Source organism: Neisseria sp. HMSC058F07 (assembly GCF_001810035.1).
GTDB classification, from domain to species: Bacteria; Pseudomonadota; Gammaproteobacteria; order Burkholderiales; family Neisseriaceae; genus Neisseria; species Neisseria perflava.
The window spans coordinates 213,935-270,370 of sequence record NZ_KV799663.1 but is presented as its reverse complement, the minus strand read 5'-3'; the positions used below and the strand labels follow the sequence as shown (position 1 = coordinate 270,370).

Here is a 56,436-nt window from a genome sequence, read left to right as displayed (position 1 = left end):
GCAGGATGCTGCCGGACAAACACATAATCAGCTCTTTGGTTGCCACCACAATCGCCGCGGCCACTGCAAACATCGACAAGGCCAAAGTTTGAATCTGCGCCGCCCAAATCATCGCCAGCCCGAGCAGGATCAGCAACATGGTCACGTTGCGGCTGAACACCAGCGAGCGGCGTTTGTTTTCAATGCTCAAATCCGGATGGCTGCGAAAATGCGCCGAGAGCAAAATGCTGCGCCCGGCAATGACGGCCACAATCATCAATACCGACATCAATGCCGATTTAATGATTTCTTCACTGACAGGCAAAGCGTTCAGCCATTCATGCATGGTGTTCCACATAATCCTGTTTCCTTTCCCTTCTTAGGCCGTCTGAAAACCCACGCGTTCAAAAATTTCTGCCGCACACGCTTCCGATACCGCAAACAAAGTTGCCACGCTGCCCAAAGCCCGTTGCGTAGCCGCACTCAAATCATCACGGCACACTTCGCCCAGCCACTCAACCGGCCGCACCAGCGACATTTTTTCATCGTCCCATTGCGGACAATGTACCGCGCCGCCCGTAATCCTGCCGACCCGATAACGGCGCAAAGCAGGCGAGTAGGTCAGTACGGCATCTCCATCAGCCAATTCGTTGACAAACCGCCACACCTGAGCCGCGCCCGATTGCGCCGTTCTCAACTTCACATCCGGTACGGCCGAACGGTAAATATCGGTCAGCTCCTCACGGCCAAAACCCTTGGCCGCCGCTTCGGCCAGCATAGGCCAGGCCAATGCCGCAACACCGCGTTCAAAAAATACATCATAAAGCGCACCTTGCGTGCTGCGAACCATATAAAGTTTGGCTTGTTTTCCCATTACAGTACCTGTTTGTTTGAAGGATTCATCCCTTTGTTTCCATGTTACCTGTTACGGCTGAAAAATTCGATATTTTACATTGCCGGAAGGGTTTGAAGTTCTCGCTGAAAATAAATGAATTATAGATGAAAGGCCGTCTGAAAAATAAAATAGGCTTATATATCAACAGATGATATAGCGTAACAATATATTAATAACTGTAAAATTATTTACGTTTGCATCAAAAAAAGATAAGATGGAATAATCAATCGAGAAAGATTGCTATTCACTGAACATTAGGAGAGAAAAATGACCTGTAAAACCCACGAACATCATGACCACGTTCACAGCGCAAACTGCGGCCACACTGCCATCAAACACGAAGGCCACGTCGATTATCTGCACGACGGCCACCTGCACCATGAGCACAACGGCCACTACGACGAGCATGCTCTGAGCGTCAATGAAACCAACCCTGACGGCTGCCATCCGGTTGACACCTGCCACGGCCACGTTCACGGCGAAGGTTGCGGCCACGAAGCCGTACCGCACGGCGATCACGTTGACTACATCGTCAACGGCCGTCTGCATCACCAACATGGCGACCACTGCGACGACCACGGCCCGGTTGAAATCGTTAAATAAAACTGTTTTTCAGACGGCCTTTAATATGGAGCATCTGTAGGGAAAGGGGGGGTATTTTCACCCCCTTTTCATATATATTGTCGTACCCTACACTAAAACAGCCATTATTATGTTTGACATCATATTTGTATTGGTATTCGGCAGGCTCCAAGCCTCCGGAACACTGAATTTTCCCGATAGGCTTTATCCCATCTGGAAATGGGCGCTAGGCGCAGGCATGCTTTATGCCACGATAGGGACAATGCTGGGATACGCTTTCTCCGGTTCCTTCTCCCTAGTCAGCTTTTTGCTGATTATTGCCTTGTCATCAACCTGGTTCTCTCTGTATTTCAAACTGTTGCGGCTTACCGCCTCAAAAACTGTACTGAACCAATGTATTTACTGGGTGCTGGGTATTGTTTCGGCATTGTCGTTCCCCTTTATTGTGGGCTACTTTTCCCTATTGGCCAAAGGCTTTGTACAATAAACTTTTCAGATAATCTCCCTATACAATAAGGTCGTCTGAAAGCCTGAATCTTTATCTGATTTATGTTTTTAAAGCGCTTTTTAAATTAAAGGCCGTCTGAACGTATAGTTTCAGATGGCCTTTAGTTTTACCAATTCACGCGGACGGCCCTGCTGCCGAGCAATGTTTCCAGTTCGTCAAACAAGGCGGTGCTTGGCGTTACCATCCATTTTGGCGCAATTTTCAATTTGCCTGATGCTTTGCCGTTGCTGTACGACAGTTGCAGCGGAATGTGCGACGTGTCGGGCAGGCGGTGGGCGGTGAGGATGGCGGCGAGGCGTGCGATATCGTGGCCGGGGGCGAGGACGAGGCTGAGGCTGCGGGCGTAGCGTTCGCGCGCCATTTGCAGGGTCATGACTTGGTTTGCCATAATGCGCAGACCGTCGCCGCCGCCGTAGTCGTCGCGGCTGACTTTGGATTCGATAATCAGCACTTGGTCGGATTTGAGGTAGTCGGCGCAGTTTTCCAGCGTGTGGCCGCTGACCATGATTTCCACCAGACCGCTCAAATCTTCAAGGCTGACGAAGGCGATTTTGCCGCGTTTGCCCATCATGGTGCGCACAGCGGTAACGAATCCGGCGAGGCGTACGCTGTCTTGCGGTTTCAGACGGCCCAATTTGGTCGGGGCGATTTGGCGGACTTCTTGGGCATACGGGCCGAACGGGTGGCCGGACAGGTAAAAGCCGATGACGGTTTTTTCTTCGGCGAGTTTTTCCGATTCGCTCCACATGGGCGCGTCGATGAGCTGCACCGGTTCAATGGCGTCTTCCATCATGTCGAAAAGTCCGCCCTGATTGACGTTGGCGGCTTTTTGGTCGGCGTTGCTCATGGCAAGGTCGATGTTCGCCAAGAGCATGGCGCGGTTGGGCTCGATGCTGTCGAACGCGCCGCCGCGTATTAGGGCTTCGAGGGTGCGGCGGTTCATGTGTTCTTTGCCGACGCGCTCGCAGAAGTCCAAGAGGCCGGTAAACTTGCCGCCACTTTGCCGCGCGGCGATGATGGATTCGACGGCGGCTTCGCCCGTGCCTTTAATCGCGCCGAGTGCGTAGCGGATTTTCATGTTCGGATACGGCGTGAAGCGGTAGTCGGATTCGTTGATGTCGGGCGGCAGGAACTCGATGCCGTTGGCGCGGCAGTCGTCGTAGAAATGCTTGAGCTGGTCGGTGTTGTCCAATTCAGACGACATGGTTGCCGCCATAAATTCGGCAGGATAATGGGCTTTGAGCCATGCGGTCTGATAGGAAATCAGGGCGTAGGCTGCGGCGTGGGATTTGTTGAAACCGTAGCCGGCGAATTTTTCCATGTAGTTGAAGATTTCGTCGGATTTTTCGCGCGAAATGCCTTGTTTTGCCGCGCCTTCGGCGAAAATTTCGCGGTGTTTCACCATTTCTTCGGGCTTTTTCTTACCCATGGCGCGGCGCAACAAGTCTGCGCCGCCGAGCGAGTAGCCGCCGATAATCTGCGCCGCCTGCATTACTTGTTCCTGATACACCATAATGCCGTAGGTCGGCGCGAGGATGCCTTCGAGCAGCGGGTGGATGTATTGGAATTCCTGTCCCTTCATGCGCGCGACGAAGTCGGGGATGTTGTCCATCGGGCCTGGGCGGTAGAGCGACACGAAGGCGATGAGTTCTTCAAACTTGGTCGTGTGCGCCGTTTTCAGCATTTTTTTCATGCCGGTCGACTCGAACTGGAAGACGGCGGTGGTGTTCGCATCGCGGAAGATTTGGTAGGCAGCTTGGTCGTCAAGCGGAATCTTGCCGACATCGACAATATCGCCGGTGGTGTTTTTGATGTTGTTCTGCGCCATTTCGATAATGGTCAGGTTGCGCAGACCCAAAAAGTCGAACTTCACCAAACCCACGTCTTCCACGTCGCCCTTGTCGTACATGGATACGGGCGAGGCGGATTCGTCCGCCTGATACACGGGGCTGTAATCGGAAATCTTGCCCGGCGCAATCAACACGCCGCCCGCGTGCATACCCAAACCGCGCGTCAGGTCTTCCAGCTTTTTCGCCAGCGTAATCAGTTCGTCCGCTTCTTCTGCTTCGATTAATTCCTGAATTTGCGGCTCGGCCTCCATGGCTTTTTCCAAACTCAGGGGTTTGTTGGCTTCCAACGGAATCAGCTTGGACAGTTTGTCGCACAGCATAAACGGCAGTTCCAGCACGCGTCCGACGTCGCGGATGACCGCTTTGGACGACATCGTGCCGAAGGTAACAATCTGGCTGACCGCATCCGCGCCGTATTTCTCGCGCACATATTCAATTACGCGGCCGCGGTTTGCCTGACAGAAGTCGACGTCAAAGTCAGGCATGGAAACGCGTTCAGGGTTTAAGAAACGCTCGAACAGCAGCGCGTATTTGAGCGGGTCGAGGTCGGTAATCTTCAATGAATACGCCACCAGCGAACCTGCACCCGAACCACGTCCCGGCCCGACCGGACAGCCATGCGTTTTCGCCCAGTTGATAAAGTCTTGTACGATAAGGAAATAGCCGGGGAATTTCATCTGGATGATGATGTTCAGTTCAAAATCCAAACGTTCCTGATATTCCGGCATTTTTGCCGCACGCTCCGCCTCGTCGGGATAAAGCTGAACCATGCGTTCCTGCAAACCCTCGTTGGACAGTTTCACCAAATAATCGTCCAGCGACAGGCCGTCTGGAGTGGGGAAGAGCGGCAGGAAGTTTTTGCCCAATGTGATGTGCAGATTACAGCGTTTGGCAATTTCCACCGTGTTTTCCAAGGCTTCAGGCAAATCGGCGAAACGTTCGGCCATCGTTTCCGGCGGAATGAAAAACTGGCTCGGCGTGAAATCGCGCGGACGTTTTTTGTCCGTCAATACCCAGCCGCCCGCGATACACACCCGCGCCTCGTGTGCGTTGAAATCGTCGCGGCTCATAAACTGTGTCGGATGCGTCGCCACCACCGGCAAACCCAGTTCCTCCGCCAGCTTCACGCTGCCGGAAACGCAAGCCTCCCATTCAGGGCGTTCGGGCAGGCGTTGCAGCTCTAGATAAAACGCATCGGGAAACCACGCCGCATATTTCAACGCCGCCGTACGCGCCGCGTCTTCATTGCTGTTCAATAGATTCACGCCCACTTCGCCGTAATGCGCGCCGCTCAAACAAATCAAGCCGCTGTTGTCGCCGCTTTCCAGCCATTCGGGGTTGAGTTCCGCATGATGGATATTGCGGTCTTTGCCGACATAGGCCTCCGTCAAAAGCTCGCTCAAACGCAGATAACCCGCATCGTTGCGGATAATCAGCATGGCGCGAAACGGCTTGTCAGGTGCATTCGGATTGCCTATCCACACATCCGCCGCGCCGATGGGCTTAATCCCTGCGCCGCGGCAGGCTTTATAGAATTTCACCAAGCCGAATTCATTCATCAAATCGCTGATGCCCAAAGCAGGCAAACCGTATTCCTGCGCTTTGGCAATCAGTTTTTTAATCCGCACCATACCGTCGGTAATCGAAAATTCGGTATGCAGGCGCAGGGGGATGTAGGTCGGCTCGGTCATGGCAAAATCGGCGTGAACAATAAAAGGTGTATTGTAGCAGGGTTGGCAGCGAAAGGCCGTCTGAAAACCAAATGTAATGAGGTTGGATAAAGCAAATAAAACAGAAGGGGGCTTTCTTTCAGACGGCCATGTTAAAATATCGCCATTATTGAAAAGGATTAAATGATGGAAGCAACCGTCTATCTTGAAGACAACGAATACATCGCTTTATGCGACCTGTTAAAACTGGCCGGTCTTGCCGAAAGCGGCGGACAGGCAAAAGCGTTTATCGCCGAAGGGCTGGTGTTGCGCAACGGCGAAACCGAAACCCGTAAGACCGCCAAAATCCGCGGCGGCGAAGTGATTGAATTTGACGGTGCGCGCTTGGAAATCGCCGATGGATACGACCCTGAAGAATAAGGCCGAAGCCATCTTGGGCGAGCCGCTTTTAGACGAACCCGTCCGCCCCGAGTCGTGGGAATGTTGCGGCAGCGAGTGCGGCGATGCCTGTATCCAGACAATGTATTGGGTGGAAAAAGCCCGATATGATGCGCAACAGAGGAAATTGAAAGAAGCAGGTTGGATAGACGGCGAAGATGGTGCAAAGGCCGTCTGAAAATGATTGGGCTTGATAGGAGCTGTGTTTCAAACAATGCTGCATTAAAGCCAATGCCGTCTGAAAGTTTCAGACGGCATTGGCTTTTTTAAAGTTTAAATTAAGATTGTGTTACCTCGGAAGCGGTTGCATTTTCAGGTGTGCCAGGTGCAGCATCGGCAGGAGCCTGATAATCTGTATTTTGCGATGAAGAGGGCTCGGCATTGTCATGTTTATGATGCTTATCATGTTTACCAAAGTGTCGTTTGTCCTGATCGTCATCTTGTGCTACTGCCAATACTTTGCCGTTTTGAGCATCAACCAAAGCTTCGTATTCGACGCCGTCTTTCAAGATTTCTACTTTGTAACGGCCGCCCAAATGTTGTTTGTATTTGTAATCGACATCTTTAACGACGCCGCCCACTTCTGCTACCGCTGCTGCGGCTGCTTGCTGGCCGGAAACCTTTGCGAACATACCTTCTTTGAAAGCCATGGTACCTGCCGCACCGGCAACGCCCAAACTTGAAGCAATAATACCGGCAATGATGAGTTTTTTTGAAATAAAAGCGTTAATGCGTTTCATGATTTTCTTTCCTACTGTGTTGTTGAACGATGAATGCATTCTATGCCTCAACAATTAGCTGAATATGAGCAAAATGCTAAGATGTGTAATTAGTTGCAATACTAAAATTAACACTTTAATAATAATGGAGATCGAAGCCGCGTCTTTCAGGCGGCCTTGCTGATATGTTGTGATGGCATATTTGGCGCAGATTGTGGTTTGCGTGTGAAAACAAAAAAAGCGTGATGAAAAAAAGGGCATGTGTGAGACATACCCCGGATTAAATGGTAAATGCGATGGTGAGAAACCAAATGACGGAATAAGATTTGCGGTTGGTCAACTTATCTCATTCCGCCTTGTTTTACAATCACTCAGGCGATGTTTCGCCTGCAAGATTTTCGATTTCTTCGCGATGCGCGTCAAACCATGAGCCGACCACTTGATTGACTTCGTCCATGCCTTGTTTTTTCAGGCTGGAGAACAGTTGAACGTTGATTTTTTGACGATCGGTGTAGGGTTTGAGTGATTTTTTTACCGTCGCTAAAGTTTTAATCTGGTCGTTTTTAGACAGCTTGTCTGCTTTTGACAGCAGGATATGCACAGGACGGCCGGTGATGTGGAAAAAGTCCAGCATTTGAATGTCTAAAGCCTTGAGCGGATGGCGCGAGTCCATAATCAAAATCAGGCCGATCAGTTGGCGGCGTTGTTGCAGGTAGTCGCCCAAGAGTTTAACCCAGTGCGCACGAATGGCCTCCGGTACTTGCGCGTAGCCGTAGCCGGGCAAGTCGACCATAAAATTGCCGTTTTCCAGCTCAAAGAAATTGATGTGTTGGGTGCGGCCCGGTGTTTTGGAAACGTAGGCAAGGCGCACATGATTGGTTAAAGTATTGATGGCACTGGATTTGCCGGCATTGCTTCGGCCGACAAAGGCAATCTCGGCCGGTGTGTCGGGCAGGTCTTTCAGATGGTTGACCGTTGTAAAGAATTTGGCGTTTTGAAAAAGGTTCATCAGTATTTCCTTGCGTGGAAACAAAACTGCAACATCATAATTTGTATCGGGCATTTATGTTGCAGCAGTTTGGTAATTTGAGTAGTAATTTAATGTAAACTTGGTATAGAATAGCACGTTTATAGAATTATCGGTTTTAATCGGGAAAATTCCCCGGTATTTGAGTATAAAAAAGGCATTGACGCGGTACGCAATGCTGTAATCAGGAGCACTCCATGAAACGATTGACTTTATTGGCCTTGGTATTGGCTGCCGGTGCGGTTTCCGCTGCCCCTAAAGCAGATGCTGAAAAAGGCAAACAGGTAGCGACTACTATCTGTGCGGCGTGTCACGCAGCCGATGGTAACAGCGGTATCGCAACTTATCCTAAACTGGCAGGTCAGGCTGCGGCCTACGTCTACGGCCAAACCATGGCCATCAAAGACGGTACCCGTGCCCACGGTGCTGCCGGCGTGATGAAACCGATGGTGATGAACTTGTCCGAACAAGACATCCGCGACGCTGCCGCCTACTACGCCAAACAACAAGGCAAACCGGGCGAAGCCAATCCTAAAGAAAACCCAGAGCTGGGTGCGAAAATCTATCGCGGCGGCCTGAGCGCTAAAAAACTACCGGCATGTATGTCTTGCCACGGTCCTAGCGGCGCAGGTATCCCTGGCGGCGGTACTGAAATCCAAGCCTATCCTCGTCTGGGCGGCCAACACAAAGCTTACGTTGTCGAGCAAATGAAAGCTTACCAGTCCGGCCAACGTAAAAACGCCATCATGGCCGATATTGCCAACCGCCTGAGCGAAGAAGAGTTGAACGCAGTAGCCAACTTTATTCAAGGTTTGCACTAAATTTCGTTCTGAAACGAGTTTATTGATACAGGCCGTCTGAAAACCCTTCAGACGGCCTTAGCCAATATAGGCCGATAAGCCTGATTGGTTTTTTCAAATAGCGACGGCAAGATTTTTACTGCAATATGCAGTATTCTTCCTTTCGCATCACACGTCATTGCAGTCCGTTCCATCAATCGGGTTGCCCCAAGCCGACATTTGAGACATGAGTAAATCTTCTTCATCCGTCCCACTCATCCGCAGACCGTGGTTTGCCTTTTTCAGCTCCATGCGTTTTGCCGTCGCCCTGCTCAGCCTATTGGGCGTGGCTTCGATTATCGGTACGGTCTTGCAGCAAAATCAGCCGCAAGTCGATTATTTGGTGAAATTCGGCCCGTTTTGGTCGCAGATTTTCGGCTTTTTGGGCCTGTACGACGTGTACGCATCGGCGTGGTTCGTTGTCATCATGATGTTTTTGGTGATTTCCACCGGATTGTGCCTGATTCGCAATGTTCCGCCGTTTTTGCGCGAGATTCGTTCCTTCCGTGAAAACGCCAAGGAAAAATCACTGGTGGCAATGCGCCATTCCATCGTTTTAGACGGACAGGTAACGCCCGAAGTTGCGCAACGTTATTTGGAAGTGCAGGGCTATGGCTGCAAAACCGTTACGCGTGAAGACGGTTCGGTTTTGGTGGCGGCAAAAAAAGGTGCGATGAACAAATGGGGCTATATCTTTGCCCATGCCGCGCTGATTGTGATTTGTTTGGGCGGTTTGATAGACAGCAATATCCTGCTGAAAATCGGTATGCTTACCGGCCGGGTCGTGCCGGACAATACGGCGGTTTACGCCAAAGACTTTAAGCCCGAAAGCGTGTTGGGTACGTCCAATTTGTCGTTTAGGGGCAATGTCAATATTTCGGAAGGTCAGAGCGCGGACGTGGTATTTCTGAATGCGGATAACGGCATGCTCGTGCAAGACTTGCCGTTTTCGGTCAAATTGAAGAAATTCCATATTGATTTTTACGATACCGGTATGCCGCGCGATTTCGCCAGCGACTTGGAAGTCACGGACAAGGCGACCGGCAAAGTCAGCGAACACACCATCCGCGTCAACCATCCTTTGACGCTGCACGGTATTACGGTTTATCAGGCAAGTTTCGCCGACGGAGGCTCAGACTTGACGTTTAAAGCTTGGAATCTGGCTGATGCCGACCGCACTCCGGTCAAACTCAAAGCAACTTCCATGCGCGAGTTTCCGCTGGATTTGGGCAAGGCTTCTTATAAATTGGAATTCGACCAGTTTACTTCGATGAACGTCGAAGACATGAGCGAGCCGTCTGAAAAAGAGCAAAACCTGAAATCCGCCATCAATGATGTTCGTTCTGTCCGTCAGGAAGGCAAAAAATACACCAATATTGGCCCATCTATCGTTTACCGCATCCGCGACAAAGCAGGGCAGGCGGTCGAATATAAAAACTATATGTTGCCGGTAAAACAAGATGAAGACTATTTCTTCATTACCGGCACGCGCAGCGGCTTGGCGCAGCAATATCGTTGGTTGCGCATTCCGATGGATAAAAACGGTAAAATCGATACCTTTATGGCTTTGCGCCAATATTTGAAAGACGACGCGGCACGCCGTAAAACCGTTGCCAACGCCGTCAAAGGCGCGCCTGCCGAAATCCGCGAGCAATTCATGGCGGCGGCGGAAAATACTTTGTCGATTTTTGCCAAAGGCGGCTATTTGGCTTTGGACGAATTTGTTACCACCAACATTCCCAAAGATCAGCAGGAAAAAATGCAGGGCTATTTCTACGAGATGCTCTATGGCGTGATGAATGCCGCTTTGGAAGATACGATCAGCACATACAATCTGCCGGCTTGGCCGCAAGACGAAAAGCGCAACCGCTTCCTGCTGCATGCAATGGACGCGTACACCGGTTTGACCGAGTATCCTGCGCCGATGTTGCTGCAATTGGACGGCTATTCCGAAGTGCGCTCTTCCGGATTGCAGATGACCCGTTCGCCGGGCGCATTCTTGGTGTATTTGGGTTCGGTATTGCTGGTGTTGGGCACGGTGTTTATGTTCTATATCCGTGAAAAACGTGCTTGGCTGCTGTTTTCAGACGGCCGTATCCGTTTTGCCATGTCTTCCAGCCGCAACGAACGCGACTTGCAGAAAGAATTTCCGCAACACACACGGCAATTGCAGCAGCTTGCCAAGGATTTGAACCATGAATAACAAACATCAGGCCTTGCCCGAGCATGAGCTTCTGACACACAAATCATTTATCCGAAACCTCAACCTCTTCGACTGGGCATTCGCACTGCTGATTGCCATCAGTGCGTTTATTGCCCAAACCCAAGCCGGTCTGCACATGGACATCTACGAAATGGTGATTTTGTGGGCGAGTGCCGGTATTGCCGTTTTTCTGGGTTGGTTTTTCAAACCGATGCGCTGGTTTATCCCTTTGGGCGTGTGCTTGGCGTATTTGGCCGTTGATTTGTATGGCGGTGACATCAAACACGCAGACGGTTTCCTGCTCAAATATCTGTTAAGCAGCCAGTCGGCGATTATGTGGCAATGCGCGTTTGTGTTCTTTGCCTTGTTTGCCTATATCGTCGGCGCGATAGCGGCGGTGCGCAAAAATGTGTCGTCCAATACGCTTTTGGGCATGGGTACCGTGTTTGCGTGGGTTTCCGCGATGGCGGGCTTTGTCGGTTTGCTGGTACGCTGGCATGAAAGCTATCTGCTGCGTCCCGATGCCGGCCATATTCCGGTTTCCAACCTTTACGAAGTATTCATCTTGTTCTTGGTCATTACGGCACTGATGTATCTCTACTACGAAGGCCGTTTTGCCGTACAAAAACTAGGCGGATTTGTCTTCAGCTTTATGGCGGTCGTAGTCGGATTTGTCTTGTGGTACAGCGTTTCGCGCGAGGCGCATACCATTCAGCCGCTGATTCCTGCTTTGCAGTCTTGGTGGATGAAAATCCACGTTCCGGCCAACTTTATCGGCTACGGCGCATTCTGTATCGCCGCCATGCTGGGTATTGCCGAACTGCTGGCGCTCAGAAAAGAAGATGCGGGCAAAAAATCATGGCTGCCGCAATCCCAAGTCATTGAAGAAGTCATGTACAAAGCGATTGCCGTCGGTTTCCTGTTCTTCACGATTGCCACCATACTCGGCGCATTGTGGGCGGCCGACGCGTGGGGCCGCTATTGGAGCTGGGACCCGAAAGAGACTTGGGCATTCATCGTTTGGCTGAATTACGCGGTCTGGTTGCATTTGCGGCTGGTGGCAGGCTGGCGCGGCAAAGTGTTGGCTTGGTGGGCGGTCATCGGCCTGGTCATTACCGCCTTTGCCTTTATCGGCGTGAATATGTTCTTGAGCGGCCTGCACTCTTACGGCACTTTGTAAACCGCTTATTCCGCACTTTATTTCAGACGGCCTTTTTCCGTTTTCGGAGAAAACGCCGTCTGAATCGTTTTTAATCATTTTTTCAGACGGCCTCAAACCATGTTGGTATTAGGAATTGAATCATCTTGCGACGAAACCGGCGTTGCGCTCTACGACACCGAGCGCGGCCTGTTGGCGCATCATTTGCACACACAAATGGCGATGCACGCCGAATACGGCGGCGTTGTCCCCGAATTGGCCAGCCGCGACCATATCCGCCGTGTCGTGCCGTTGACGCAAGGTTGCTTGAAGGAAGCAGGCGTAGGCTATGCCGATATTGACGCGGTTGCCTTTACGCAAGGCCCGGGCTTGGGCGGCGCATTGCTGGCCGGTTCGGGCTTTGCCAATGCGTTGGCATTTGCCATCGGCAAGCCCGTTATCCCCGTCCACCATCTTGAAGGCCATTTGCTCTCGCCTTTGTTGGCAGACGATAAGCCTGAATTTCCATTTGTCGCTTTGCTGGTGTCGGGCGGACATACGCAATTTATGGCTGTACGCGGTATCGGCGATTACACCTTGCTGGGTGAGAGCGTGGATGATGCGGCAGGCGAAGCGTTCGACAAAACGGCCAAGCTGTTGGGGCTGCCTTATCCCGGCGGTGCCAAATTATCCGAGCTGGCCAAACTCGGCACGCCTGATGCCTTCACGTTCCCACGCCCCATGCTGCATTCGCACGATTTGCAGATGAGCTTTTCCGGTTTGAAAACCGCCGTTTTGACCGCTGTCGAAAAAGTCCGCGCCGAAACGGGTTGCGATGAAATTCCGGAACAAACACGCAACGACATTTGCCGCGCCTTCCAAGATGCGGTAGTCGATGTATTGGCGGCCAAAGCCAAAAAAGCATTGTTGGATACCGGCTTCAGAACTTTGGTGGTTGCCGGCGGTGTGGGTGCAAACTGGAAACTGCGCGATGAATTTTCGCGCTTGACCGTCAAGATGCCGTCTGAAAAAGGCAAACCCAAGCCGCAGGAAGAAAAAATCAACGTCTATTTCCCACCGATGGCATATTGCACCGACAACGGCGCAATGATTGCCTTTGCCGGCGCGATGCGTCTTGCCGAGCGTCAGGCTGTCGGTGCATTCAATGTCAAGCCGCGCTGGCCGCTGTCGGATATTGTGAAGCAGGGTTGATGCATTAGACTGCTCGATGTAATGAAAGGCCGTCTGAAAACCTGAAAACAGGGTTTTCAGACGGCCTTTAATGAAATAGATGTTTGCGGTAAAACTTCATTCAAAAAGATGAGTAATTTTTTCATCCGTTTTCTCTACAATATTAACTTTGATTGATTGCAAAAGGCCGTCTGAAATGACGAATTTATCCAAAGGGTTGCTGGCTGCGGTAGCGTCCAATTTGTTGTTTTCCATGCTGTTTCTGTACGGCATGTGGATGAGGCCGATGACGGGGACGGAGGTGTTTGCCTGGCGCATGGTTGCCATGCTGTCGGCTTTGTGCGTGCTGATGACGATGGTCAACGGTTGGCAGGCGGCAATGCGTTTTGCTTATGGCGTCGGCCGGGATTGGAAACGGTGGCTGCTGATTGTATTGCCGACGCCGATATTTGCCAGCCAGTTGTGGCTGTTTGTCTGGGGGCCGGTCAATGGAGAAGGGGTAAACATTGCCATGGGGTATTTCCTGTTTCCTTTGGCGATGATGCTGGGCGGACGGATTTGGTTTAAAGAGCGTTTGAACCGGTTGCAGAGGGTGGCGGTAATCTTGGCGTGTGCAGGCGTGGCATGTGAATTGGTGCGGTCGGGCGCGTTTTCGTGGACGACTGTATGGGTGTTCGGTACTTATCCGTTTTATTATCTGCTGCGCCGCAAGCTGGGCGTGCCTTCCTTAATCGGATTGACGTTTGATTTGTTGATGATTACGCCGTTTGCGTTGGCGTATATTGTGCTGGCAACGGATACGCCGACGATGATTGCGGCCAAACCGGTTTTAATCTTTTTTATTGTGTTGCTGGGTTTTAATAGTGCAATATCCATGCATTTGAATTTGAAGGCGAATCAGTTGCTGCCGGTGGCGGTGTTCGGTATGCTGAGCTATTTGGAGCCTGTATTGCTTTTTATTGTGTCGATTGTGTGGCTGGGCGAGCCGGTGCAGGGCGGCGCATTGATCGGCTACGGACTGATTTGGTCGGGATTGTGCGTGATGATTGCCAATGGCCTGTTGGGAATGAAGAAAGAAAAGAAATGGGCAAAGCTTGATTGATGGATTGAGGCCGTCTGAAAATGGTTTGATCAATGTTTTCAGACGGCCTTGAATATTAAAAGGGACGTATCGGATACGTCCCTTTTGTTTTACCAGCTTTGGGCGATACGGTCGGCTTCTTGCAGGCGTTCGACTGTACCGACGTCCAACCAAAGGCCGTTATGGTGTTCGCCGCTGATTTGGTTTTGGCTCATGGCTTGACGCAAAAGAGGGGCAAGCTTGGCAGCCTGGTGTGCCGGTGTGTCTTTGAAAAGCGCAGGATGATAAACGCCCACGCCGCTGAAAGTAAGGGCTTGGCCGTCTGCGGATGAGGCGGATACCAGGCCGTCTGAAAGCAGGCCGAAGTCGCCTTCGGGATGGTGGGGCGGATTGTCCACCAGCCATAAATGGGCGAGAAGGTTGTGTTCCTGTATGCGCTGGGCAGCCAGTCGTGCAGCTTGGAAATCAATGTCGGTCAACACATCGCCATTGACGACCAAAAACGGCTCGTCGCCCAAAAGAGGCAGGGCGGTGGCAATGCCTCCGGCAGTTTCCAGGCCTCCGGCGCGTTCGGGAGAATAGGCAATGTGTACGCCGTAGGCTGAACCGTCTTTCAATGTATCTTCGATTTGCTGGCCAAGCCAGGCATGGTTGATGACGATTTCAGTAAATCCGGCCTGCTGCAGGCGGCGCAAGTGCCAGCCGATAAGCGGCGTGCCTGCTACTTCGAGTAAAGGTTTGGGCGTGTGGTCGGTCAGCGGGCGCATACGCTCGCCGCGACCGGCGGCCAATATCATTGCTTTCATGGGTGTGCCTATAATGTGTGAAACAGAAAAAGTCTCAGGCTGTCTGAAAAAATGAAACCGATGTTTCAGACGGCCTGAGACCTTTATTTATGCCAAAGATTTGAATTGCCTACGGAAATACAGCAATGCCGGCGCTTGCGCGTCGGTATTGCGGATTTCGTTGATCTGGACGAAAAAGACGTAATGTGTGCCGATTTCGCGTTGATCGACAATACTGCCGTGCAGGTGCGCCAGCGCGCCTTCGACTTCGAGCTGTCCGGTTTGCCCTCTATGCCAAATATGGTATTCGAAGCGTTCTTCGGGCGAGAGGTCGGTCAGTCCGGCAAAGTGTTCGGCGACATCCTGCTGGCTGTCGTTGAGTGTGTTGATACACAAATCGCGGTTGCCCTGCAGGATGGGGATGATGGCGGATTGGCGGTTGATGCACAGCATGACCGTCGGCGGCTCGTCGGTAACGGCAGTGACGGCAGTCATGGTAATGCCATAGCGCCCTGCTTCACCGTCTGTCGTGATAACGTGTACACCGGCGGCACAGGAGGCCATGGCATCTCGGAAGGATCTCTTGAGTGTGTGTGTTGAATCTGTCATCCGGCTCGCTTTATTTTAATGCCTGTTCGATTTTTGCCAGCTCTGCCAAGAGTTCTTTGAGTTGTGCCATTTTTTCTTTGGTGAGGACTTTTTCAATTGCGTCATAGCGCTCGTCAACCAATGCGCCGGTGGATTCATAGAGTTTCTCGCCTTCGGGCGTCAGTTTCAGATAAACGCGGCGTTGGTCGTTGGAAGGCTTCAAGCGCACGGCCAAACCTGCTTTTTCCAAGCGGGTCAGAATGCCGGTCAGGCTGGGACGGAGGATGCAGGCCTGATTGGCCAAATCTTGAAAGTCGAGTGTGCCGTTTTCCGCTAAGAGCCGGATGATACGCCATTGCTGGTCAGTAATATTGGCTTGGTTCAGAATAGGGCGGAATTGGGTCATCAATGCTTCCCGTGCCTGAATCAGACCGATATTGATAGATGCATGTTTAGATTGGTTGGGCATTACTAAGTCTCCGGTGTTATCAAAAATCAAACCGTTGAAGCGTGAGGTAGATTGATAAAGGCGAATATTGCTGTTTTAAGGCTGCCGTCGGCAGCCGGGTCATGGGAACAAAAGCATCACTGCCACAATATTAGATGAAGATCTCTAACAGTTTGTTTTGATAATAATGTTTCCAATTGTTCTTATGGTTATATCTTAGTCTATTTTCTTTATAATCTCAACAAAATCATATGTTATCGGGAAAGAGATAGTTTATTTATTTATGAAGTGGAATAGGATAAAAATATTCGGCGAAGATGATTCTTTGGATTTTCTATTTTTGGTGGATTTTCAATGAATTTAGCCGAAGATGTCTGCTAAGTAAATTCTGATTTTTAAGCCGATGTAGCTAGAAAGCCCGGATGTGTGATGAATCATTTTGCCATCTTTTAATATGATAATGGTCGGTGTGACGGCTATATTCCATTTTTGAGCCATCAGGCCGTCTGAATCATTGAAATTTGGAAAGGATAGGTTGTTTTCTTGCATATGGTGGGCAATGTCCGTGTCGCTTCCGGAGCGCAAGGCTACGCCCAATGTTGGGATATTGTCTTGGTGCAGTTTTTCTATGGTTGATGATGTGTATGAACAAATACGACACCAGCTACCCCAAAAATAAACGACGGCAACCCGATTTTGGCTGAAGGATTGAAGGGAAGTGGTTTGCCCATCGGTTAAAGTAATGGTTTGTGCCGCTGATTGTAAGGGCTGGTTAGGCTTGCGTACCCAGTCGACAATCAAGGAGAGCAAAATGAAAATAATCACGGCCTGAAGCAATGATTTGGCGTAGTGGAGCAGGGTTTTCATCATATATTGCGGAGGATATTGGATTATTGTTTTATAAATGAAAAAAGCCTTGCAGAGCAAGGCTTTTTGATTCGATTCTGAAAACGTATTAACGTTTGGAGAATTGTTTTGCGCGACGTGCTTTGCGCAAACCAGGTTTTTTACGTTCAACTTCACGAGCATCGCGAGTAACGAAGCCTGCTTGAGACAGGGCTGGTTTCAGGGCTGCGTCGAAGTCGATCAGGGCGCGGGTAATGCCGTGACGGATGGCGCCGGATTGACCGGTTTCGCCGCCACCGGTTACGTTAACTTTGATGTCGAAAGATTCGGCATTTTCAGTCAGAACCAGAGGTTGACGTACAACCATGCGGCTGGTTTCACGTGCGAAGAATTCGTCAACGGGACGGCCGTTTACGATGATTTGGCCGGTACCTTTAGTCAAGAATACACGAGCCACTGAACTTTTGCGGCGGCCTGTGCCGTAGTAGTATTTACCGTTCATGTCGTGTCCTTATTATTTCAGTTCCAAAACTTTAGGTTGTTGTGCAGCGTGGCCGTGTTCGGCGCCAGCGTACACTTTCAGTTTTTTGATCATGGCGTAGCCCAGAGGACCTTTAGGCAACATGCCTTTTACGGCTTGTTCCAAAGCGCGGCCTGGGAATTGCTCTTGCATTTCGCGGAAAGTACGCTCGTAGATGCCACCTGGGAAACCAGAGTGACGGAAGTATTTTTTGTCTTCGAATTTAGCACCGGTCACGCGCAGTTTGTCTGCGTTGATGACGATGATGTAGTCGCCAGTATCAACGTGAGGGGTGTATTCGGGTTTGTGTTTGCCGCGCAGACGGTGTGCGACTTCGGCTGCGACACGACCCAGAACTTTGTCTTCTGCGTCAATGACGAACCATTCGCGCTTCACCTCGTGGGGTTTTGCAGAGAAGGTTTTCATGGTTGGAATCCAGATATATATAGAAAGTTATGGATTTTAAAGAGGAGATTGGTTTTTGTCAATCTTAATTGAGTGTGTTTGATGCATGAATATGCGGTTTTTTCAGACGGCCGGAAATCTTTACGAAAGTCTTTACTTGGAAAGGGAAAAGCCACACCTGTCGGTATGGCTTTTTTTAGGGAATCCCCACGAGTGCCGTTTAGGCTGAATCCGCTTGAACCTTGCTGACAAGGCGGTCACCTCGGGTAGTTTCGGGTGCGTCCAATAAACGGACGCTCGCGCCCACTACAGCTCCCGGCAACCTAAAGCGAACGTATTGGTTCAAAGGAATATATGCCTTCGCGAACACCGCAGGGAAAAGGGGGAAATCAGTTTTGCTCCAAGCGCGCCAGTGCTTTTGGCACGCGTTGTTCATGTCGGTTATTTTACGCTCAAATTCACCGATTGCCAAATCGTCGTTGAGGGTGGTTTTCAAGAGGTCGTGCACGACGTTGAGGGCTGCCATGACGACGATTTTGTCTGTGCCGACGATGCGGCCGCTTTCTTTAATCGCATCGCTTTTCTTGTTGAGCATTTCAACGGCTTGCAGAAGGGCGGCTTTTTCTTCACTCGGTGTGTTGATGGTGAAGTTGACATTCATGATGTCGAGATTGACTTGTTCGATACTCACGGGGCATCCTTTTATTGTTGTGTTTCTTGGGGCAATCGGGTAATGAGGCTGCGGATTTGGTCTGCGCTTTGGGCCAGCGCGTTGCGGTAGTTTTCTTTTTCGGCAGTCAGGTTGTCAATTTTGCTTTGCAGGTCCTCTTTGAGTTTGCCGACTTGAACCAGCAAGGCTTCGCTGAGTTCGTCAATGGCCGCGTCGTGTTGGCGTTTTTGTTGCTCTTGCTCGAGTTTGAGTCTGTCGATTTCTTCGTTGAGACGGCGGTTTTCTGAAACCAGCGTTTCAAATTTTTGGACAAGTTGGTAAACGTTGATTTCCAGATTGTTCAGTGATTGGTTCATGTGTTTCCCTTCAGACGGCCTGATGGCCGCCATATTGTGCGTCAGGCCGTCTGAATGGCAGACGGCGCGACCGTTTATTCGAAGCGCGCGCTTCGTTCCATCAGTCGTTCAACGACTTGCTGCGGGGTCATTTCTTTGCGGATGAGTTGCAGCAGGGTTTGAGTGATGGGCATATCGATTTGGTATTTGGCGGCGGTGTTGAAGACTTCTTCAATGGTGCTGACGCCTTCGGAAACGTGGCCGATTTCGACAAGCACTTGATGCAACTCTTTACCCTCTGCGAGGCCTAGGCCGACGCGGCGGTTGCGCGAGAGTGCGCCGGTACAGGTCAGGATAAGGTCGCCGATGCCTGCTAAGCCCATCATGGTTTTGGGTTGTGCGCCCATGGCGATGGCAAGGCGGGTGATTTCGGCAAGGCCGCGTGTTACTAAGGCTGCGCGTGCATTGAGGCCGTATTCGAGGCCGTCTGAAAGGCCGGTGGCAATTGCCATGACGTTTTTAACGGCACCGCCCACTGCGACACCGATGACGTCGGTGCTGCCGTACAGGCGCATTACGTTGGTGTTCAGTTGGGCAGTAGTTTCTTCCACCCAGTCTTTGTTTTCGGAAGCAAACACGACGGCGCAAGGCAGTTGGGCTGCAAGTTCTTGGGCAAAGCTCGGACCTGAGAGAACGCCGATTTTTTTATTGTTAGGCAGGACTTCTTTCAGTACTTGGAAAGTCAAAAGGCCGGTATCTTGTTCAAAACCTTTGCAGGCGGCGAGAACGGGAATATCGGCGGCGTTATGCTGTTTGAGCAGCTCGGCGCTGCTTCTGAGGCCGGCTACGGAGGTAACGATCAGGGCAAGTTGGCTGTCTTTCAGCGCTTCGCCCAAATCGGCGTGAACGGTCAGGGACTCAGGGAAAGGGAAGCCGGGCAGGCCGCGTTTGTTTTCGCGATCTGCTTGCAGGGTGCGGATTTGGTCGGGATTGCGTGTCCAAAGGGCAACTTCATTGTTGTGGTGCGCAAAGTGCAACGCGAGAGCTGTACCCCACGAACCTGCGCCGATGACGGTAATTTTCATGTTTCTCTTCCATATGGGAACGGGGCTTACTTTAAAACAAACGGCTTTGGGGTGCAAGGGCGGCGTTTGTGAAAAATATTTTGTGCTGTTTAAAAAGCCTTAGGCCGTCTGAAAGTTCAGACGGCCTGCTTCGGTTTATGATTTATTGTTACCGGAATGGTAGGCATCGTAGGCGTAGTAGTCGTAGCTGTTGTTGGCTTCGCGCTTCATGCCGTTGAGGACAACACCTTTGATGTTGATACGGTTTTGTTTGAGGCGTTCGACGCTGGCTTCAAGCTCTCGTGCACGCGTGTGCGCATAACGGCTAATCATAAGGACGGTGCCGGCATGTTGGCCGATGATGATGGCGTCGGTAACGGCCAATACGGGCGGCGTGTCCAAGATGACATAATCGTAGCGTTGGCGCGCGTGGGCGAGCAATTCGTTGAAACGGTTGTCCATCAAAAGCTCGGACGGATTGCTAGGATAGCTGCCGCTGCTGATAAGGTGGAGGTTTTCAATGCCGGTCTCTTGTACGGCTTTTGCCGGAGCTGCTTTGCCGTTGAGGATGTCAGACAAGCCGAACTCGGGGGTAAGGCCGAAGAGTCGGTCGAGGTAGCCTTTGCGCATATCGGTATCGATAAGCAGAACGCGTTTGCCTGACTGCGCCATTACGGTGGCGAGGTTGGCAGAGATAAAGGATTTGCCTGCTTCAGGCGCGGCACCGGTAATCATGAGGACGTTGTTAGGCGCGTCCAGCATGGAGAAGTAGATATTGGTGCGCAGGGCGCGGATGGCTTCGACTGCCGTGTCGGCGCGGTCTTCGCTGGCCAGCAGATAGTTGGAACGGCCGCCGGTTTTTTTGAATTTGTTTTTGAAGAAGTCGCGTTTTTGCTGGGTTTTGGAGTGCGGAACAAGAGCGACGACTTCCAAATTGAGGTTTTCGATTTCTTCGGATGAAGTAATGCCGTTTTTCATGCGGTTGCGAATCATCAGCCACAAAGCGGTCAATGAGCCTGCGGCAAGTGCGCTCAGGAGCGTGATGACGGCTTTGCGCGGGGCAACGGGGTTTTCAGGGACATAGGCATAATCGACGATGCGAACATTACCTTGTGCACTGGCTTTCATGATGTTGAGTTCTTGTTGTTTGCTCAACAGTTGGACGTAGGTTGCTTGGTTGGTTTCTACGTCGCGGGTCAGGCGGATGACTTCTTGTTGGGTATTGGGCAATTCGGCGATTTGTTGGTTGATTTTGTTTTTGGCGCGTTCGAGGACGGAGAGTTTGTCCAATACGGCTTTATAGGAAGGGTGTTCCGGCGTGTACAGCTCGGCCAAACCTGCTTCTTCGGTTTTGAGCAGGGTAATTTGGGTCTCGATGCCGGTCAGGCTTTCCAATGCGCCTTTAGACTCGAGCGGAATGTCGAGGGAGCCTGATTGTTGGCGGTAGGCATTGAGTTTGTTTTCAGCGTCTTGCAAGGTTTCTTTCAAGCGTGGCAATTCTTCGCTGATGAAAGCCAAGCCGCTGGATGCGACTTGGACGTCGCGTTCGCGGTTTTGCGCAACGTAGTTGTCGGCAATGCTGTTGAGGATGACGCTGGTGCGTTTAGGGTCGGTGCCGGTAAAGGTAAGGTTGATGATGGGGCTGGTTTTACCTTTGCTGATGACCGCCAGTTTGTTTTGGATGTTTTCGATGGCGCTGATGCGGGAGAACTTGGTCAACGCAAATTCTTGACCCGGATTAGCCAGGATTTGATCGATTTTGAGGGTGGTTTGATTGTTGATTTTCAGAGGTACGCCGACCTTGCCTTCGACGACGCGTTTGTCAGGCAGGGTAAGAGTATAGGCTTTGTTGCTCTTGGCAGTCAGCGTGAAGGTTTTGTTGAACCATTCTTCTTGTACGGTAAAGTTGCCGACGGTCAGTTTGGGATCGGGGTCGCCGCTGATGTTGTGCATCAGGCTGCCGATAACAGGCGTGTATTTGGCTTTGACTTCTTGGTCGAGTTGGAGGTCGTCAACGGTTTTACCCAGCACCAGGCGTGATTGAACCAGCTCGACTTCTGCTTCAGACGGCGTGGTTTGGTTGTTGAAGATGCTGTTGATTTCGGTCAGGATTTGGTTTTGCCGCGTTTCGATTTCCAACATGGCGTCGGCGCGGTATTGCGGGGTGGATGCCAGGCTGAAGGCTGCGCCGAGTATGCCGCCTGCAAGCAGGGCGGCGAGGATTTTGTATTTGTGCATCCAAATGACGCGGAGCTGTTGGCCGAAGTCGATTTCGTCGTTGTCTGCGCTATAAGGTGTGTAGGTCGTTTTTTTCATTGCTTGCTTTCTTGTTCATGCCGGTTTTATACCGGTTGAGTTTTTCCGTTTAGTTTGGTTTTCCAAGTGTCTGCGGCAGCATTGAGCTGTTCGAAAACGGCTTCAAACATTTCGCTGCTTTGTTTGTATGGGTCAGGTACGGTTTTCTTCGGCAACCATTGGGCAAACAGCATGGTTTTGCTGCGTGCCGGCGGATGGATGTCGGCCACCATGTCGATTTGACAGGGCTCCATGACGAGAATCAAATCGGCCTGTTCGCACATTTGGGCGGTCAGTTGGCGTGCCGTATGGCCTGCAACGATAACGCCGTGTTTGAGTGCGGTTTTGATGGCTTGGAAATCGGCATCCTTACCTGCCAGTGCTTTTATGCCGGCGCTGCTGATGCGGTGGCCGGGTAGTTTTTTCTGCATAATCCGCTCTGCGGTGGGGGAGCGGCAGATGTTGCCTAGGCAGACGATGAGTATGTTGTGGTACATGATATTGTTTCGGTTTATGGTCTGAAAAAAGCGTGAGTCAGACTATAAGGTACTGCTTTTCCGTTTGTGCGGTGTGTACGGCTTTTATATGCCGTTTATGTAATTTGGTTGGATTGTGCGTGATTTTGTATCCTGCTGTCAAACAGGGTCTGACAGCAGGAACCACTGCTTATTTAAACGTATTGTCGAGGGTATTGACGTTGCTGATGGAGTTGGTAATTTGTGACATTACGCGGTTCCAACGGGTAACTGGGGCGGCGGTAACGTAAACGGTGTCTTCGGAGCGCAATTTGAATTCGCTGCCCAGTGCGTAAGAAGTCGCATCTTTTAGGTTGAGCTGGTAGATGTGGATAGGTCTGGCCGCATCTTCAGGTGCGCGGCGGATCACGAATACGCCGGTTGCATCCGCATAGGCTTGGTTCATGCCGCCCACTTCGCCGAGCGCTTGGGTCAGGTTGAGGCCGTGATTGCCGATCGGCAGGGTGGCTTGTTTGCCGACTTCACCCATGATGTAGATTTTGTTGTTGCTGCTGTTAGGAACATAAACGATGTCACCATGGCTGAGGAGGTGGTTTTGCGACATATCACCGTATTGCAACATGTCTTGTAGGGAAATGGTGCGGTCGACGCCGTTGTGCGTCCATTTGATGTGTTGGGTGTCGGCACTTTGGGTGACGCCGCCTGCTTGGTTGATGGCATCCAAAATGGTCATCGGGATATTGGTAATCGGCAGCTGACCTGCTTGGCTGATGGCACCGGATACTGAAATGCGTTGCGAACGGAATTCGGTAACGTTGATGGCTACTTGAGGATTTTTGATGTAGCGTTTCAGAAGGTTGGTCAGGGTATTTTGCAATTCGTCCAAAGTTTTGCCTTTGGCTTGAATTTTGCCTGCTAACGGGTAAGTAATATAACCGCCCTCATCCACCCAGGCGCCGCGGCTGACTTGGTTGGTTTGCGGGTTGCTTTGCTGGATGGGGGAATTGAGGTCGGAGTGCGCCCAAACCATGATATTGAGGACGTCGCCGCTGCCGATGCGGTAGCGGTAAGCGCTTTTGCTTTGCTCCAAGCCTTGGTTGGCTTGGGAAAGTACGGGTGGCGTACGCATTTTTTCAATCAGGTTGGGCGTGATGGGGTAAACGGCAACGCGGCTGTCGAGGTTGGTATCGGCTGCGGTGTCGGTGTCGGTGTAAACAATGGTTTTGGTTCGGGTTTTGATGGTTGAACCAGGAATGACTGTTGTGCTGTTGCAGGCAGTCAGTGCGAATAGAGTAAGCAGGGAGAGTGTTTTTTTCATGTAGTAGTCCTTGCAGTATGGTGTCCGGGCCGTCTGAAAATGTTCAGACGGCCTTGTTGTTTTGTTGCCAAACCAAGTCGCAGATACCGTCTTTAGGTACGAAGCCTGTCGGTGCGCGCAACAGAAGCTGGCGCAGGCTGTTTTGGTCGCTTTGGAAACAAGCGGTTTCGAGTTCCGACAGTATGTCAGATAATTGCGTCCATGGAAGCATTACTTCACTGGCGGTCATAATACGGGGATGAGTGGTTTTTTGCACCTCGTCGCCGATGAGCAGTTCTTCATAAAGTTTCTCGCCCGGGCGCAGGCCGGTAATCTTGATTTCGATGTCGCCGTGGGGGTGTTGTTCGTCTTTCACTTTGAGGCCGCTGAGGACAATCATTTGACGGGCAAGGTCGATGATTTTGACGGATTCACCCATGTCGAGGACGAATACGTCGCCGCCTTTACCCATTGCGCCGGCTTGGATAACCAATTGCGCCGCTTCGGGAATGGTCATGAAGTAGCGGGTAATGTCTTGGTGAGTCAGGGTAATCGGGCCGCCTTCGGCAATTTGTTTTTCAAATACAGGAACAACGGAACCGGACGAACCCAATACATTGCCGAAACGCACCATGCAGAAGCGTGTTTTTTGTTCCGGCTCGGCGGCAAGGGCTTGCAGGCAGAGTTCGGCCATGCGTTTGCTGGCGCCCATGGTATTGGTCGGTCGGACGGCTTTGTCGGTGGAAATCAAAACAAAGGTGGAAACGCCTGCATCTACGGCAGCCTGTGCGCAGCAGAGTGTGCCGAACACGTTGTTTTGAATGCCTTCTATGGTGTTGAACTCAACCATAGGGACGTGTTTATAGGCTGCGGCATGGTAGACGGTGTCGACGTGATAGGCCTTCATGATGCTGCTAAGGCGTTCTTTGTTTTGAACCGAGCCTAAAAGCGGTACGACTTCGACTTGGCTGCCTTGCACTGCTTGGGTTTCGCGCAATTCTTTGTCTATGCTGTATAGGGCAAATTCAGACAATTCAAACAACAGCAGTTTGGTCGGCCGGCAATTGAGAATTTGACGGCAAAGTTCGGAGCCGATAGAGCCGCCTGCGCCGGTTACTATCACGACTTTGTCGCTGATGTCGGCGCTCATCAATTCAGGGCGAGGTGCCACAGGGGCGCGGCCGAGCAAATCGACCACAGAGATTTTTTTCAATGAGCTGACGTTGATTTTGCCGTCCACCAAATCCTTCATGCCCGGAATGGTCAGGACTTCGCATTTGTATGCTTCGAGGCGGCGGATGATGTCTTTGCGTTCTTCCGGCGTAGAACTTGGAATCGCCAGCAGAATTTTGCGGACGCCGTAGCGGCTGATCAGCATCGGGATTTCGTTGGGGTTGTAGACGGCAAGGTCATAGATGACGGTGCGTTGGATTTTTGGGTTGTCATCGACAAAGGCAATGGCCGAGTATTCGTTAACCTGTTTGATGGCTTCCAGCAATTGTCGGCCGGATTGGCCTGCACCGTAGATGATGACGGGTGTCATCTGTTTGCGGTGATGATCGGTCAGAATCGCGCGCAGGATCATGCGCGAGCTGGTCACGCCGACCACCAAGACCAAGAAATAGACGATGGGCAGGGCAAGGTGCAGTTTTTGCTCAAAAACCAGGGTGCTCAGGCAGAACAAGACCGCCGAAATAATGCTGCCGAATGCGGCGGCGGTCAGGACGCGGATGCTGACGAAGCGCGTAACGGCGCGGTAGAGGCCGATACGGATGAAAAGGATGATGGTCAGCAACGCGGTGCTGCCGAAAGCCAGCCAGTTGGCGATACTCAACCATTCGTCGGAATATTGCACTTTGAGGCTTTGGGCAAACCAAAACGCCACGAATATCATCAAGATATCGTGGATGACGAAGAAGGTTTTTTTAAGGTTGCGCGGCAGAGCCAGCAGGGTTTCCAAGTTCATTTTATATTTCTTGTGTCTGAGTGTTGTAATGTGGCTTGGTACGGATTGTTTGAAGCAGGCTGTTTTATTTTTTTCAGACGGCCTGAAGTTGCAGGCCGTCTGAAAATGATTATGCCGTGGCTTCAGTCAATACGGCTTCGATGTTTTCTTTGCAGAACGCAATTTCTTCATCGGTCAGGGTTGGGTGCACCAAGAACATCAGGCTGGTGTCGCTCAACTCGACAGCGTTTTTCAAACGCTCTTTCGGACGCCAAGGCGTGTTGTCGAAGGCTTTTTCCAAATACACTTCGGAGCAGCTGCCTTGATAGCATGGGACTTTGCGCGCGTTCAGTTCATTGACGATGCGGTCGCGCGTCCAGCCATCTTTCAGGTGTTCGGGTTTGACGAAAACGTAGAACTTGTATTGCGCGTGTTCGATGTAATCGGCCACTTCGACTAAACGGATGCTGGCAAATTTGCCCAAGCTTTCAGCCAGTTTGGCGGCGTTTTCTTGGCGGCGCGCCGTCCATTCGGGCATACGTTTGAGCTGGATGCGGCCGATGACCGCCTGCATTTCCAACATGCGCCAGTTGGTACCGAAGCTTTCGTGCAGCCAGCGGAAACCGGGTGCGTGTTCGCGGTTGTACACGGCATCGTAGCTTTTGCCGTGGTCTTTGTACGACCACATTTTGCTCCATAGCTCTTTGTCGTTGGTGGTTACCATGCCGCCTTCGCCGCCGGTGGTCATGATTTTGTCTTGGCAGAACGACCATGCGCCGACATGGCCGATAGAGCCGACGGATTTGCCTTTGTATTTCGCACCGTGCGCTTGGGCGCAGTCTTCGATAACCCACAAGTTATGTTCTTTTGCCAAAGCCATGATGTCGTCCATTTCGGCAGGCATGCCGGCAAGGTGAACCACGATGATGGCTTTTGTGTTTGGCGTCAAAGCGGCTTTGATGGTTTCGGCGCTGATGTTTTGGCTGTTCAAATCGACATCGGCAAACACCGGATTTGCGCCGGCGGTCACGATGCAGGATGCGGAAGCCAAGAAAGTACGCGAAGTGACAATCACATCATCGCCTTGGCCGATACCCATTGCTTTGAGGGCTACGTCCAAAGCCAATGTACCGTTGGAAAGGGCGACGGCGTATTGAGTGCCGACAAAAGCAGCAAATTCTTTTTCAAATTCGCGACATTCCGTACCTGTCCAGTAGTTGACTTTGTTGGACAGCAGGACTTTGGAAACGGCATCGGCTTCTTCTTGAGTAAAGCTTGGCCATGGGGAGAGTGATGTATTAAGCATTTGTTTTTCCTGCGAAAAGACTGGTTGAGCCTTTGGGGGCGATTTCTTCCAGCAGTTGGCGATTGATCAGGGTGTATTTCTGACCGTTGATTTCGACGTATGCGCCGTCGTAAGGAGGGAACCAGAAGGCGCGGATTTTCTTCTCGATATTGTCGCCGTCGTGGATTTGCTTCATGGCTTCCATCTCGTCGCGGCTGACGTAGCGGCCACCAATGTTTGGCGTGGTTGGCAATTTGGTTTTCGACTCGATGGCGCGGGTGATGATGCGTCGTGCGAAATCTTCCAATGCCTGCATGGTTTTGCGTTCGAGCGATTGGGCGGTTTCTGTTTCGGCGTCGATAGGGAAACGGTCCACTTCGATAATTTCACCGGTATCGATGGAAGCGTCGACGTAGTGGGCAGTATTGCCCCATTCGTTCAGCTCGTCCATGATGGCCAGGTTGTAGCCGCCCGTGCCTTTGTATTCGGGCAACAGCGCAGGGTGGAAGTTGATCGTGCCTAAAGTCGGAATGCTCAGGAATTCATCACGCAGCTTGCGCCAGTAAAGGACGGACAAGCCCAAATCGTATTTCAGACGGCCTTCTCGCATTGCTTCCAAAGCCGTATCGAAGGTGTACAGGGGCAAGCCCAATTCCTGCGCGGCGGCCGTAGTCGGCGAGCCTTGCAGATGGCTGTCGGTCAAGACACCGATGATTTCGATATGGTCTTGTTTGGTCAAAAAACGAAGCAGGTTGGCGGAAACCTGTTTACGACCCATAAATAAGATTTTCATGGAGAAATGTCCCTTATGCATTTGCTTTTTCGGTGGCGGAAGTTGTCAGTGTAGTCAGTTCTTCCAGGGTGTTTATCCAAAGGGTGGGCTGGTATTCACGACCGTATTGCTCGGGCTCGGCTTGATGAATATTGTGCGGCTTAGGCATAATGCCTATGGAGAGCCAACCCAGTTTGTTGGGTGCGACAAAATCTTTTTTGATGTTGTCGCCGATGTAGATGAAACGTTTTGTAGCCGGATATTTGTTTTGCAGGAAGACAAAACGCTTATCGTCGGGTTTTTCCGATTGCATGGCTTCCGAAATCAAAATGTCGTCAAACAAATCGGTCAAACCCAAGGCCTGTATTTTCAAACGCTGTGTCAGACTGCGACCGTCTGTAATCAGGGCGCGTGCGGCAAAAGGGCGCATCAGCTTCCGTAAAAAAGACGGTTCGACATAAGGTCGGATAACAGGCCTATGTAGTCGATATTGCCACAAAAGTGATTGTTTCTCTAGTTCGTTTAATTTGCAATGATGACACAAATTGTCGAGCCAGTCTTTACTTTTATTGTCTGCAATTTCATTTAGTACGTCGGCATCGTATTGCGGGTAAAGCGACGTAATTGTCCCTACAACTGCCTGTATTCCGGAGCATTTGTAGTCGTACTCAGAGTAAAGCGTATCGTCAAGATCGAAGACGATGACAGATTCTTCCGGCTTAATCATGTTCTCTTACCAAAACCTTAGCATCGTAACGAAGCATGATTAAATTGTTTTCCCAGTCGTCGGAGAAAGGGACATCTTGGCCGCCGATGTATTCTTGAATCAGCCAGCCCGGATAGTTGCCGCCTGCTGCGTAAGTCAGTGGGAAACCGCCGCCGAAACGCGGGTTGATTTCCACGCCGTAGGTCGTGCTGTCGGTTTTGCTGACGAAGAATTGCGCGGTAATGCAGCCGCGTGCGCCTTCCAATACGGCCATTTTTTCAACCAGCTCTTTATACAGGGCATTGCGTCGGGTTGCGCCTTTGCTGACTTCACCGGTGCGCACTTCCAAACGTTCGCGAGGAATGGCGCATTTCAGACGGCCTTGACGGTCGTAATACATATCGACGGTAAACTCGGAGAAAGTATTCTCAATATCGATGTATTGGGCGAACATCATTTTCGGGTCTTCGGTAATGTCGACAGTCAAATCAGCCGGTGTGTTGATTTTTTTCGCACCGATGGCGCGGCTGCCGTCATAAGGCTTGGCAAAACATGGGAAAACCAGGCGGTCCCGTTCGTAAATTTCAGGCGAACGGATGCCGTATTGTGCAAACAGGCCTGCGGTCAGGCGCTTGTCGCGGCACAGGGTAATCAGTTTTGCATCCGAAATGACAATATGTATTCCTTCAGCTTCAAAACGGTCACGTGCTTCGGCCAGTTTGAGCAGCTCGGTATCGATGGTTGGCACAATCAGACCGATGTCGTGTTGTTTGGCCAGCTCGAAAATGCTGTCAATGTATTCGGCTGCATCGATGCGCGGCACGCTGAAAGCGCGGTCGGCAACATGGCAGGCAGAAGACATGTGGGGGTTGAGGTCAGTAGCAAAAACGCCGATGCCGTCTGAAAAACGTGCGGCTTCGGTTTGGAAGTCCTGCACCAATTCGACACGGCGACCTGCCGACAGAATCAGTATGTTATTTTTTTTCATCAGTTTTATTACCCGTGAAATAAGGCATGGTGGCTTCTCCTTCGGCTGAGATGCCTTCTTTGACGAAGACTTTTTTAACCGTCAGGAACAAAATTTTGATATCCAGCCAAAAGCTGAAGTTGTCGATGTACCAAACATCGTGGGCGAATTTTTCATCCCATGAAATGGCGTTGCGGCCATTGACTTGCGCCCAACCGGTCACGCCCGGTTTCATTTCGTGGCGGCGGTTTTGGAAGTCGTTGTACAACGGCAGGTAGTGCATCAGCAGCGGACGAGGTCCAACTAGACTCATCTCGCCTTTTAAGACATTCCATAATTCAGGAAGTTCGTCCAAACTGGTGGCGCGTAATTTTTTGCCGAAATCGGTCAGGCGTTCGCTGTCCGGTAGAGGGTTGCCGTCTTTATCGATTGCATCGCGCATGGAGCGGAATTTAATCATTTTAAACGGTTTGCCATCCTTGCCCGGTCGCTCTTGGATGAAGAACACAGGCGAGCCTAAGTTTTTGCGGATGAGGTACACCAAAATCAAAAACACAGGCGACAGGATAATCAGCCCTGAAGCAGAGGCAATAATGTCAAACAGGCGTTTGAAAAATTTATTCATGAGCTAATCTTTCAATCAGGTTGACGATTTTTTGATAGGCAACGTCGCGTTTGAAGCGGCGGACGATTTCTTCGGACTGAACAGGATCGTTTTTGCGCTTCAAAATATCTTTGGCGGCTTGAACGAAACCGTCCACATCACCGGAACGATAGTTCGCATGCGGCAGCAGGGTAAGGACTTCGGCAACTTCATCGTTGACCTGGCTGTTCAGAATCGGTTTTTGCAAAGCCATATAGTCGGACAGTTTGTTGGTAATCGACTGCATGGCGTAAGAGTGGATGGCGTTGACGGAAATGTCGCAGCCTTTGGCGACCGACATCATTTCGGCGTAAGGAATGTAGCCGTAAAACTTGATGCCGTCGCAGGCATATTGTTTGAGCCTGTCAAAATCGGGGCCGCCACCCATGATGTGCAATTCGACGTTTTCGCCGGCATCCAACAGCTTGCGAACGCCTTTGCACACAGTTTCCACGTCATAGCTGTAACTGAGCGTGCCCAAGTAGAAAAAGCGGGTTTTGTCGTCGCCAAAATCTTTGGCAGGCGCGGCATCGAGTTTGGGAAAATCCGCGCCGATATAAACGACTTCGCCAGGTACGTTCGGATTGGCTTCTTTGGCGCGGTCGAGATAAGTCTGCGATACGGCAACCAGTGCGTCGGCGTAGCGGTAGGCTTGGTTGGCGCGTGAAGCAAAGGGCAGCAGGTTGTGCGGTACTTTTTTCAAAAACGGTATGACCGAGGAGAAAGACTCCGGCCATACATCCTGCACATCGACAATCAGTTTGTAACCCAAACGCGCTTTGTGTTTGCCCAACAGCAGGTTGGTGGCAATCAGCGGATAGGCGGAAAAGACGACGTCTTGTTCGCCCGGACGGCAGTTTTCCAACCATTGTTCAAAATGTTTGACGAAGCGGTGATGGCTGGTCACGCGTCCCAAAGACACGTTTTTGCTGTATCCGCTTTCTTCCAACAGTATGACTTTCAGACGGCCTTGTGAGGCAGCCTCGGCATCTTCGGGCCGTCTGAAAGATTTGTCGTAGTGCTTGAAGTTGCTGGTAATCAGCAACACGTCATGCGACTGCGACAACAGCTCGGCAAGATACCAGAAGCGGTTGAAATGCGGCTCGGACGGTAGCGAGCAATAAGGGGCGACGATGGTAATGTTCATGTTTCAGACGGCCTTACATTTCGTACGCAGCCATGGTGGTGCGGTAGATTTCATCGTCGGAGCATAAGGTCTCAACGTGTTTGTGCAGGGCTTTGCCCATTTGACCGCGCAACTCAGGATGCTTGATGAGTGTATCGACGGCTTCGATAAACGCTTCGTCATCGCCGAAAGGAATGCAGTAGCCGGTTTGGCCGGTGATGACCATTTCCGAAATACCCGCCATGTTGTAGGTCACGACAGGTGTGTCGTAAAGGCCGGCTTCCAAAATATTGTTGCCGACACCTGCGCCGTGGTCGCCCACGCAATGCGGCGTGTTCACCAAAATATCGACTTCTTTGAAGTAGCCGGTCAAATCGCGGACGCCGCCGAGGAAGGTAACTTGGTCTTCAATGCCCAAACGTTTGGCTTGGGCTTTGAGGTTGTCCATTTCTTCGCCGATGCCTGCAACGTTAAGGCGTACAGGCATGCCGCGGTCAACCATTTTCTTCAAAATGTCCAGCATTAAATGCACGGCGCGGACGGTATCTAAACGGGAAAGTGTGCCCAGTTGGACATAGTCTTTGACCGTTTTTTCAGGAACGAAATCTGCTTTGTGCAGGGCGTTGTAAGTGTAGGTAATGCGGTTGGCAGGGAAACCGTAACGGATGAGTTTTTCGCGTTCGTGTTTGCAGTTGCCGATAATGTACACGCCCAGCTTGTCGAAAAGCTTGGCAATTTTCGGATAAGTTTCCGGATCAAGGCCGCGCGCGTGGTAGAACACTTTGGTTTTCGGTGAAGCGAACTTGGCCGCAATGGCGCAGGCCGGAACGATACGCGCCATTTGGCAGTGAATCACATCGGGTTTCTCTTTTTTCAGCAGTTTCATATAGGCGAACATGCCTTTGACGTAACCCAATAATCCGCCTTGGTAAAAATCGATCGGCTGCCAACGGATGCCCAATGCTTGCGCTTCCTGAATCAAAGGGCCGTCTGAAGAGGCCAATACGATATCGTGTCCGCGTTGTTTGAGCAGGCGGCCGAGGCGGAAAGTGGCGTTTTCAGTGCCACCGAGGCCGGACATGGAGGTAGTCAGGATGATTTTCATGATGGTTTCTTCGTATCGTATAGTGTTTCGTTGTATGCGTAAGCGGCCATATCTTTCAGCTTGGGCGCAACAAATACGCTGTAAATAAAAATCAGCAGGCAGGGCAGCCAGATAAACGGCATACGCAAAATGGTGGACGGAATAAAACCGGCCAGCAGGAAAATGCCCAAGGCAACCCAAGCCAAAACGCGCGATTTGCCGGTTACTGCTCGGTTTGAGGCGGTGTAGAGGAAATAACACGCCACAAAAGCAATAAAGCCGAGCAAGGAAATCATGCCGAAACCCAAATACAGCTCGATGATGAAGCTGTGTGGGTTTTCAAAGCCCAAGCTGCCGCTCAAATGGCCGCCGAAATATTCGCGGAAGTTTTTAGGACCGTAGCCGGTCAGCAGCAGGGGCGGATTGTTCCAGAAGTAGTTGTAAATCTCCTGACGGTAGGACACGGAGTTGTCGCTGCCCAAGTCGTACAGGAAAAGGTACACGCGGCTGGAAAAGCGTTCTAAGAACTGGTTGCCGTTGAGTGAGAGCAAAAATTCCGCAATCGCGCGTGACGGAATCATCGACAATACCAATGCCAGCAAACCAGCAACGCCGACCGTAATAAAACCGTTTCTGCGATAGGCCGTATAAACCAACAAAATCAACAGGTAGCAGCCGATGGCGGTACGCGATACGCTGGCGAAAATGGCCATGCCCAACAGCAGGAACAAGCCCCAGCCAAGTAGTTTTTCTTTGTGTTTCCGCCCTTGGAGTTGGAAGAAAAACAAAATGGCAGGCGCAAGGCAGACCGCGGTGGCGGCGAGGTTGTTCGGGTTAAAGAACAAGCCTTTGAGCGAGCCTTCGTCAATAGCCAACTCATCGCTGGCACTCACAAACTGAATACCGGTGGCCAGTTCTGCAAACGGCGGTACGGCGATAAACAGCGTAAATACGATGAGGAACTTCTGAATCGTCCCCAAAGGGTCGTCGGCGCGCTTCAATACTTGGTAAAACAAGTAGAAGAAAGCCGGAACCGCCATAAAAAACAAAATATCCATGTACTGCGTCGGCGTCAGCGACGTAATGCCCATGTGGATGGCGGGCCAGATGCACATGGCGGTCAGGGCGCAGAGCATGGCAAAAATCTTGCGCGGAATATGCTTGCTTTCCAGAAAAAATACGACAAAACCAAGCAGTACAAATATCAGGGTCAGCGGGTTGTCAATACGCGGTACGCCGACCTTAAAGGACAGCGCGGGCCCCAGCATATAGGCTGCGAGCATGATGTATAGAATGTAAGTGTATAAGTTCAGACGTTTTATTTTCATAGTCGTTCTGTTGTTATCGTAGAGACGTGAATCTCAGGTTGGCTATTTTGCCGAACGGTTTAATTTGGCTTTGATTTTTTCGGTCGCGGCAAATAGTGCGTGTTTGTATTTTAGGAACAGGAAACCCAGTCCGACTGCCCATGCCAGCGCGAACCAAATGTAGTTGTCGCGCGTACCCAGCCAAGTGTAGGCAAGGCAGATTATCAGGCAGAGCGTTGAGTTGGTATAAATCTTCAGGCGCGGCAAAGGCTGCCACAGGCGTGAAGAGAATTCGGTTTTAAAGATGAAAAACAGCCAAAAAGCCGTTGCGCTGGCCATAGCTGCACCTTTTGCACCAAATTTCGGTACCAACAGATAGAGCAGGGCGGTATTGACGATAAAGGCAACGATGTTGATGACAGTAATCAGCCAAGTCGAGCGGACGACGTTCAAACCGATGCCGCTGACTTCGGTCAGCGTGTAAAACAGGGGGAAGAGCATACACGAGAGCAGGATAAATTGAACCTGCGTGTATTTTTCCGGCAGTATCCAGGTCGCCATCGGCGAGAAAATTCCGATGAGGCAAATCATTGCGCTGATGAGGACGGTCATGGAAAGCGTGATGTCGCCGATTTTGTCCAGATTGGTTTTTTCTTCTACCCATTTGAACACCAAAGGCGCCCAAATGGTGGAGAACACGCTTTGGAAAATCAAGGCGACGGCACCAAAGCTGACCGCCATTGAATAAATACCCAACTCGTCCAAGCCTGAGATGTTTTTGAGGACAAAACGGTCAATCGAAGTCAGCCCCCAATAGGCCAAGTTGCCGAATGCCAGCGGCAGGCCGTAGCGTAGGCCGTCCCGATGCAGATCGGACGACCATTTTGCATGGGAAACGGCTTGCAAGTCTTGGCGCAGCTGATATATCAACAGTACAACGGTCAGCACTTGGGCGGCGGTGTAGGCAAAAACCAGCGAAGTGGTATTGGCGGGCAGGCCGGAAGCGATTACGGCAAAAACCAACACCAAAATCAAAAATTTCGGCGCAAGCTGGCTGACAGAAAAAGCCAATGCCTGCTCTTTCATCCGTAAAATCAGGGCTAAAAAACGGATAATCAGCGTGGTGGCTAAGAAAATCAGAAAGAGAATCCCCAAATTTGCACTGGGGATGTCAAAAATGATTTCAGACGGCCATGATGCGTTTATCAGTAACACTAAAACCACAACCGCCACCGTCAGAATCAATGGCGATAAAAAAACGGATTTGAACAGCGCGGCCTTGTCTTTAACGGCGTAATAGTCGCGAATATAGGATTGGTCCAGCCCCAAGCCCAGCAACAGGATGCTCAATCCGGCAATGGTCTGCAAGAGTACGATACGGCCGATGTCTTCCGCAGGGAAGTACCATGAGATGAGCGGCAGGGAAAGTAGGCCGAAAGCGGCGCTTCCTACCGGGCCCAATGCGTAGCCGAGGATTTTTTTCGCGTTCATATTATTTGTTTTCAGACGGCCAGAAGTTCGAGCTGAGCGTTTTTCGTAAGAGATGCGTTGTTACCGTTGCCGGTTTGCCAAGGCCGTCTGAAAAAAACAAATGGCCTTGGGAAACCGGCCGCCGTCCCGGTCGGGGAAACCGGAGGCAGCCGGATGCGTCTGAATCAAGATTATGCTTTGATGACTTTAGGATTTTTCACTGGGAATTTGCCGCGTGTATCGACAATCAGCTTGGCATGTTCGGTAATCATGTCATAGTCGAATTTGTCGTGATCGGTGGTTAGAACCACGCAATCGTATTGGGCGACAGTTTCAGGGGTCAGCGCTTCGCTCTTCAGGTCGAAGTAGTGGTGGCCGGGGATGTGCGGGAACTCCGGAACGTGCGGGTCGGAGTAGGAAACCACTGCGCCCAGTTTGTGCAGGCGGTCCATAACTTCCACGGACGGGCTTTCGCGCATATCGTCCACGTTTTTCTTGTAGGCGATACCCAATACCAAGATTTTGCTGTCTTTGATAGAACGGTTGTGATCATTCAAAGCCAGGCCGACTTTTTCGATAACGTAGTCGGGCATGTGGGAGTTCACTTCACCTGCCAATTCGATGAAACGGGTGTTTACGCCGTATTCGCGTGCTTTCCAAGTCAGGTAGAACGGGTCGATAGGGATACAATGGCCGCCCAAGCCAGGGCCTGGGTAATAAGCAACGAAGCCGAACGGTTTGGTTGCAGCGGCATTGATGACTTCGTGAATGTCGATGCCCATTTTGTCGGCAACGATTTTCATCTCGTTCACCAAGCCGATGTTTACGGCGCGGTGGATGTTTTCCAAAAGTTTGGTCAGCTCTGCCGCTTTGGTGGAGCTTACTGGAACAACTTTATCGATGGCAGGTTGGTACAGCGCCAGGCCGACTTCCAAACAAGCAGGGGTATGGCCGCCGATGACTTTTGGAATGGTACGGGTTTCAAAGTTAGGGTTACCCGGGTCTTCACGCTCAGGAGAGTAAACCAAGAACACGTCTTGACCGACTTTCAAGCCGCCTTCTTCCATGCGCGGCAGCAATTCTTCTTCGGTAGTACCGGGGTAGGTAGTGGATTCCAAAGACAGCACTTGGCCGGCGCGCAGGTAAGGTTTTACCGCATCGGTAGTGTCGATCACAAAGCTCATGTCCGGCTCGCGGTATTTGTTCAGCGGAGTCGGTACGCACAAAATGACGGCTTCTACTTCGCCGATGCGGGAGAAGTCTGTCGTTGCTTCAAACAGGCTGTTGGAAGCAGCGGCAATTTTGTCGGAAGGGATATGCTCGATGTAGCTTTCGCCTTTGTTGAGCTTGTCGACTTTGTTGGTGTCAATGTCGAAACCCAAAACTTGGTAACCGATATCCACATAGCGCAACATCAGTGGTAAACCGACGTAGCCTAAGCCAACGATGCCGATTTTTGCGGTCTTATCGGCAAATTTTTGTATCGTAATGTTTTTCATGATGTCTTTCGTGTAATGAATGAGTAAATCGGGAGTGTTTGCCCGATGCCTGAGTTGTTTGCTGCAACCGCATAGCCATAGCCGGCTGCCGTATCGTGTGAAGCCTTAAAACCATACTTATAATTACATTAGACAAAATCATAAGCACTTATCTGATTCGTCTCAATCAAAAAAGTTTAACGGTCGTTCAGGCGGCCTCTATGGTATGGAAACGGTATTTTTGAATGCTTAATTTTTAGAAATTACATTCAACCACATGTTTTGATTTTAGATATTGTTTTGTCAAATGTATGATTCATGAAATGAAACTACCGTTTATGCCGTTTAAAACCCTTCTAGAATAAAAACTTTTAATAAATTTTCGTGGCTTAACTTATCTTAATAATCCATTATTTCGTGATGAAAAAAAGGAAAATTTGTCGACAATCGGCTTGAGGATAGTTAACTTAAGTCAAAGTTTTAAATTGGAATACGCTAAAGTCATTATAATATATTGACGAAAAAATTACATTTATTGCTATATAAATGATAGATATATTCTATTTACAATGGTTTAATTATTAAGTTGAGGCAATTAGACGGATTTTTTTTCGGAGAACCCATTTAATGTCCTGCCCGATGATTTCTACCGATTGACTTTGCCAAGGGCCGTCTGAAAGTAGGGCGGCCGGATTTTCAGGGAGGGAGAAAAGAGGTTTGCCTGCGCCTAACAGTTTCGGTGCTTGGTAGAGGACGATTTCATCCACCAAGTCATCCTTCAGGAAGGCTGAAGCAAGTGTTGAGCCGGCTTCTACCAGAACTTCGCCAAAGCCAAGTTCTGCCAGTTGCGGCATGAGTGAAAGAAGATTGATGCGGCCGTTGATGTGCTCAGACGGCCTGATGATGCGGATATGTTCAAATTTACCCAGCGCCTGCAAACGTTGTTCGTCTGAGGAAAGGGTAACGATAACGGTCGGGCTGTCGGTATCGGTCACGAGGTGGCAGTCCAAAGGGATTTGCAGTCGGCTGTCCAAGACGATACGCGCAGGTTGGCGCAGGGTGGGGAAGCTGCGAACGTTGAGTTTCGGGTTGTCGGCAAGTACGGTACCGATACCGGTCAAAACGGCGCAACTTTCGGCACGGAGAATTTGTACGTCTTCGCGTGCTGCTTCGCCGGTAATCCAAAAGCTGCGGCCGTCTGAAAGGGCGGTTTTGCCGTCCAAACTGGCGGCGCACTTGAGACGGACAAACGGTCTGCCGCGTTCGATACGCGACAGGAAACCGCGGTTGAGTTCGCGCGCCTGAGCTTCCAGCAAACCGCTTTCGGTACGGATTCCGGCGGCTTCCAGCATGGATAAGCCTTTGCCTGAGACCAACGGGTTAGGGTCGGTCATGGCGGCAACCACGCGCGTTACACCGGAATGAACCAGCGCTTCGGCGCATGGCGGTGTGCGGCCGTAATGGCTGCAAGGTTCCAGCGTGACATAGGCCGTTGCGCCTTTGGCCGCCGCTCCGGCCTGCCTCAACGCATGAACTTCAGCGTGCGGCTCGCCTGCTTTGACGTGGAAACCTTGTCCGACGATTTGTGCGCCGTGTGCAATTACGCAACCGACGCGGGGATTGGGGGAAGTAGAAAACCGCCCAAGCTTGGCCAGCTCGAGGGCGGTTTGCATCATTTGGGTATCAAGTGCGGAAAACATGGTTTCAGACGGCCTTATTTGGCTTTGCATTCGGCGATGACTTGGGTGAATTCGGAAACGTCTTTAAAGCTTTTATAGACGGACGCGAAGCGGACATAAGCAACTTGGTCGATTTTTGCCAGTTCCTCCATCGCCATTTCGCCAACGATGTGCGAAGCGACTTCTTTTTTGCCCAAACGGTAGAGGCGCTGCTCGATCAGGGCAACGGTTTCATCGATTTGTTCTTGTGTGACAGGACGTTTGTGCAGCGCGCGCTCAAGGCTGGTCTGCAGTTTGTGCGCATTGAAGGGAACCCGTGTGCCGTTGGATTTGATGACTTGCGGCATCCGCATTTCAACGGTTTCAAAAGTGCTGAAGCGTTGTCCGCATTCCAAGCATTTGCGACGGCGACGGATGCTGTTGGTGTCTTCCAGCCATCGCGAGTCGGTTACTTGTGTGTTGGGGTGTTGGCAAAACGGGCACTTCATCGGGTTTCCTTGTCATACGCTCGGCAAGGTCGCTAAGCAATTGAATTTATTGTTTGTGAACTATTATTGTAGCGGATTGCGTTATTTTCGTATAGTAAAGGCTTTTGCGTAGAATTTATGTATAAAAAGGCCGTCTGAAAGGGCAACTTTGGCGAAGTTGAGCCTTTCAGACGGCCTTGAGTTTTTCAGCCAATCAAACGTCAAACCGATACGCCGACGGCACGGGCGATTTCCAAACCTTCTTCCGCGCTCATGTAAACCGGATTGTCGGGGCGGTCGCTGAGGACAATGTCGCCGTCTTGAAACATCACCAATTCATTGACTGCCAATTGCGACCAGGTTTCATCTCGCGTCAGGGGCAGGGTGGCGATGACGGAAACTTTATCGTTCGGTGTGGTCACTTCTGAAAAATCGACCATCACATCATCGTCCAGCAAACGCGCTTTGCCAAACGGGGCTTTGCGCACGATGTAGTGCAGTAAGGTACTGGCGTGGGCAAACAGGCAGTCGCCGTTGGACATGACGAAGTTGAACAAACCGAAGCGGCGGATTTCATGAGTCAGGCCGGCAATGGCGTCAAACAAAACTTCAGGTTCGGGTTTGGTGGCAAAGCGGCTGCGCAGGCGGTTGAGGATAAAGCAGAACGCGCGTTCGGAATCGGTCGTGCCGACCGCGTGGTAGTACTCTCCCTGCTCGGGGAAAAAATCAATCAAATGGCCGTTGTGTGCAAACAGCCAATATTCGCCCCACATCTCGCGCATGAAGGGATGAGTGTTCGCCAACGAGGTCTGGCCTTGCGAGGCCTTGCGGATATGGGCGATAACGTTTTCAGACTTGATCTGATAGGCGCGCACCAAGTCGGCAACGGGAGAGTTGGCGCTGGGCTTGTCGTCGTGAAACAAGCGTACGCCTTTGCCTTCAAAAAAGCCGATACCGAAGCCGTCAGCGTGGTGGTCGGTAATGCCGCCACGGCGGCGGAAGCCTTCAAAAGAGAACATGATGTCTGTGGGAGTGTTGCAATTCATGCCGAGCAGTTGGCACATGGCGTTAACCTTTATTTTTGGGGTATTTATGGGGTTATTATGGTGTATCGGGCAGGCAGTTTCAATATGTAGAGTGTGATATGTTGATAACTGTCTCATACTTGGCGGGCCGTCTGAAAAATTGCTGTCAAAAATTCAGACGGCCTTAAAGTGTTCCCAGACCGGGTGGCATTGTTCGGGTAAGTCGGGGCAGGCGCCGAGTATGCCGCCGCTGAAGTCGTTGGGGCGGTGGAAGTCGCTGCCTGCACTGGCGAGAAAGTCGAAGCGGTCGGCAAGCAGGGCATAGTTGAGGCGGTCGTTTTTACAGCAGTTGCCGCTGTGCACTTCAATCCCTGCGCCGCCGAGATTTTTAAATTCTTGGAACAGGTTTCGTTTGGCGGTGGCGGATAATTCATAGCGCATTGGGTGGGCGATAATGGCCATGCCGCCCGCGCCTGTAATCGCGGCTACGCAGTCTTCCAGTGTGGCCCATTCATGTCTGACGGAACAGGATTTACCGTCGCCCAGATATTTGGTAAATGCCTGCTGTTTGTTTTTAACATGGCCTTCGCGGATGAGGAATTCGGCAATGTGGGTGCGGCTGGCCATTTCTTTGTTGGCGGCCAATGCCAGCGCGCCTTCATACGCGCCTGTTATGCCTTTTTTCTCCAGTTTTGCCGCGATGGCTTCCAATCGTTTCAGACGGCCTTTACGGACTTCGGCAAGCAGGTTTTGCAGGGTTTCGTTGTGTTCGTCAAAGTCCAAACCGACAACGTGGATGGTGCGGCCGCGCCAAGTGACGGATATTTCCACGCCGTTGACGAAGGGGAGGCCGAGGGTATCGGCTTCGGCGCGAGCTTCGGCCAGTCCGCCGGTGTGGTCGTGGTCGGTCAGAGCGAGCAGGGTGCAACCGTTTTGACGGGCGAGTCGGACGACTTCGGTTGGGGAGAGCATGCCGTCTGAAACGGTCGAATGGCAGTGTAAATCAATCATGGTTTTGCTTTGAATTTTCTCAAAAAAGGCCGTCTGAACGTTTCAGACGGCCTTGCTTTAGAACATTAGAACAGAGAGTCCAGTTGTTGTTTGTTATTGTTGCCGGTATTGCTTGGCAGAACTGGGGTTTCGTCTGATTCTTCACGGGCTGGCGCATTGCCGCTCTCGGTGCGGCGGCGGTTTTCATTCGGAACCGCGCGACGGGCAGGTTGAGCGGGACGTGGTGCAACGCCACTGTTGTCCAAGGCCAGGTCGGAGCTGGTGGTCATGCGTTCGCGCATGTACACTTCGCCGCCGTTTGCAACCACGCCTTCAGGTGCTTTCATCGGTTTGACACTGGTGCCTTTCAGGGCAAAGCGCATGTATTCTACCCATACCGGTACGGCGATTGTACCACCGTAACCTGCACGACCCATGCTGCGCGGTTTGTCAAAGCCGATATAGACGGCAGTTACAACGCTAGGGTTGAAGCCGACAAACCATGCGTCTTTGTTGTCGTTGGTAGTACCGGTTTTACCGGCGATGTCGGCGCGGCCAAGTGCGGCTGCACCGCGTGCGGTACCAACACGGACAACGTCTTGCATGATTTTGTACATGATGTAGGCGTTGCGCGGGTCAATGGCCTGAGGTGCGTTTTCACCGGCTACCAAAGGTTGCATTTGCGCTCTCAGACGGCCTTGGCTATCGTAGATTTTGTCGATGACGTGGGCGGACACTTTGTAACCGCCGTTGGCAAAGACGCTGTAACCTTCTGCAATACGCAACGGCGTGGTTTCGCCTGTACCCAAAGCCATAGACAGGCTGGCAGGAATTTCAGATGGCTTGAAGCCGAAGCGTTGGATGTATTGTTGCGCGTAACCGATACCGATAGACATCAGGATGCGGATGGACACCATGTTTTTTGACGCGGTCAAAGCCTGGCGCAGCGTGATGTAACCGGAATAGCGGCCGTCTGAATTTTTCGGGTTCCACGCTTTACCGTTAGCACCTTTGCCCGGCAGGGAAATCGGCGCATCGTTAATCATGGTGGAAGCAGTCATGCCTTTTGCCAAAGCGGCGGAATAAACGAACGGTTTGAACGTCGAGCCGGGTTGGCGCATGGCTTGAGTTGCGCGGTTGAAGGTTTTGCTGTGGTAGTCATAGCCGCCGACCAATGCACGGACTGCACCGGTTTTCGCATCTAAAGACACCAATGCGCCTTGCAACAAAGGCTCTTGAACGACGGTAAAGGTATCGCCGCTGCCTTTAACGCGAATGACGGAGCCGCGACGGATGCGGTCATCACCCATTTTTTCGTTGTTGACGGCACGGGCGGCAAAGCCTAAAGCGTGGCTGTTCAGCGTGACTTTACGGCCGCTCGGCAATTGAATCTGTACACCTTTGCGGGAGGCTTCCAATACAACCGCCGGAATCATTTTATCGACGGTGTAAAGTGTAGAAAGGTATTGGCTGACGGTTTCTTCTACGTTGTCGCTTTTGCTCAGGTCGATGTAGTTTTCTGCACCGCGGTAGCTGCTGCCGCGGTCGAAATTGCGCAGGACTTTACGCAGGGCCTCGGTGGCCACGCGCTGGTGTGCGGTGTCGACGGTGGTATATACCTTGAAGCCTTGAGTGTAGGCATCTTCGCCGTATTTCTCAAACAGCTCTTGACGCACCATTTCGGCAACGTACAGGGCGCTTTGATCGATGTTTTGTACAAAACGCTCGTAATGCAACTCTTCTTTCAAAGCCTGATCGCGTTGCTGCAGGGTAATCATGCCTTCTTCCAGCATATTGTTCAGAATATAAGCCTGACGCAGTTTGGCGCGTTCAGGATTTACAATCGGATTGTAGGCGGAAGGGGCTTTGGGCAAGCCGGCCAACATGGCGGCTTCGGCCAATGTTAACTCGTTAACATTTTTGTTGAAATAAATTTGGGCTGCAGATGCAAAACCATAAGCGCGTTGACCCAAATAGATTTGGTTGAAGTACAGCTCCAAAATCTTGTCTTTGCTCAAAGACTGCTCGATTTTGTAGGCCAACAGGGCTTCGTTGAATTTACGGGTGAACGAACGCTCGCTGCTCAGGTAGAAGTTTTTAGCAACCTGTTGCGTAATCGTACTGGCACCGGATTGGACGCCGCCGGCCATGACGTTGCCGATCGCGGCGCGCGCCACACCCCAAACGTCCACGCCCCAGTGGTCGTAGAAGCGTTTGTCTTCGGCGGCAATCACGGCATTTTTCAAAACTTTGGGAAAGTCACCGATTTTGGTGAATTCACGCCGTTGCTCGCCGTAAACGCCAATCACTTGGCCGTCTGAAGAATAAATCGTCAGCGGCATTTTGGGTTTGTAGTGTTGTAAAGTGTCCAAAGACGGCAGTTTCGGATAGGTGACCAAAATTGCAATTGCAATCAGCCCCACGCCGAAAAGAGCCAGTCCCAATAAGAGACCCAGGCAGGTCGTTATAATCTTTTTAATCATGACTAAGTAATAATTTGCCATTAATGGCGATAAATAAAGTAAAATGGGAAACGATTTCTATCAGCCACAGTTAATACTGTGCAAAGAATAAGAAGTCCTTTACGGATAACGAAACAGTTACTCACTCCTAAATGATACAGGGAAGTCAAATCATGCGCTTATTTAAAAGCACGAAAGATACCAAAACAGGCAAGGCTTCTAGTGGATTGAACAACCGCTCTGCCATCGGTGTCGATATCAGCCAACATGCCATTAAGATGGTACAACTGACAGGCCGTAGTTTAAACCAAATTCAGCTGGAAAAATACGTTATTACCAAATTGCCTAAAAATATTGTCAAAGGCAACAAAATTCAAGACTACGATCAGCTTGCTACTTACATCCAACATACTTACACACAATTACGCAGTTCTTGCAAAAATATTGTTGCGGCCGTGCCACAAAATTTGGCGACAGTCGAGCAAATTATTTACAACCCGCGTGATACCGATTTGGACTTGGAAGAGTTTGTCGAAGCGGAAGTCGGCCAATTTGCGCCTATTGAAGAAATGAACTACGACTTTCAAGCCGAAGAAGTCGGTTCAGGCCAGCATGTTTTAGCTGTTGCCGCCAAAAAAGACGATGTCGAGCCACGCATTGAAATGTTTGAGAATGCGGGCTTGCCTTTGTCCGCTTTGGATTTAGACTTGCTGGCGCAACGCAATGCCTTTGTTCATTGGATGAATACGCATGCTCCCGAAATGGCAGATGAAAAAGTTGCCGTGTTTGGCATTCATGCGACGCAAATGTATGCCCTGATCCTGCAAAACGGCCGTATCCTCTACAAACAAGAAACGCCGGTCAGTACAGAGCAGCTCAATCAGCTGATTCAGCGTACTTATCAGGTAACTGAAGAAAAAGCCGCACAAATGATGGCTTCCCAAAACAAGCCTTCCGACTACCAGTCTCAGATTGCCGACCGTTTTAATGTGCAGGTTGCGCAGGAGGTTCAGCGTGTTTTGCAATTTTACTATACCACGCAGGCCACTGATTCTTTCTCCAATATCAAACACATCCTGCTGACCGGCTTTACCGCGCAGCAGGCAGGTTTGGCGGAAAGCATTTTCTCGCAAACCAATACGGCAACAGAATATCTGCATCCGATTTCATATGTGGAACGCAGTGCAAAAGTAGAATTGCCGCAGTTTCAAATTGATGCGCCGTCACTGACTTTGGCGTTCGGATTGGCATTAAGGGGGCTTTGAGAACATGATCGAATTAACCAGAATCAACCTTCTTCCGTATCGGGAAGAGATTAAACAGCGCAAGCAGCAGCAATTCAAAGTATTGATGCTTGGCGCTTTTGCAGTGGGTTTGGGCTTGGCGGCCGCTACCTATCTCGGTATTGACAGCGCCATCAGTAATCAAGAAGGGCGCAACAACTTCCTGCAAACCGAAATCGACAGACTTGATAGAGAATTGGGCGAAATCGATAAACTTCAGCAAGAAAAAGAAGCCTTCTTGGCCAAGAAACTGAAAGTGGAAGAGTTACAGGAAAAACGCTATCAAGCGGCCTATATCCTTGATTCTTTGAATGCGCTTACACCCGATAATACTTATTTGACTGCGTTGGAAGCGGAAAGCTCGACCAGCTATAAAATCAGCGGCCATGCCGTCAGCGACAATAAAATCGCCGTTATGATGCGCTCCCTGCCAAGTACAGGTATTTTCTTGCAGCCTGAATTGTTGAGCATTAAAAAAGTAGATAACTACCAAGAATTTACTTTGAAATCTTCAATCAACCAAGTGAATACGCCGGCTCCTGCACCGACTGCCCAAAGCAGCGGTGAAATGGCCGAACCTGTGGCAGAACCTGCTCCGGAGGCTCAATAATGGCATCTAAAAACCTGAAACAATTGGACGTACAAAACCTGTACCTGCTCAATATGCCTTCAAAACTTTTGCTGGCGGGTTTATTGATTGTCGGTGTGTTGGCTTTGGGCTATGTCGGCGTATTTAAAGATCAGATTGAGACCCTGAATACGCAGGAAGCTAAAGAGGAAGAGCTGAAGGAAACCTTTACGCGTAAAAGCATTCAGGCGGCAAGCTTGAATAATCTGAAGGCTGAATTGGCTTCGATCCGCTCTGCATTTGATGTTTTGTTGAAACAACTGCCGACCGACGCGGAAATTCCGAACCTGATTCAAGAGCTTCATCAGGCAGGTTCAACCAACGGGTTGCGTTTGGATAGCGTTGCACCGCTCCAACCTGAAAACGATGGTCCGATTCAAAAACTGCCGTATCAGATTTCCATCACAGGCAAATACTCACAGATCAGTCAATTTACCCGTGATGTAGGCGATTTGTCGCGCATTATTACTTTAGATTCTTTAAAACTCGTGAATGCAGGCGAGGACAAAGAAGGCAAAGGCAATAAAGGCGAGTTGACATTGAGCGCGATTGCGACGACTTATAAAGCACGTCCGGCCGAAGAGATTGCTGCCGAATTGGCTGCGCAACAGGCACAAGAAGAAGGCAAACCTGCCGAGAATGAGCAAAAATAAAAGAATAGGGAAATCATGAAAAAAATCATCTTACTCTTAAGTCTTCTTCCCTTGGCAGCCTGTACGCAAAGCTATGAAGATTTGACTCAATGGATGACGCAAACCCGTCAGGAAGCAAAATCCAAGATTATTCCGTTTGAAGAGCCGACGGTTACATTGCCTAAGCCGTATAACCCGCCGAACTTTAAAGGCATGAATGCGTTTGATTCACGCCGTTTGGACACTGCCCCTAAAGGCGGCAATGCGCCGGATGTGAACCGTCCGAAAGAAACATTGGAAGCCTTCAGTTTGGAAAATATGGCCTTTGTCGGAACGCTGCAAAGCGGCGGCAAAGTTTCCGGATTTATCAAGGTCAACGACCATGTTTATACCGTTTATCCCGGAAACTACATCGGTCAGAATTACGGCAGAATCCAAAGTATTACCGAAGATAAAATTATCTTGACCGAGCAAGTTGAAGACAGCTACGGCAACTGGGTGTACCGGAAGGCCGAATTGCCATTGAACAGTAAAGAGGCGGATTCTTCCAATAGCTCAGATAGTTCGAATTCAAATTAATTTAGGGGTCTCACTCGATTATGAAAACCAAGCACATGACAAAATTATTTGCCGGCTTCAGCGTTGCCCTCGCTGTTCAGACGGCCTTTGCAGGCAATATTACCGATATCAACGTTTCCACTTTGCCTGACAACCAAAAAATTATCAAAATCCGTTTCGACAAAGACGTCACTACACCTCATGGTTTTGTAACATCTACTCCGGCGCGTATCGCATTGGATTTTGCCAACACCAATATCCGTTTGCCTCAGCCTGTTTTGGAATATGCCGACCCATTGCTGAATCAAATTACTGCGGCACAAAACAATGACCGCGCACGCGTGGTTTTGGGTTTGAACAAAATCAGCCAATACAATACTGAGATTCGCGGCAACGAAGTTTGGGTGTTTGTAAACGAATCTACTGACCAAACCAATGCAGCCGTTGCAAATGAACGTGCGGCTACGCCGTCTACCGCGCGCGCTGCTCAGACTTATCAAGCCGTTTCAGCAGCCAATATTGATTTCCGCAAAGGCGCACGCAATTCCGGCATTATTGAATTGTCCGCCCCAGGTTTCAGCGGACAGCCGGACATTAAACAGCAGCGCGACCGCGTGGTTGTTACCTTGAAAAACCATACGCTGCCGACACAAGCGCAACGCAGTTTGGATGTGGCTGACTTCAATACGCCTGTACAAAACGTTACGCTCAAACGTATCGGCAATTCTACCCAGCTCATTATCCGCAACAGTAATGCGAATTGGGACATTAATACCAAAGCCTCTTCCGGCCGTTTTGTATTTGAAGTATCGCCTAAAGCCGCCAATACCGAATCCGGCGGCTTGAACCAAAATGCAAACAAATCGTTTAAAGGCCGTAAAATTTCCTTGGACTTCCAAGATGTAGAAGTCCGTACCATTTTGCAGATTTTGGCGAAAGAGTCCGGCGTGAATATTGTTGCCAGCGATACCGTCAAAGGCACCATGACCCTGTCCTTGAAAGATGTGCCTTGGGATCAGGCTTTAGACTTGGTCATGCAGGCGCGCAATTTGGATATGCGCCGTCAAGGCAACATCATCAATATCGCACCTCGCGATGAATTGTTGGCAAAAGACAAAGCCTTCTTGCAGGCGGAAAAAGAGATTGCCGAATTGGGCCCGCTGTATTCTCAAACCTTCCAGTTGAAATACAAAAACGTGGAAGAATTCCGCAAAATTCTGCGTTTGGAAGAATACGACAGCAATAATTCCAATACCCGCAACACTCTGTTGAGCAACCGAGGCAGCGCCTTAATCGATCCGGCCACCAATACGCTGATCGTGACCGACAACCGCGGCGTGATTGAGAAATTCCGCAAACTGATTGATGAATTGGACGTTCCAACCCGTCAAGTGATGGTGGAAGCGCGCATTGTGGAAGCAGAAGATACCTTCTTCCGCAACTTGGGCGTTAAATTCGGTTCCGGTGGTGCAAGTGGCCGTAACGCATGGGGTAGCAACTGGAGCAATGCACAAACCAACTACAATACCAATGCCTCATTTAACCGTGGCGACGTAGGCTACCGCACATGGACTTTGGATCCGAACGTCAGTCTGCCGACCGCAGCCGCAGTCAACAGCATTGCGCTGGTGCGTGCGTTCTCATCCGGTGCATTGGGTTTGGAAATCAGCGCGTCTGAAGAACAAGGTAAGAGCAAAACCATTTCCAATCCGCGCGTGCTGACACAAGACCGCAAAGAAGCCAAAATTGAATCCGGTACGGAAATTCCTTATCAAGAGGCTTCTTCCAGTGGTGCGACTTCGATTACCTTCAAGAAAGCCGTTTTGGGCTTGACCGTAACGCCGAATATTACGCCTGACGGTCAAATCATCATGACTGTGAAGATTAATCGCGATACCCCGATCGACTGTACCGTGGATTCTCTGACAACCAAGTGTATCAACACCAAACACTTGAATACCCAAGCCATGGTTGAAGATGGCGGTACGCTGATTGTCGGCGGTATTTATGAGGAAGAAAGCACCAATGCAGTGAACAAAGTCCCTGTTTTGGGCGATATTCCTGTTGTCGGCAATCTGTTCAAATCACGCGGCAAACGTGAAAACCGCCGTGAGCTGTTGATCTTCATCACGCCGCGCATTATGGATAATGTGGGTAACAATCTGCGTTATTGATTTTAGAATGACAAACAGGCATATCTGCAAAGGTATGCCTGTTTTCGTTTTCAGACGGCCTGAGATGAAAAGGCCGTCTGAAAAACGACGAACTTTTCCACGAAACCACCATATCGTATAAAATGACCCACATGGAAAAAATCAACGGCAATTTAATCTTAATCGGGCTGATGGGCGCGGGCAAAACCACTTTGGGCAAGCAGCTTGCCCAAATGTTTGAATGCCCGTTTTACGACAGCGACTACGAAATCTGCGCTTCTTCGGGCGTATCCATTCCGACCATTTTTGAGATGGAAGGGGAGGAAGGCTTCCGCAACCGTGAAACCAATATGCTGAAGAAGCTCGCTTCCCGGCGCAACATCGTTTTATCGACCGGTGGCGGCTCCGTATTACGCAGTGAAAACAGACAGATTTTGTGCCAAAACGGCACGGTTGTTTATTTGCATGCCAGCCCCGAAACCTTGCTGGAGCGTACCCGTTACGACAGCAACCGGCCGCTGTTGCAAGTTGCCAATCCTTTGGGCAAACTGCAAGAGCTGTATGACCAACGCGATATGCTGTACCGTCAAACCGCCCATCTCGTCATCGAATCCGACAGCTGTCACAAAACGCTCAAACGCCTGATACAGGCTTTAGGCGAATAAATACGCTTTGCAAAGGAATACTATGCGCACACTGACTGTCCAAACCCCGTCCCATCAATACCCCATCTTTATCGGGCATAAGCTGATTGAGCAGGCCGATATGCTGCTTCAGCCCTATCTAGGTAAAAAAGCAGCCATTATTACCAACGAAACCGTTGCGCCGCTTTATCTCAAACAGCTTCAGACGGCCTTAGACAGACTGGGCGTGCCGCATTTCAGCATTATCCTTCCCGACGGCGAAGAATATAAAAACTGGCAGACGCTCAACCTGATTTACGATGGCCTGATGCAAAACCGTGCCGAACGCAAAACCACTTTAATCGCTTTGGGCGGCGGCGTGATAGGCGATATGGTCGGTTTTGCCGCGGCGACTTATCAGCGTGGCGCACCTTTTATCCAAGTACCGACCACATTGCTCAGCCAGGTCGATTCCTCGGTCGGCGGTAAAACCGCCATCAACCATCCGCTCGGTAAAAACATGATTGGCGCGTTTTACCAGCCGCAAGCCGTTTTGGCCGATTTGACCGCCTTGCAAACGCTGCCGCAACGCGAACTTTCCGCAGGCATGGCCGAAGTCATCAAATACGGCGCATTGGGCGATGCCGAATTTTTTGCCTGGTTGGAAGAAAATATGGCCGACCTGATGGCGCAACATCAAGAAAAAATGGCGGAAGCCGTTTACCATTGCTGCAAAATGAAGGCCGATATTGTTGCCCAAGACGAAACCGAGCAGGGCATCCGCGCATGGCTTAATCTCGGCCACACTTTCGGCCATGCCATCGAAGCCGAAATGGGCTACGGCGTATGGCTGCACGGAGAAGCCGTTGCCGCCGGTTGCGTCCTCGCTTCCCGTTTGTCGCAAATCTTGGGCAAAACCCGACAGGCCGACACCGACCGCATTGCCGCTTTAATGGAAGCCGCTTCCCTCCCGTCTGCGCCGCCCGTTTTCTCCTTTGAAAAATGGATTGAACACATGAGCCACGACAAAAAAGTCAGCAGCGGCATCATGCGTTTTGTCGGTTTGGAATACTTGGGCAAAGCCAATATTACCGAAATTACCGATATGGAAATCCTCCGCCAAACCTTGCAACCGTATTTGTGAGGAATGAAGTAGGTTTGCTTCAAAATATAAAAAGGCCGTCTGAAAGTCATTTTCAGACGGCCTTTGGTTTTAAAACGTTTTCATTTATCGGATTAAAGCTAGATAAACCAATTTGGGCGGGTCAATTATTTAAAGCATCTTTTTATCCAACTCGGCAATAATCAACAAGCCGCTGTCAAAGCGTCGGCTGTCGGCCAGTTTCAGACGGCCTTGATGGCGTTTGACAATGGTGTCTGCGATGGACAGGCCAAGTCCGGTGCCTTGTTGTTCGGTGCCGAGAATACGGTAGAAAGGGTCGATAACGCGTTGGCGTTCGCTTGGGGGAATGCCGGGGCCGTTGTCTTCCACCCAGATGTTGAGGTATTCGGCGGTTTCGTCAAAGCCCAAATCGATGCGGCCGCCTTTGGGAGTATAGCGGATGGCGTTGTCGGTAAAGGTTTTGATGAGGGTGTAGATTTCGGTGTCATCGGCGTGGATTTGGCAGTCGTTTTCGACGGCGACGCCGATGTCTTGACCTTTGGCCAGCGCCAGCGGCATGAGTTCCTGCAAGACGCGGCGGAACTGGTTTTGCAGGCTGATCAGGGTTTTGGGGCGTTGGGTTTCGGGCGCTTGGGCGCGTGCGAGGGAGAGGAGTTGCTCGAGCAGGTGGCGGTTGCGCTGTATGCTTTGTTGCAACAGGGCGGACTGCTCGCGCGCTTCGGCGGACAGCTGCATATTGTTGAGCCTCTCTGCCTGAAGGGAAAGGGCGGTCATGGGGCTGCGCAATTCGTGTGCGGCATCGGCGATAAAGCGTTGCTGTTGGCGGACGTTTTCATCGGTACGTTGCAACAGGTTGTTGATGGCGACGACAAAGCCTTGGATTTCGCTGGGAATGTCTTGCGTGTCCATAGGCGAGAGGTCGTTGATTTGGCGCAGCTCCAAATCGTTGGACAGGGTTTTGACGGAACGCATGGTGCGGTGGGTAATCCAGACGGTGAGCAGGATAATCAGGGGCAGGGCGAGGAGCATGGGGAGGATGCTCTGCACGGCAGCCATTTCGGCCAGCTCTTCGCGGTAGTCGCTTTCCTGCATGACGGCAATGCGGCCTTGTTTGGTGGTGCGGGTATAAACGCGGTAGTAATCGTCGTCGTCATCAGACTGAATGGTGTGCAGGCCGTCTGAAATCTTCTCAGGCAGGCTGACAATGGGGTTGGGCGTATTGGGAAATTGAACGGAAATCTTGTTGTCGTTGTCGAGTGAGTGATTCTCGTCATCGGCATCGCTCGGGTCGAGATAGTTCGCGACTTGGCGCAACAGATCGTCTTGAACCTCTTGGGTCTCGTGATAAGTATCGTAATATGAAAATATGCCTGCAAGAATGGAGAGGGGCAGGAGCATACAGATCAGGGCGAGGCTGATCCGGACTTGCAGGGATTGTTTGATAGTGTGGATAAGGCGTTGCATGGTTTGTGTGTTGATATTGTTTTGGTTTTTCAGACGGCCTGGTTGTTTTGTGCAACCAGCCAGCCGACCCCGCGGACGTTTTGAATCGCTTCTTTGCCGAGTTTTTTGCGTAAGGCGTGAATCAGGAAGTCAACGGCGTTGCTTTCGACTTCTTCGCCCCAGCCGTAGATTTTGTCTTCCAAATCGCTGCGCGACAGAATCATGCCCGGACGCAGCAGCAGGGCTTGGAGGACGGCAAATTCTTTGTTGCTGAGCATGATGGCCTGTTCCTGCCCGACCACTTCTGCCTGATGGGTGGAAGGGTTGAGCATGATGATGCCGTTGGTTAGTAGCGTTTGCGCCTGTCCGCCGTGTCGGCGCAATACGGCGCGCATACGGGCTTGCAGCTCCGCCATGTCGAAGGGTTTGACGATGTAGTCGTCTGCGCCGCCGTCTAGGCCGTTGAGGCGGCTGTGCAAATCATCGCGCGCGGTCACGATTAAGACGGGAACGGTACAGCCGCCGTTGCGGATTTGCGCCAATACGTCCAAACCGTCTTTGCCGGGCAAACCCAAATCCAAAAGCAGCAAATCGTATGCCTGCGCCGCCACTGCTGCGGCAACTTCCGAACCGCGGCTGACCCAATCGACAGCGTAGCCGGTGTCTTTCAGGTTGGCACTGACGGCTTGGGCAATCATGGCATCGTCTTCAACCAATAATACGCGCATGGAAGTTCTCCGTGAGGATGGGTGGACAGTGATTATAACCGCACTCAATTAGTAAAAATTTAGGAGCTGTCTAAAAACTGATTTTTTGCAAAAGATGAGGCCGTCTGAAATTTCGTTTTTCAGACGGCCTGTATGCTTCAATCCCGATTATTTAGGGTTTTTCTCAATCAAGGCAACCAATTGGTCGATATAGCCTTGAACAAATCCGCGCGCGGATTCGATGAGCTGGCCGTTGTCGTCAAACAGGGTAGGCGAGTTGCCGAGAAACACTTCCGGTTGGCCGGTCAATGGCATATCGAAATACGAAAGGGCAAGGCGCAGATTTTTTTGCGCGCTATAACCGCCCATTTTACCGACAGAATGGCTGATGATGCCGGCCGGTGTTTTTTTCCAGGCAACATCGGCATTGGGTTTGGAGCCGATGTCGATGGCGTTTTTCAGGCAGGCGGGGACGGTACGGTTGTTTTCGGAAGTCACGAACAATACGCCGGCAGAGGCTTTGATGGTTTCACGGAACTCGGTATAGCTGGATGGAGTGGGGAAGTCGGTAACGGCAGGATCGTCGTAGTCGAAGTTGTATAAAGGCAAATGGCCGATTTCGACGATTTGCGCTTCGTAGCCTTCGGGGAACATGGGAATGACGTTTTGTGCGACTTTTCGTGCGAACGAGCCTTTACGCAGGCTGCCGACCAAGATGCTGACTTTCTTTGACATGTTTTTCTCCTGTTTAATAATAAAAATGAAAACAATTCTAAATTTTAGTGTTATCTGGGGAAGCGGTCAAGGTTTCAGACGGCCTGTCAAAATGGTTTATGCTAAAATAACGGTTTCGCTGATATTTCAAATTATTATGCACGCTTCTGATTCGCAAGAGGGTGAAACGGCACACGAATACTACGCCGACGATACCGACTTTCCTGCTAAAACCATTGTCGCCACCTTATTCATCGGCGCATTTTTCGGCTATCTCAACGACACGCTGTTGAATGTCGCGCTTACGCCGATTATGAAGGATTTTGGTGTCGATAAGACCACGGTTCAATGGCTGACAACGGGCTTTTTGCTGGTCATGGGGGCATTTACGCCGATTACGGCAGGCGTGATTCAATGGTTTGAAACGCGCAAAATGGTGCTGTTTACGCAGGCAACGTTTTTAGCAGGATCGCTGATTTGCGTGTTTGCACCGACGTTTGGCGTATTGGTGGTCGGTCGGATGGTGCAGGCAGTGTCTGCCGCGTTTTTTGTCCCGCTTCTGTTTAACGGTGTGTTGTCGATTTTCCCTCCCAACAGGCGCGGAACGGCGATGGGTGTGATTACCATGATGTTTACCGCCGCGCCTGCAATGGGGCCGACGCTGTCGGGCATCATCATCGACCATACGCATTGGCGCGTGCTGTTCGGTTTTACCGCGCCGTTTATGTTGGCGGCGATGGTGCTGGCGGGCAAATATTTAACGGTCAATTTGAGCAACATCAGCCGTCCGAAAATTGATATGTTGTCGGCTGTGCTGTCGATTGTGGGCTTCGGCGGGTTGGTTTATGCGAGCAGTAATTTTGCCCATATGCCGCTGCTGGAATTTATCCTGCTCTTTGCTGCTTCCGTTGTACTGGTGGGGTGGTTTGCGCGCCGGCAGTTCCGTTTGGCTACGCCGTTGTTGAACCTTCGTGCGTTTGAATACAAACAGTTCAGATATTGCGTTGTGATTTTGGCCGGTGCGATATTCCTGTTTTTGGGCTTGGAACTGATGGTGCCGATGTACACGCAGCAAGTGTTGATGCTGACCGGTACGGCAACTGGCCTGATCCTGATGCCTGCCAGTATTGCCCAAGCGGTTGCCGCGCCTTTGTTCGGCAAATTGTTGGACAAAAAGGGCGGACGCTTTGTCGTTTTGCCGGCAACAGTGATGCTGGTGGTGTCGTTGGCGGTATTGTGGCTGTTTTTGCGGATTGATACGCAAGTGGTGATGTTGACGGCGATGTTTACGCTGTTGGCGCTTTCCGTGTCTGCTTGTGTAACCGGCGAAACCCATGGTCTGAACGCGTTGCCGAAAATGCTCAATCCGCACGGTGCGGCGATTCTGACCACCATCAACCCGATTGCCGGTGCCATCGGCGCGGCGTTTTTTGTTGGTGCGACCAATATCGGCGAGAAACTTTCCAGCGCAGATATGCCGCAACAGGCAATGCTGGACGGTATCCATTTGGCGATGGGTTGCGCTTTGGTTGTCGGTGTTGTGGTCGTCATGTTTGCTTTACGTTTGAAAGCGCATCAGAAATAAAGAAAAAGGCCGTCTGAAACGTTCAGACGGCCTAAGCACCTCGTAAGAATTTATAAGATTTTGTAACACAATGAAGTTAAAATGTATTTTATCAATCGGCCTGATGATGGCGGTTTGTCCGTCATGGGCTTTGGATTTCGGGCGTATTCCTGAAAATGAGATTTCTGTTTATGTGCAGGAATTGGACAGCGGCAACGTGATTGCCGAACACCGTGCCAATGAATTGCGCAATCCTGCTTCGACCATGAAGCTGGTAACGGCGTTTACCGCGTTTCGTATGTTGGGCGGTGATTATCGTTGGAAAACTGAGTTTAAAACCAACGGCCCAATCAAAGGCGATACGTTGAAAGGCAATGTGTATTGGGTGGGGAGCGGCGATCCTGTGTTTGACCAGCATGATCTGGTGCAAATGCAGCAACAGATGCGCGATAAGGGCATACGCCATATTGACGGACATCTGATACTCGACCGCAGCCTGTGGGGCGATGTGAAGAATCCGGATGATTTTGCTTCCGATTCTGCCGAAAGCTTTATGACGCCGCCCGATCCTAATATGTTGGGGTATAAAACCGTTGAACTGCGTGCTGAAAAAGAAGAAGACGGAAGCTTGGTCATCCGTACCAATCCGCCGCTTCCGAATCTGAACATTCAAAACAAATTGACACTTGAGAATAAAGAAGGGAAGTGCAGTGTTTTAAAAAACCACATGAAGACTTCCTATAAAAACAATACGCTGACCGTATCGGGCAAGCTGCCGGAAAGCTGCTTGGGCAAAGAGCTGTATCTGAATATGTATAGCATGAAAGAATTTGTCGGCAAAAGTTTTGTCAACCAATGGCGCCAACAAGACGGCACGATTTCAGACGGCCTGACGACAGGTGCTGCGCCTCATGACGCGCATGTGTTGGCGAGTCATCAATCCAAACCGCTTGCCGATATCCTCACCGATATGAACAAGCATTCCAATAATCTGATTGCCCGTTCGGTTTTCCTTAAATTTGCCGGACATATATCTGATTACAAGCAGGCGCAGGCCAAGGCCGCGTCTATCGTAAAAAGTGAGCTGGCGGTTGCCGGTATCAATACGGAAGGGCTGGTGTTGGAAAACGGCTCAGGCCTGTCCCGCGTAGAACGGCTCAATGCGCGAATGATGGCGCAAATGTTGGAAAAAGCCTACTTCAGCCCGTTTAAAAACGAGTTTATCAGTACGCTGCCGATTGCCGGTAAAGACGGCACGCTTAAAACACGCTTGAAACAGCCCGGTGAAAACCTGCGCCTCAAAACCGGTACACTCAAAGATGTCCGCGCACTGGCTGGGTATTGGTTGGGCGAAAAGCCGTTGTTGGTTGTCGTCATTATCAACAGCCAAAAGTCAACCGATTATTTACGCGACTTGGATAAGCTGGTGTCTAAAATTGTTCAGCCCGGTGGCGAACATTGGATTGATGCTAAGGCTTCCTGCATGATTAGGTATCAGGCTTGATAAGCTAAAAAAGGCCGTCTGAAAATGTATTGACGTTTTCAGACGGCCTTTGTGTAAGAAGGACAAGTATTTATGTCTATTTTGAAGGATAATTTAGGGATTTAATGGATAAGCGTTTGGTGTAAATCCGCTTGAGATAGATGGTTTTATCTTCGGTATTTAAGACGTATGTTTTAAGTTTTATTCCCACCTTCTCTTGTCTAAATAATCGGACTTTTTACGAAAAGGCATAAGGTACAGACGAAAAAA

General features: G+C 50.7%; 53 protein-coding genes, 1 other RNA gene and 1 pseudogene (1 of these 55 running past the window's edge). 18 read left to right on the top strand and 37 right to left on the bottom strand.

From position 1 onward, the window contains the following. Positions 1-337 carry the beginning of a mechanosensitive ion channel family protein gene (locus tag HMPREF2696_RS01545; protein WP_004520900.1) on the bottom strand. The gene continues 527 nt to the left of window position 1, outside the view, so only the first 337 of its 864 coding nucleotides appear in the window; the start codon lies at positions 335-337; its stop codon lies beyond the left edge, outside the window. A 21-nt stretch (positions 338-358) separates the two neighbouring features. Then, the gene (locus tag HMPREF2696_RS01540; protein WP_004520899.1) at positions 359-853 is read right to left on the bottom strand and encodes a restriction endonuclease; all 495 of its coding nucleotides are present in this window, start codon (positions 851-853) and stop codon (positions 359-361) included. 288 nt (positions 854-1,141) lie between these two features. Between HMPREF2696_RS01540 and HMPREF2696_RS01535 the strand changes: the two genes are divergently transcribed. After that, a complete protein-coding gene (locus HMPREF2696_RS01535; RefSeq protein WP_039862525.1) occupies positions 1,142-1,477 on the top strand; it encodes a hypothetical protein in 336 nt (111 codons plus the stop codon). A gap of 109 nt (positions 1,478-1,586) precedes the next feature. Further along, on the top strand, positions 1,587-1,943 hold the full coding sequence (locus HMPREF2696_RS01530) for a hypothetical protein (RefSeq protein ID WP_004520896.1): 357 nt from the start codon (positions 1,587-1,589) through the stop codon (positions 1,941-1,943). Positions 1,944-2,070: 127 nt separating this feature from the next. On the opposite strand, the gene dnaE is transcribed toward HMPREF2696_RS01530, so the two are convergent. Next, positions 2,071-5,505 (bottom strand): DNA polymerase III subunit alpha, encoded by a 3,435-nt coding sequence (dnaE, locus tag HMPREF2696_RS01525; RefSeq protein ID WP_070503980.1) that lies wholly within the window; start codon positions 5,503-5,505, stop codon positions 2,071-2,073. Positions 5,506-5,670: 165 nt separating this feature from the next. Here dnaE and HMPREF2696_RS01520 point away from each other — a divergent pair, with 165 nt between their 5' ends. Then, entirely contained in the window at positions 5,671-5,904 is a 234-nt protein-coding gene (locus HMPREF2696_RS01520) for an RNA-binding S4 domain-containing protein (protein WP_002221492.1), read from the top strand. Next, the gene (locus HMPREF2696_RS01515; RefSeq protein WP_070503978.1) at positions 5,882-6,100 is read left to right on the top strand and encodes a hypothetical protein; all 219 of its coding nucleotides are present in this window, start codon (positions 5,882-5,884) and stop codon (positions 6,098-6,100) included. The genes HMPREF2696_RS01520 and HMPREF2696_RS01515 overlap by 23 nt, the downstream gene beginning before the upstream one ends. Before the next feature lie 100 nt (positions 6,101-6,200). Here HMPREF2696_RS01515 and HMPREF2696_RS01510 read toward each other — a convergent pair whose 3' ends face one another. Beyond that, complete coding sequence (locus HMPREF2696_RS01510; protein ID WP_234394609.1) at positions 6,201-6,662, bottom strand: PepSY domain-containing protein; 462 nt, start codon at positions 6,660-6,662, stop codon at positions 6,201-6,203. 346 nt (positions 6,663-7,008) lie between these two features. Beyond that, on the bottom strand, positions 7,009-7,650 hold the full coding sequence (gene yihA / locus HMPREF2696_RS01505) for a ribosome biogenesis GTP-binding protein YihA/YsxC (RefSeq protein ID WP_070587551.1): 642 nt from the start codon (positions 7,648-7,650) through the stop codon (positions 7,009-7,011). A gap of 215 nt (positions 7,651-7,865) precedes the next feature. Here yihA and HMPREF2696_RS01500 point away from each other — a divergent pair, with 215 nt between their 5' ends. The 5 genes from HMPREF2696_RS01500 (at position 7,866) to rarD (ending at position 14,141) form a co-directional block, all read left to right on the top strand. After that, the gene (locus tag HMPREF2696_RS01500) at positions 7,866-8,489 is read left to right on the top strand and encodes a c-type cytochrome (protein ID WP_070587549.1); all 624 of its coding nucleotides are present in this window, start codon (positions 7,866-7,868) and stop codon (positions 8,487-8,489) included. Positions 8,490-8,757: 268 nt separating this feature from the next. Beyond that, a complete protein-coding gene (locus tag HMPREF2696_RS01495) occupies positions 8,758-10,710 on the top strand; it encodes a cytochrome c biogenesis protein ResB (RefSeq protein ID WP_070587546.1) in 1,953 nt (650 codons plus the stop codon). Then, positions 10,703-11,890, top strand: coding sequence for a c-type cytochrome biogenesis protein CcsB (gene ccsB / locus HMPREF2696_RS01490; RefSeq protein ID WP_070587543.1), 1,188 nt, complete (start codon positions 10,703-10,705; stop codon positions 11,888-11,890). The genes HMPREF2696_RS01495 and ccsB overlap by 8 nt, the downstream gene beginning before the upstream one ends. Positions 11,891-11,989: 99 nt before the next feature. Beyond that, complete coding sequence (gene tsaD / locus HMPREF2696_RS01485) at positions 11,990-13,060, top strand: tRNA (adenosine(37)-N6)-threonylcarbamoyltransferase complex transferase subunit TsaD (protein WP_003749024.1); 1,071 nt, start codon at positions 11,990-11,992, stop codon at positions 13,058-13,060. A 175-nt stretch (positions 13,061-13,235) separates the two neighbouring features. After that, complete coding sequence (gene rarD / locus HMPREF2696_RS01480; RefSeq protein WP_070587540.1) at positions 13,236-14,141, top strand: EamA family transporter RarD; 906 nt, start codon at positions 13,236-13,238, stop codon at positions 14,139-14,141. Between the two features lie 89 nt (positions 14,142-14,230). On the opposite strand, the gene murU is transcribed toward rarD, so the two are convergent. From murU to HMPREF2696_RS01335, 29 genes and pseudogenes are all read right to left on the bottom strand, one after another. Continuing rightward, positions 14,231-14,926, bottom strand: coding sequence for an N-acetylmuramate alpha-1-phosphate uridylyltransferase MurU (gene murU, locus HMPREF2696_RS01475; protein ID WP_070587537.1), 696 nt, complete (start codon positions 14,924-14,926; stop codon positions 14,231-14,233). Between the two features lie 87 nt (positions 14,927-15,013). Continuing rightward, a complete protein-coding gene (gene hpaC / locus HMPREF2696_RS01470) occupies positions 15,014-15,514 on the bottom strand; it encodes a 4-hydroxyphenylacetate 3-monooxygenase, reductase component (RefSeq protein ID WP_049322621.1) in 501 nt (166 codons plus the stop codon). 10 nt (positions 15,515-15,524) lie between these two features. Continuing rightward, positions 15,525-15,962, bottom strand: a complete 438-nt coding sequence (gene hpaR / locus HMPREF2696_RS01465) for a homoprotocatechuate degradation operon regulator HpaR (protein ID WP_004520883.1) — start codon at positions 15,960-15,962, stop codon at positions 15,525-15,527. 339 nt (positions 15,963-16,301) lie between these two features. After that, positions 16,302-16,811 (bottom strand): protein disulfide oxidoreductase, encoded by a 510-nt coding sequence (locus HMPREF2696_RS01460; RefSeq protein ID WP_039862516.1) that lies wholly within the window; start codon positions 16,809-16,811, stop codon positions 16,302-16,304. Between the two features lie 85 nt (positions 16,812-16,896). Next, complete coding sequence (rpsI, locus tag HMPREF2696_RS01455; protein ID WP_003681515.1) at positions 16,897-17,289, bottom strand: 30S ribosomal protein S9; 393 nt, start codon at positions 17,287-17,289, stop codon at positions 16,897-16,899. A gap of 12 nt (positions 17,290-17,301) precedes the next feature. Further along, the gene (gene rplM, locus HMPREF2696_RS01450; protein ID WP_003684605.1) at positions 17,302-17,733 is read right to left on the bottom strand and encodes a 50S ribosomal protein L13; all 432 of its coding nucleotides are present in this window, start codon (positions 17,731-17,733) and stop codon (positions 17,302-17,304) included. Between the two features lie 179 nt (positions 17,734-17,912). Continuing rightward, positions 17,913-18,093, bottom strand: a non-coding RNA gene (gene ssrS, locus HMPREF2696_RS01445) — 6S RNA. 8 nt (positions 18,094-18,101) lie between these two features. Then, positions 18,102-18,403: pseudogene (locus tag HMPREF2696_RS01440) on the bottom strand (cell division protein ZapA). Positions 18,404-18,414: 11 nt separating this feature from the next. Continuing rightward, complete coding sequence (locus tag HMPREF2696_RS01435; RefSeq protein ID WP_039862529.1) at positions 18,415-18,738, bottom strand: hypothetical protein; 324 nt, start codon at positions 18,736-18,738, stop codon at positions 18,415-18,417. Positions 18,739-18,812: 74 nt separating this feature from the next. After that, positions 18,813-19,802, bottom strand: coding sequence for an NAD(P)H-dependent glycerol-3-phosphate dehydrogenase (locus HMPREF2696_RS01430; protein WP_004520880.1), 990 nt, complete (start codon positions 19,800-19,802; stop codon positions 18,813-18,815). Positions 19,803-19,937: 135 nt separating this feature from the next. Further along, positions 19,938-22,097, bottom strand: a complete 2,160-nt coding sequence (locus HMPREF2696_RS01425) for a polysaccharide biosynthesis tyrosine autokinase (protein WP_070587535.1) — start codon at positions 22,095-22,097, stop codon at positions 19,938-19,940. Positions 22,098-22,123: 26 nt separating this feature from the next. Beyond that, positions 22,124-22,573, bottom strand: a complete 450-nt coding sequence (locus HMPREF2696_RS01420) for a low molecular weight protein-tyrosine-phosphatase (protein ID WP_004520878.1) — start codon at positions 22,571-22,573, stop codon at positions 22,124-22,126. 169 nt (positions 22,574-22,742) lie between these two features. Then, entirely contained in the window at positions 22,743-23,870 is a 1,128-nt protein-coding gene (locus HMPREF2696_RS01415; RefSeq protein ID WP_004520876.1) for a polysaccharide export protein, read from the bottom strand. Between the two features lie 43 nt (positions 23,871-23,913). Continuing rightward, on the bottom strand, positions 23,914-25,815 hold the full coding sequence (locus HMPREF2696_RS01410) for a polysaccharide biosynthesis protein (RefSeq protein WP_070587533.1): 1,902 nt from the start codon (positions 25,813-25,815) through the stop codon (positions 23,914-23,916). A 109-nt stretch (positions 25,816-25,924) separates the two neighbouring features. Then, positions 25,925-27,100, bottom strand: a complete 1,176-nt coding sequence (locus HMPREF2696_RS01405; RefSeq protein ID WP_004520874.1) for a DegT/DnrJ/EryC1/StrS family aminotransferase — start codon at positions 27,098-27,100, stop codon at positions 25,925-25,927. Continuing rightward, the gene (locus tag HMPREF2696_RS01400) at positions 27,093-27,872 is read right to left on the bottom strand and encodes a methionyl-tRNA formyltransferase (RefSeq protein WP_039862513.1); all 780 of its coding nucleotides are present in this window, start codon (positions 27,870-27,872) and stop codon (positions 27,093-27,095) included. Before HMPREF2696_RS01400 ends, HMPREF2696_RS01405 begins: the two co-directional genes overlap by 8 nt. Before the next feature lie 13 nt (positions 27,873-27,885). After that, entirely contained in the window at positions 27,886-28,578 is a 693-nt protein-coding gene (locus HMPREF2696_RS01395) for an HAD family hydrolase (RefSeq protein ID WP_004520872.1), read from the bottom strand. Further along, the gene (locus HMPREF2696_RS01390) at positions 28,571-29,545 is read right to left on the bottom strand and encodes an ATP-grasp domain-containing protein (RefSeq protein ID WP_004520871.1); all 975 of its coding nucleotides are present in this window, start codon (positions 29,543-29,545) and stop codon (positions 28,571-28,573) included. Before HMPREF2696_RS01390 ends, HMPREF2696_RS01395 begins: the two co-directional genes overlap by 8 nt. Further along, entirely contained in the window at positions 29,532-30,149 is a 618-nt protein-coding gene (locus tag HMPREF2696_RS01385) for a sugar transferase (RefSeq protein ID WP_004520870.1), read from the bottom strand. Before HMPREF2696_RS01385 ends, HMPREF2696_RS01390 begins: the two co-directional genes overlap by 14 nt. Then, on the bottom strand, positions 30,142-31,314 hold the full coding sequence (locus HMPREF2696_RS01380; RefSeq protein WP_070503970.1) for a glycosyltransferase: 1,173 nt from the start codon (positions 31,312-31,314) through the stop codon (positions 30,142-30,144). The genes HMPREF2696_RS01385 and HMPREF2696_RS01380 overlap by 8 nt, the downstream gene beginning before the upstream one ends. A 13-nt stretch (positions 31,315-31,327) precedes the next feature. After that, positions 31,328-32,398, bottom strand: a complete 1,071-nt coding sequence (locus tag HMPREF2696_RS01375; RefSeq protein WP_070503967.1) for a glycosyltransferase family 4 protein — start codon at positions 32,396-32,398, stop codon at positions 31,328-31,330. Next, positions 32,395-33,705: an O-antigen ligase family protein gene (locus tag HMPREF2696_RS01370; protein ID WP_070503964.1), complete on the bottom strand. Its 1,311-nt coding sequence runs from the start codon at positions 33,703-33,705 to the stop codon at positions 32,395-32,397. The genes HMPREF2696_RS01375 and HMPREF2696_RS01370 overlap by 4 nt, the downstream gene beginning before the upstream one ends. Before the next feature lie 42 nt (positions 33,706-33,747). Further along, complete coding sequence (locus HMPREF2696_RS01365; protein WP_070587530.1) at positions 33,748-35,175, bottom strand: oligosaccharide flippase family protein; 1,428 nt, start codon at positions 35,173-35,175, stop codon at positions 33,748-33,750. Between the two features lie 170 nt (positions 35,176-35,345). Then, complete coding sequence (locus HMPREF2696_RS01360) at positions 35,346-36,653, bottom strand: nucleotide sugar dehydrogenase (RefSeq protein ID WP_004520865.1); 1,308 nt, start codon at positions 36,651-36,653, stop codon at positions 35,346-35,348. A gap of 560 nt (positions 36,654-37,213) precedes the next feature. Beyond that, on the bottom strand, positions 37,214-38,332 hold the full coding sequence (gene ribD / locus HMPREF2696_RS01355; protein ID WP_049344287.1) for a bifunctional diaminohydroxyphosphoribosylaminopyrimidine deaminase/5-amino-6-(5-phosphoribosylamino)uracil reductase RibD: 1,119 nt from the start codon (positions 38,330-38,332) through the stop codon (positions 37,214-37,216). A 14-nt stretch (positions 38,333-38,346) separates the two neighbouring features. Next, positions 38,347-38,799 carry a transcriptional regulator NrdR gene (gene nrdR / locus HMPREF2696_RS01350; protein ID WP_004520863.1) on the bottom strand — a complete coding sequence of 151 codons (453 nt, stop codon included), beginning with the start codon at positions 38,797-38,799 and terminating at the stop codon, positions 38,347-38,349. 200 nt (positions 38,800-38,999) lie between these two features. Further along, positions 39,000-39,842: a class II glutamine amidotransferase gene (locus HMPREF2696_RS01345; RefSeq protein WP_039862509.1), complete on the bottom strand. Its 843-nt coding sequence runs from the start codon at positions 39,840-39,842 to the stop codon at positions 39,000-39,002. 135 nt (positions 39,843-39,977) lie between these two features. Beyond that, the gene (locus HMPREF2696_RS01340) at positions 39,978-40,814 is read right to left on the bottom strand and encodes a PHP domain-containing protein (RefSeq protein ID WP_039862508.1); all 837 of its coding nucleotides are present in this window, start codon (positions 40,812-40,814) and stop codon (positions 39,978-39,980) included. Between the two features lie 65 nt (positions 40,815-40,879). Then, positions 40,880-43,276, bottom strand: a complete 2,397-nt coding sequence (locus tag HMPREF2696_RS01335; RefSeq protein ID WP_070503954.1) for a penicillin-binding protein 1A — start codon at positions 43,274-43,276, stop codon at positions 40,880-40,882. Between the two features lie 152 nt (positions 43,277-43,428). Between HMPREF2696_RS01335 and pilM the strand changes: the two genes are divergently transcribed. From pilM to aroB, 7 genes are all read left to right on the top strand, one after another. Beyond that, positions 43,429-44,520, top strand: a complete 1,092-nt coding sequence (gene pilM / locus HMPREF2696_RS01330; RefSeq protein WP_049336959.1) for a type IV pilus assembly protein PilM — start codon at positions 43,429-43,431, stop codon at positions 44,518-44,520. 4 nt (positions 44,521-44,524) lie between these two features. Continuing rightward, positions 44,525-45,148: a PilN domain-containing protein gene (locus tag HMPREF2696_RS01325; protein ID WP_049336960.1), complete on the top strand. Its 624-nt coding sequence runs from the start codon at positions 44,525-44,527 to the stop codon at positions 45,146-45,148. After that, a complete protein-coding gene (locus HMPREF2696_RS01320) occupies positions 45,148-45,819 on the top strand; it encodes a type IV pilus inner membrane component PilO (RefSeq protein WP_049336961.1) in 672 nt (223 codons plus the stop codon). Before HMPREF2696_RS01325 ends, HMPREF2696_RS01320 begins: the two co-directional genes overlap by 1 nt. Before the next feature lie 15 nt (positions 45,820-45,834). After that, positions 45,835-46,377 (top strand): pilus assembly protein PilP, encoded by a 543-nt coding sequence (locus tag HMPREF2696_RS01315; protein ID WP_049336962.1) that lies wholly within the window; start codon positions 45,835-45,837, stop codon positions 46,375-46,377. A gap of 20 nt (positions 46,378-46,397) precedes the next feature. After that, entirely contained in the window at positions 46,398-48,530 is a 2,133-nt protein-coding gene (gene pilQ, locus HMPREF2696_RS01310; RefSeq protein ID WP_049336963.1) for a type IV pilus secretin PilQ, read from the top strand. A gap of 122 nt (positions 48,531-48,652) precedes the next feature. Beyond that, positions 48,653-49,174: a shikimate kinase gene (locus tag HMPREF2696_RS01305; RefSeq protein WP_083296575.1), complete on the top strand. Its 522-nt coding sequence runs from the start codon at positions 48,653-48,655 to the stop codon at positions 49,172-49,174. 22 nt (positions 49,175-49,196) lie between these two features. Further along, on the top strand, positions 49,197-50,276 hold the full coding sequence (gene aroB, locus HMPREF2696_RS01300; protein ID WP_070503951.1) for a 3-dehydroquinate synthase: 1,080 nt from the start codon (positions 49,197-49,199) through the stop codon (positions 50,274-50,276). A 129-nt stretch (positions 50,277-50,405) separates the two neighbouring features. Here the strand turns inward: aroB and HMPREF2696_RS01295 are convergent, their stop codons facing one another. From HMPREF2696_RS01295 to HMPREF2696_RS01285, 3 genes are all read right to left on the bottom strand, one after another. Next, positions 50,406-51,719 (bottom strand): sensor histidine kinase, encoded by a 1,314-nt coding sequence (locus HMPREF2696_RS01295; protein WP_049344271.1) that lies wholly within the window; start codon positions 51,717-51,719, stop codon positions 50,406-50,408. Between the two features lie 29 nt (positions 51,720-51,748). Next, entirely contained in the window at positions 51,749-52,426 is a 678-nt protein-coding gene (locus HMPREF2696_RS01290) for a response regulator (RefSeq protein ID WP_049344268.1), read from the bottom strand. A 147-nt stretch (positions 52,427-52,573) separates the two neighbouring features. Next, positions 52,574-53,140 carry an NADPH-dependent FMN reductase gene (locus HMPREF2696_RS01285; RefSeq protein WP_070587528.1) on the bottom strand — a complete coding sequence of 189 codons (567 nt, stop codon included), beginning with the start codon at positions 53,138-53,140 and terminating at the stop codon, positions 52,574-52,576. Between the two features lie 136 nt (positions 53,141-53,276). Between HMPREF2696_RS01285 and HMPREF2696_RS01280 the strand changes: the two genes are divergently transcribed. After that, entirely contained in the window at positions 53,277-54,704 is a 1,428-nt protein-coding gene (locus HMPREF2696_RS01280) for an MFS transporter (RefSeq protein WP_049336971.1), read from the top strand. A 70-nt stretch (positions 54,705-54,774) separates the two neighbouring features. Then, positions 54,775-56,187 (top strand): D-alanyl-D-alanine carboxypeptidase/D-alanyl-D-alanine endopeptidase, encoded by a 1,413-nt coding sequence (gene dacB / locus HMPREF2696_RS01275; RefSeq protein WP_049336968.1) that lies wholly within the window; start codon positions 54,775-54,777, stop codon positions 56,185-56,187. Positions 56,188-56,436 lie beyond the last annotated feature (249 nt).

What these genes read in the sequence shown, in the direction of transcription:
- HMPREF2696_RS01540 (WP_004520899.1), bottom strand. Translation starts at nt 853, where the DNA reads ATGGGAAAACAAGCCAAACTTTATATGGTTCGCAGCACGCAAGGTGCG.
- HMPREF2696_RS01535 (WP_039862525.1), top strand. Translation starts at nt 1,142, where the DNA reads ATGACCTGTAAAACCCACGAACATCATGACCACGTTCACAGCGCAAAC.
- HMPREF2696_RS01530 (WP_004520896.1), top strand. Translation starts at nt 1,587, where the DNA reads ATGTTTGACATCATATTTGTATTGGTATTCGGCAGGCTCCAAGCCTCC.
- dnaE (WP_070503980.1), bottom strand. Translation starts at nt 5,505, where the DNA reads ATGACCGAGCCGACCTACATCCCCCTGCGCCTGCATACCGAATTTTCG.
- HMPREF2696_RS01520 (WP_002221492.1), top strand. Translation starts at nt 5,671, where the DNA reads ATGGAAGCAACCGTCTATCTTGAAGACAACGAATACATCGCTTTATGC.
- HMPREF2696_RS01515 (WP_070503978.1), top strand. Translation starts at nt 5,882, where the DNA reads ATGGATACGACCCTGAAGAATAAGGCCGAAGCCATCTTGGGCGAGCCG.
- HMPREF2696_RS01510 (WP_234394609.1), bottom strand. Translation starts at nt 6,662, where the DNA reads ATGAAACGCATTAACGCTTTTATTTCAAAAAAACTCATCATTGCCGGT.
- yihA (WP_070587551.1), bottom strand. Translation starts at nt 7,650, where the DNA reads ATGAACCTTTTTCAAAACGCCAAATTCTTTACAACGGTCAACCATCTG.
- HMPREF2696_RS01500 (WP_070587549.1), top strand. Translation starts at nt 7,866, where the DNA reads ATGAAACGATTGACTTTATTGGCCTTGGTATTGGCTGCCGGTGCGGTT.
- HMPREF2696_RS01495 (WP_070587546.1), top strand. Translation starts at nt 8,758, where the DNA reads ATGCGTTTTGCCGTCGCCCTGCTCAGCCTATTGGGCGTGGCTTCGATT.
- ccsB (WP_070587543.1), top strand. Translation starts at nt 10,703, where the DNA reads ATGAATAACAAACATCAGGCCTTGCCCGAGCATGAGCTTCTGACACAC.
- tsaD (WP_003749024.1), top strand. Translation starts at nt 11,990, where the DNA reads ATGTTGGTATTAGGAATTGAATCATCTTGCGACGAAACCGGCGTTGCG.
- rarD (WP_070587540.1), top strand. Translation starts at nt 13,236, where the DNA reads ATGACGAATTTATCCAAAGGGTTGCTGGCTGCGGTAGCGTCCAATTTG.
- murU (WP_070587537.1), bottom strand. Translation starts at nt 14,926, where the DNA reads ATGAAAGCAATGATATTGGCCGCCGGTCGCGGCGAGCGTATGCGCCCG.
- hpaC (WP_049322621.1), bottom strand. Translation starts at nt 15,514, where the DNA reads ATGACAGATTCAACACACACACTCAAGAGATCCTTCCGAGATGCCATG.
- hpaR (WP_004520883.1), bottom strand. Translation starts at nt 15,962, where the DNA reads ATGCCCAACCAATCTAAACATGCATCTATCAATATCGGTCTGATTCAG.
- HMPREF2696_RS01460 (WP_039862516.1), bottom strand. Translation starts at nt 16,811, where the DNA reads ATGATGAAAACCCTGCTCCACTACGCCAAATCATTGCTTCAGGCCGTG.
- rpsI (WP_003681515.1), bottom strand. Translation starts at nt 17,289, where the DNA reads ATGAACGGTAAATACTACTACGGCACAGGCCGCCGCAAAAGTTCAGTG.
- rplM (WP_003684605.1), bottom strand. Translation starts at nt 17,733, where the DNA reads ATGAAAACCTTCTCTGCAAAACCCCACGAGGTGAAGCGCGAATGGTTC.
- HMPREF2696_RS01435 (WP_039862529.1), bottom strand. Translation starts at nt 18,738, where the DNA reads ATGAACCAATCACTGAACAATCTGGAAATCAACGTTTACCAACTTGTC.
- HMPREF2696_RS01430 (WP_004520880.1), bottom strand. Translation starts at nt 19,802, where the DNA reads ATGAAAATTACCGTCATCGGCGCAGGTTCGTGGGGTACAGCTCTCGCG.
- HMPREF2696_RS01425 (WP_070587535.1), bottom strand. Translation starts at nt 22,097, where the DNA reads ATGAAAAAAACGACCTACACACCTTATAGCGCAGACAACGACGAAATC.
- HMPREF2696_RS01420 (WP_004520878.1), bottom strand. Translation starts at nt 22,573, where the DNA reads ATGTACCACAACATACTCATCGTCTGCCTAGGCAACATCTGCCGCTCC.
- HMPREF2696_RS01415 (WP_004520876.1), bottom strand. Translation starts at nt 23,870, where the DNA reads ATGAAAAAAACACTCTCCCTGCTTACTCTATTCGCACTGACTGCCTGC.
- HMPREF2696_RS01410 (WP_070587533.1), bottom strand. Translation starts at nt 25,815, where the DNA reads ATGAACTTGGAAACCCTGCTGGCTCTGCCGCGCAACCTTAAAAAAACC.
- HMPREF2696_RS01405 (WP_004520874.1), bottom strand. Translation starts at nt 27,100, where the DNA reads ATGCTTAATACATCACTCTCCCCATGGCCAAGCTTTACTCAAGAAGAA.
- HMPREF2696_RS01400 (WP_039862513.1), bottom strand. Translation starts at nt 27,872, where the DNA reads ATGAAAATCTTATTTATGGGTCGTAAACAGGTTTCCGCCAACCTGCTT.
- HMPREF2696_RS01395 (WP_004520872.1), bottom strand. Translation starts at nt 28,578, where the DNA reads ATGATTAAGCCGGAAGAATCTGTCATCGTCTTCGATCTTGACGATACG.
- HMPREF2696_RS01390 (WP_004520871.1), bottom strand. Translation starts at nt 29,545, where the DNA reads ATGAAAAAAAATAACATACTGATTCTGTCGGCAGGTCGCCGTGTCGAA.
- HMPREF2696_RS01385 (WP_004520870.1), bottom strand. Translation starts at nt 30,149, where the DNA reads ATGAATAAATTTTTCAAACGCCTGTTTGACATTATTGCCTCTGCTTCA.
- HMPREF2696_RS01380 (WP_070503970.1), bottom strand. Translation starts at nt 31,314, where the DNA reads ATGAACATTACCATCGTCGCCCCTTATTGCTCGCTACCGTCCGAGCCG.
- HMPREF2696_RS01375 (WP_070503967.1), bottom strand. Translation starts at nt 32,398, where the DNA reads ATGAAAATCATCCTGACTACCTCCATGTCCGGCCTCGGTGGCACTGAA.
- HMPREF2696_RS01370 (WP_070503964.1), bottom strand. Translation starts at nt 33,705, where the DNA reads ATGAAAATAAAACGTCTGAACTTATACACTTACATTCTATACATCATG.
- HMPREF2696_RS01365 (WP_070587530.1), bottom strand. Translation starts at nt 35,175, where the DNA reads ATGAACGCGAAAAAAATCCTCGGCTACGCATTGGGCCCGGTAGGAAGC.
- HMPREF2696_RS01360 (WP_004520865.1), bottom strand. Translation starts at nt 36,653, where the DNA reads ATGAAAAACATTACGATACAAAAATTTGCCGATAAGACCGCAAAAATC.
- ribD (WP_049344287.1), bottom strand. Translation starts at nt 38,332, where the DNA reads ATGTTTTCCGCACTTGATACCCAAATGATGCAAACCGCCCTCGAGCTG.
- nrdR (WP_004520863.1), bottom strand. Translation starts at nt 38,799, where the DNA reads ATGAAGTGCCCGTTTTGCCAACACCCCAACACACAAGTAACCGACTCG.
- HMPREF2696_RS01345 (WP_039862509.1), bottom strand. Translation starts at nt 39,842, where the DNA reads ATGTGCCAACTGCTCGGCATGAATTGCAACACTCCCACAGACATCATG.
- HMPREF2696_RS01340 (WP_039862508.1), bottom strand. Translation starts at nt 40,814, where the DNA reads ATGATTGATTTACACTGCCATTCGACCGTTTCAGACGGCATGCTCTCC.
- HMPREF2696_RS01335 (WP_070503954.1), bottom strand. Translation starts at nt 43,276, where the DNA reads ATGATTAAAAAGATTATAACGACCTGCCTGGGTCTCTTATTGGGACTG.
- pilM (WP_049336959.1), top strand. Translation starts at nt 43,429, where the DNA reads ATGCGCTTATTTAAAAGCACGAAAGATACCAAAACAGGCAAGGCTTCT.
- HMPREF2696_RS01325 (WP_049336960.1), top strand. Translation starts at nt 44,525, where the DNA reads ATGATCGAATTAACCAGAATCAACCTTCTTCCGTATCGGGAAGAGATT.
- HMPREF2696_RS01320 (WP_049336961.1), top strand. Translation starts at nt 45,148, where the DNA reads ATGGCATCTAAAAACCTGAAACAATTGGACGTACAAAACCTGTACCTG.
- HMPREF2696_RS01315 (WP_049336962.1), top strand. Translation starts at nt 45,835, where the DNA reads ATGAAAAAAATCATCTTACTCTTAAGTCTTCTTCCCTTGGCAGCCTGT.
- pilQ (WP_049336963.1), top strand. Translation starts at nt 46,398, where the DNA reads ATGAAAACCAAGCACATGACAAAATTATTTGCCGGCTTCAGCGTTGCC.
- HMPREF2696_RS01305 (WP_083296575.1), top strand. Translation starts at nt 48,653, where the DNA reads ATGACCCACATGGAAAAAATCAACGGCAATTTAATCTTAATCGGGCTG.
- aroB (WP_070503951.1), top strand. Translation starts at nt 49,197, where the DNA reads ATGCGCACACTGACTGTCCAAACCCCGTCCCATCAATACCCCATCTTT.
- HMPREF2696_RS01295 (WP_049344271.1), bottom strand. Translation starts at nt 51,719, where the DNA reads ATGCAACGCCTTATCCACACTATCAAACAATCCCTGCAAGTCCGGATC.
- HMPREF2696_RS01290 (WP_049344268.1), bottom strand. Translation starts at nt 52,426, where the DNA reads ATGCGCGTATTATTGGTTGAAGACGATGCCATGATTGCCCAAGCCGTC.
- HMPREF2696_RS01285 (WP_070587528.1), bottom strand. Translation starts at nt 53,140, where the DNA reads ATGTCAAAGAAAGTCAGCATCTTGGTCGGCAGCCTGCGTAAAGGCTCG.
- HMPREF2696_RS01280 (WP_049336971.1), top strand. Translation starts at nt 53,277, where the DNA reads ATGCACGCTTCTGATTCGCAAGAGGGTGAAACGGCACACGAATACTAC.
- dacB (WP_049336968.1), top strand. Translation starts at nt 54,775, where the DNA reads ATGAAGTTAAAATGTATTTTATCAATCGGCCTGATGATGGCGGTTTGT.